This window comes from Corynebacterium bouchesdurhonense (assembly GCF_900078305.2).
GTDB lineage: Bacteria > Actinomycetota > Actinomycetes > Mycobacteriales > Mycobacteriaceae > Corynebacterium > Corynebacterium bouchesdurhonense.
This window is the reverse complement of record NZ_LT546027.1, coordinates 171315-228985: the sequence shown is the minus strand read 5'-3', so window position 1 is coordinate 228985 and position 57671 is coordinate 171315. Positions and strand designations below refer to the sequence as shown.

The 57671-nt window shown below is 67.9% G+C and carries 51 protein-coding genes, 1 other RNA gene, 1 pseudogene and 1 riboswitch (1 of these 54 only partly in view); of the genes and pseudogenes, 27 read left to right on the top strand and 26 right to left on the bottom strand.

Going from position 1 to position 57671, the window contains the following annotated elements; all coding sequences use genetic code 11:
• Positions 1-21 precede the first annotated feature (21 nt).
• From BN4252_RS04695 to BN4252_RS04675, 5 genes are all read right to left on the bottom strand, one after another.
• A complete protein-coding gene (locus BN4252_RS04695) occupies positions 22-693 on the bottom strand; it encodes an Ltp family lipoprotein (protein WP_066526599.1) in 672 nt (223 codons plus the stop codon).
• Positions 694-824: 131 nt separating this feature from the next.
• A complete protein-coding gene (locus BN4252_RS04690) occupies positions 825-1448 on the bottom strand; it encodes a hypothetical protein (RefSeq protein ID WP_066526596.1) in 624 nt (207 codons plus the stop codon).
• A gap of 48 nt (positions 1449-1496) precedes the next feature.
• On the bottom strand, positions 1497-2057 hold the full coding sequence (locus BN4252_RS04685; protein ID WP_066526587.1) for an SURF1 family protein: 561 nt from the start codon (positions 2055-2057) through the stop codon (positions 1497-1499).
• Positions 2054-2557 (bottom strand): low molecular weight protein-tyrosine-phosphatase, encoded by a 504-nt coding sequence (locus tag BN4252_RS04680; protein ID WP_066526579.1) that lies wholly within the window; start codon positions 2555-2557, stop codon positions 2054-2056. Before BN4252_RS04680 ends, BN4252_RS04685 begins: the two co-directional genes overlap by 4 nt.
• On the bottom strand, positions 2544-3200 hold the full coding sequence (locus tag BN4252_RS04675; protein ID WP_230208571.1) for an HAD-IA family hydrolase: 657 nt from the start codon (positions 3198-3200) through the stop codon (positions 2544-2546). The genes BN4252_RS04680 and BN4252_RS04675 overlap by 14 nt, the downstream gene beginning before the upstream one ends.
• 34 nt (positions 3201-3234) lie before the next feature.
• On the opposite strand from BN4252_RS04675, the gene BN4252_RS04670 reads away from it, so the two are divergent.
• The 5 genes from BN4252_RS04670 (at position 3235) to BN4252_RS04650 (ending at position 8369) form a co-directional block, all read left to right on the top strand.
• Positions 3235-4428, top strand: coding sequence for a Nif3-like dinuclear metal center hexameric protein (locus tag BN4252_RS04670; RefSeq protein ID WP_066526570.1), 1194 nt, complete (start codon positions 3235-3237; stop codon positions 4426-4428).
• 45 nt (positions 4429-4473) lie between these two features.
• The gene (locus BN4252_RS04665) at positions 4474-5157 is read left to right on the top strand and encodes a zinc ribbon domain-containing protein (protein ID WP_066526733.1); all 684 of its coding nucleotides are present in this window, start codon (positions 4474-4476) and stop codon (positions 5155-5157) included.
• A 10-nt stretch (positions 5158-5167) separates the two neighbouring features.
• On the top strand, positions 5168-6316 hold the full coding sequence (locus BN4252_RS04660) for a bifunctional RNase H/acid phosphatase (RefSeq protein WP_066526555.1): 1149 nt from the start codon (positions 5168-5170) through the stop codon (positions 6314-6316).
• Positions 6317-6544: 228 nt separating this feature from the next.
• An RNA gene (gene rnpB / locus BN4252_RS04655) (RNase P RNA component class A) lies at positions 6545-6954 on the top strand.
• A 26-nt stretch (positions 6955-6980) separates the two neighbouring features.
• Positions 6981-8369: an RNB domain-containing ribonuclease gene (locus BN4252_RS04650; RefSeq protein WP_066526550.1), complete on the top strand. Its 1389-nt coding sequence runs from the start codon at positions 6981-6983 to the stop codon at positions 8367-8369.
• Between the two features lie 9 nt (positions 8370-8378).
• Here the strand turns inward: BN4252_RS04650 and BN4252_RS04645 are convergent, their stop codons facing one another.
• Positions 8379-9584 (bottom strand): galactokinase family protein, encoded by a 1206-nt coding sequence (locus tag BN4252_RS04645; protein WP_066526547.1) that lies wholly within the window; start codon positions 9582-9584, stop codon positions 8379-8381.
• Between the two features lie 69 nt (positions 9585-9653).
• On the opposite strand from BN4252_RS04645, the gene BN4252_RS04640 reads away from it, so the two are divergent.
• Together BN4252_RS04640 and BN4252_RS04635 are read left to right on the top strand one after the other, a co-directional pair.
• Positions 9654-9881, top strand: coding sequence for a hypothetical protein (locus tag BN4252_RS04640; RefSeq protein WP_066526544.1), 228 nt, complete (start codon positions 9654-9656; stop codon positions 9879-9881).
• Between the two features lie 31 nt (positions 9882-9912).
• A complete protein-coding gene (locus BN4252_RS04635) occupies positions 9913-10845 on the top strand; it encodes an ABC transporter permease family protein (protein WP_066526542.1) in 933 nt (310 codons plus the stop codon).
• Positions 10846-10847: 2 nt separating this feature from the next.
• Here the strand turns inward: BN4252_RS04635 and BN4252_RS04630 are convergent, their stop codons facing one another.
• Positions 10848-12458, bottom strand: a complete 1611-nt coding sequence (locus BN4252_RS04630; protein ID WP_066526540.1) for a CYTH and CHAD domain-containing protein — start codon at positions 12456-12458, stop codon at positions 10848-10850.
• A 97-nt stretch (positions 12459-12555) separates the two neighbouring features.
• Here BN4252_RS04630 and BN4252_RS04625 point away from each other — a divergent pair, with 97 nt between their 5' ends.
• From BN4252_RS04625 to BN4252_RS04605, 5 genes are read left to right on the top strand one after another with little or no spacing between them, the layout of a single operon-like run.
• Entirely contained in the window at positions 12556-13890 is a 1335-nt protein-coding gene (locus tag BN4252_RS04625) for a glutamine synthetase family protein (RefSeq protein ID WP_066526728.1), read from the top strand.
• Complete coding sequence (locus BN4252_RS04620; RefSeq protein WP_066526537.1) at positions 13891-16905, top strand: bifunctional [glutamine synthetase] adenylyltransferase/[glutamine synthetase]-adenylyl-L-tyrosine phosphorylase; 3015 nt, start codon at positions 13891-13893, stop codon at positions 16903-16905. It abuts the gene before it with no gap.
• 34 nt (positions 16906-16939) lie between these two features.
• Positions 16940-17230, top strand: coding sequence for a hypothetical protein (locus BN4252_RS04615; protein WP_066526534.1), 291 nt, complete (start codon positions 16940-16942; stop codon positions 17228-17230).
• Between the two features lie 26 nt (positions 17231-17256).
• Positions 17257-18759, top strand: a complete 1503-nt coding sequence (thrC, locus tag BN4252_RS04610; protein WP_066526531.1) for a threonine synthase — start codon at positions 17257-17259, stop codon at positions 18757-18759.
• A 14-nt stretch (positions 18760-18773) separates the two neighbouring features.
• Complete coding sequence (locus tag BN4252_RS04605) at positions 18774-19790, top strand: trypsin-like serine protease (RefSeq protein ID WP_230208570.1); 1017 nt, start codon at positions 18774-18776, stop codon at positions 19788-19790.
• A gap of 30 nt (positions 19791-19820) precedes the next feature.
• Here the strand turns inward: BN4252_RS04605 and BN4252_RS04600 are convergent, their stop codons facing one another.
• Positions 19821-20654, bottom strand: a complete 834-nt coding sequence (locus BN4252_RS04600) for a hypothetical protein (protein WP_066526528.1) — start codon at positions 20652-20654, stop codon at positions 19821-19823.
• Positions 20655-20751: 97 nt separating this feature from the next.
• Between BN4252_RS04600 and BN4252_RS04595 the strand changes: the two genes are divergently transcribed.
• Positions 20752-21276 carry an NUDIX hydrolase gene (locus tag BN4252_RS04595; protein ID WP_066526525.1) on the top strand — a complete coding sequence of 175 codons (525 nt, stop codon included), beginning with the start codon at positions 20752-20754 and terminating at the stop codon, positions 21274-21276.
• Positions 21192-21665 (top strand): annotated as a pseudogene (locus tag BN4252_RS11425) (GH25 family lysozyme); the annotation flags it as partial. The gene BN4252_RS04595 and the pseudogene BN4252_RS11425, both read left to right, overlap by 85 nt.
• A 191-nt stretch (positions 21666-21856) precedes the next feature.
• On the opposite strand, the gene BN4252_RS11420 reads toward BN4252_RS11425, so the two are convergent.
• The 5 genes from BN4252_RS11420 to glnA all read right to left on the bottom strand — a co-directional run bounded on the left by BN4252_RS11420 (position 21857) and on the right by glnA (position 26708).
• On the bottom strand, positions 21857-22561 hold the full coding sequence (locus BN4252_RS11420) for a hypothetical protein (RefSeq protein WP_066526513.1): 705 nt from the start codon (positions 22559-22561) through the stop codon (positions 21857-21859).
• Between the two features lie 323 nt (positions 22562-22884).
• Complete coding sequence (locus BN4252_RS04580; protein WP_078056766.1) at positions 22885-23499, bottom strand: VIT1/CCC1 transporter family protein; 615 nt, start codon at positions 23497-23499, stop codon at positions 22885-22887.
• Between the two features lie 92 nt (positions 23500-23591).
• Complete coding sequence (locus tag BN4252_RS04575) at positions 23592-24212, bottom strand: DUF4230 domain-containing protein (RefSeq protein ID WP_066526507.1); 621 nt, start codon at positions 24210-24212, stop codon at positions 23592-23594.
• 30 nt (positions 24213-24242) lie between these two features.
• A complete protein-coding gene (locus BN4252_RS04570) occupies positions 24243-25184 on the bottom strand; it encodes a TDT family transporter (RefSeq protein WP_078056760.1) in 942 nt (313 codons plus the stop codon).
• A gap of 48 nt (positions 25185-25232) precedes the next feature.
• Positions 25233-26708: a type I glutamate--ammonia ligase gene (gene glnA / locus BN4252_RS04565; protein ID WP_066526722.1), complete on the bottom strand. Its 1476-nt coding sequence runs from the start codon at positions 26706-26708 to the stop codon at positions 25233-25235.
• Positions 26709-26766: 58 nt separating this feature from the next.
• Between glnA and BN4252_RS04560 the strand changes: the two genes are divergently transcribed.
• The gene (locus tag BN4252_RS04560; protein ID WP_066526502.1) at positions 26767-27267 is read left to right on the top strand and encodes an RDD family protein; all 501 of its coding nucleotides are present in this window, start codon (positions 26767-26769) and stop codon (positions 27265-27267) included.
• Between the two features lie 25 nt (positions 27268-27292).
• Here BN4252_RS04560 and BN4252_RS04555 read toward each other — a convergent pair whose 3' ends face one another.
• The 9 genes from BN4252_RS04555 to sucB all read right to left on the bottom strand — a co-directional run bounded on the left by BN4252_RS04555 (position 27293) and on the right by sucB (position 39884).
• The gene (locus tag BN4252_RS04555) at positions 27293-28600 is read right to left on the bottom strand and encodes a threonine/serine exporter family protein (RefSeq protein WP_066526499.1); all 1308 of its coding nucleotides are present in this window, start codon (positions 28598-28600) and stop codon (positions 27293-27295) included.
• 5 nt (positions 28601-28605) lie between these two features.
• Positions 28606-29406 (bottom strand): DUF4191 domain-containing protein, encoded by an 801-nt coding sequence (locus tag BN4252_RS04550; protein ID WP_066526494.1) that lies wholly within the window; start codon positions 29404-29406, stop codon positions 28606-28608.
• A 23-nt stretch (positions 29407-29429) separates the two neighbouring features.
• Positions 29430-30473 (bottom strand): lipoyl synthase, encoded by a 1044-nt coding sequence (gene lipA / locus BN4252_RS04545; protein WP_066526491.1) that lies wholly within the window; start codon positions 30471-30473, stop codon positions 29430-29432.
• 30 nt (positions 30474-30503) lie between these two features.
• Entirely contained in the window at positions 30504-31289 is a 786-nt protein-coding gene (gene lipB / locus BN4252_RS04540; protein WP_066526486.1) for a lipoyl(octanoyl) transferase LipB, read from the bottom strand.
• Between the two features lie 24 nt (positions 31290-31313).
• The gene (gene gcvH / locus BN4252_RS04535) at positions 31314-31706 is read right to left on the bottom strand and encodes a glycine cleavage system protein GcvH (protein ID WP_066526481.1); all 393 of its coding nucleotides are present in this window, start codon (positions 31704-31706) and stop codon (positions 31314-31316) included.
• A gap of 4 nt (positions 31707-31710) precedes the next feature.
• Positions 31711-32784, bottom strand: coding sequence for a glycine cleavage system aminomethyltransferase GcvT (gene gcvT / locus BN4252_RS04530; RefSeq protein ID WP_066526476.1), 1074 nt, complete (start codon positions 32782-32784; stop codon positions 31711-31713).
• 21 nt (positions 32785-32805) lie between these two features.
• Entirely contained in the window at positions 32806-35703 is a 2898-nt protein-coding gene (gcvP, locus tag BN4252_RS04525; protein WP_066526474.1) for an aminomethyl-transferring glycine dehydrogenase, read from the bottom strand.
• A 65-nt stretch (positions 35704-35768) separates the two neighbouring features.
• A complete protein-coding gene (locus BN4252_RS04520) occupies positions 35769-37532 on the bottom strand; it encodes a dihydroxyacetone kinase family protein (protein ID WP_066526467.1) in 1764 nt (587 codons plus the stop codon).
• A gap of 117 nt (positions 37533-37649) precedes the next feature.
• Positions 37650-39884: a 2-oxoglutarate dehydrogenase, E2 component, dihydrolipoamide succinyltransferase gene (sucB, locus tag BN4252_RS04515; protein WP_066526463.1), complete on the bottom strand. Its 2235-nt coding sequence runs from the start codon at positions 39882-39884 to the stop codon at positions 37650-37652.
• A 125-nt stretch (positions 39885-40009) separates the two neighbouring features.
• Between sucB and BN4252_RS04510 the strand changes: the two genes are divergently transcribed.
• Positions 40010-40405, top strand: a complete 396-nt coding sequence (locus tag BN4252_RS04510) for an oxidoreductase (protein WP_066526719.1) — start codon at positions 40010-40012, stop codon at positions 40403-40405.
• A 92-nt stretch (positions 40406-40497) separates the two neighbouring features.
• Here the strand turns inward: BN4252_RS04510 and BN4252_RS04505 are convergent, their stop codons facing one another.
• On the bottom strand, positions 40498-42057 hold the full coding sequence (locus BN4252_RS04505) for a leucyl aminopeptidase (protein WP_066526456.1): 1560 nt from the start codon (positions 42055-42057) through the stop codon (positions 40498-40500).
• Positions 42058-42154: 97 nt separating this feature from the next.
• Between BN4252_RS04505 and BN4252_RS04500 the strand changes: the two genes are divergently transcribed.
• Positions 42155-43279, top strand: coding sequence for a branched-chain amino acid aminotransferase (locus tag BN4252_RS04500; protein ID WP_066526453.1), 1125 nt, complete (start codon positions 42155-42157; stop codon positions 43277-43279).
• A gap of 29 nt (positions 43280-43308) precedes the next feature.
• Here the strand turns inward: BN4252_RS04500 and BN4252_RS04495 are convergent, their stop codons facing one another.
• Together BN4252_RS04495 and BN4252_RS04490 are read right to left on the bottom strand one after the other, a co-directional pair.
• Positions 43309-44286, bottom strand: coding sequence for a nicotinate-nucleotide--dimethylbenzimidazole phosphoribosyltransferase (locus BN4252_RS04495; RefSeq protein WP_066526447.1), 978 nt, complete (start codon positions 44284-44286; stop codon positions 43309-43311).
• Between the two features lie 9 nt (positions 44287-44295).
• On the bottom strand, positions 44296-45012 hold the full coding sequence (locus tag BN4252_RS04490) for a DUF3043 domain-containing protein (protein ID WP_066526442.1): 717 nt from the start codon (positions 45010-45012) through the stop codon (positions 44296-44298).
• A gap of 188 nt (positions 45013-45200) precedes the next feature.
• Here BN4252_RS04490 and BN4252_RS04485 point away from each other — a divergent pair, with 188 nt between their 5' ends.
• Complete coding sequence (locus BN4252_RS04485; RefSeq protein ID WP_066526439.1) at positions 45201-45545, top strand: HesB/IscA family protein; 345 nt, start codon at positions 45201-45203, stop codon at positions 45543-45545.
• Between the two features lie 114 nt (positions 45546-45659).
• Here the strand turns inward: BN4252_RS04485 and asnB are convergent, their stop codons facing one another.
• A complete protein-coding gene (gene asnB, locus BN4252_RS04480; protein WP_066526433.1) occupies positions 45660-47582 on the bottom strand; it encodes an asparagine synthase (glutamine-hydrolyzing) in 1923 nt (640 codons plus the stop codon).
• 410 nt (positions 47583-47992) lie between these two features.
• Between asnB and ctaC the strand changes: the two genes are divergently transcribed.
• From ctaC to BN4252_RS04435, 9 genes are all read left to right on the top strand, one after another.
• Positions 47993-49087 carry an aa3-type cytochrome oxidase subunit II gene (ctaC, locus tag BN4252_RS04475; protein ID WP_066526425.1) on the top strand — a complete coding sequence of 365 codons (1095 nt, stop codon included), beginning with the start codon at positions 47993-47995 and terminating at the stop codon, positions 49085-49087.
• 17 nt (positions 49088-49104) lie between these two features.
• Positions 49105-49536 (top strand): aa3-type cytochrome oxidase subunit IV, encoded by a 432-nt coding sequence (gene ctaF, locus BN4252_RS04470; protein ID WP_066526422.1) that lies wholly within the window; start codon positions 49105-49107, stop codon positions 49534-49536.
• Between the two features lie 398 nt (positions 49537-49934).
• Positions 49935-50555 (top strand): aa3-type cytochrome oxidase subunit III, encoded by a 621-nt coding sequence (gene ctaE / locus BN4252_RS04465; RefSeq protein WP_187370921.1) that lies wholly within the window; start codon positions 49935-49937, stop codon positions 50553-50555.
• Between the two features lie 69 nt (positions 50556-50624).
• Positions 50625-51473: a cytochrome bc1 complex diheme cytochrome c subunit gene (gene qcrC / locus BN4252_RS04460; protein ID WP_066526708.1), complete on the top strand. Its 849-nt coding sequence runs from the start codon at positions 50625-50627 to the stop codon at positions 51471-51473.
• Positions 51470-52690: a cytochrome bc1 complex Rieske iron-sulfur subunit gene (gene qcrA / locus BN4252_RS04455; RefSeq protein ID WP_066526419.1), complete on the top strand. Its 1221-nt coding sequence runs from the start codon at positions 51470-51472 to the stop codon at positions 52688-52690. The genes qcrC and qcrA overlap by 4 nt, the downstream gene beginning before the upstream one ends.
• Complete coding sequence (gene qcrB, locus BN4252_RS04450) at positions 52690-54315, top strand: cytochrome bc1 complex cytochrome b subunit (protein ID WP_066526413.1); 1626 nt, start codon at positions 52690-52692, stop codon at positions 54313-54315. The genes qcrA and qcrB overlap by 1 nt, the downstream gene beginning before the upstream one ends.
• A 571-nt stretch (positions 54316-54886) precedes the next feature.
• Positions 54887-55086: riboswitch (cyclic di-AMP (ydaO/yuaA leader) on the top strand.
• A 13-nt stretch (positions 55087-55099) separates the two neighbouring features.
• Positions 55100-55843, top strand: a complete 744-nt coding sequence (locus BN4252_RS04445; RefSeq protein ID WP_066526704.1) for a C40 family peptidase — start codon at positions 55100-55102, stop codon at positions 55841-55843.
• 228 nt (positions 55844-56071) lie between these two features.
• Positions 56072-57106 (top strand): C40 family peptidase, encoded by a 1035-nt coding sequence (locus tag BN4252_RS04440; RefSeq protein ID WP_066526410.1) that lies wholly within the window; start codon positions 56072-56074, stop codon positions 57104-57106.
• Positions 57107-57142: 36 nt separating this feature from the next.
• On the top strand, positions 57143-57671 hold the start of the coding sequence (locus tag BN4252_RS04435) for a glycosyltransferase family 4 protein (protein WP_066526407.1). The gene runs 611 nt beyond the window's last position; 529 of the gene's 1140 nt are visible here — the first part of the coding sequence; it begins with the start codon at positions 57143-57145; its stop codon lies beyond the right edge, outside the window.

Here is a 57671-nt window from a genome sequence, read left to right as displayed (position 1 = left end):
TTGCCACGACAAGGGGGCCTGTTACCCGTCCAAGTGGTCGATCGCGTACTGCGCCTGTTCCGCGGTGAACTGCTCCCCGTACTCGCTGGTCAGCTGCTCAAACAGCTCGCTGTCGGACATGGGCATGAGCTTTTGGTAGGACTGGGCCGATTTGAGCGCCTGCTCGTTCCAGTCAACCTTCACGTTGTCCAGGGCGTACTGAGCCGCTTCGGGCGGATAGCCCTCGCCGTATTCGCTGGTCAGCTGCTCGTAGAGCCCTTGGTAGGAGAACCCAGACATCCGCAGGTACGACTCTGCGGAGCGCAACGCGTTCTTGTACTCGCGCGGGACCGAGTTGTCTGCGTTCGAAGAGGCGGGCTTCGGTGCCTCCGATGCCGCCGGGGCAGCAGCCACAGGAGCGGCTGTTTCAACCGTGGCGGTCTGTTCCGACGGGGCATCGGCTTGGCCGGCAGTGGTGGAGGTGGCCGAAGGAATCGACGTCACTTGCGCGAGGTCGCTGCCACTTTCCGAGCTGCCGCACTGCGAGGCCAGACTGAGTAGGAGCAGTGCGCCGAGACCGAGGCCGCCCCACTTGAAGCACCCGCCCTTCTTCCGCTTCTGCGGCTGGGCGGGCTCTGCTGGCTGGTACTGGGCGTACTGGAACTGCTGGGTAGCGCCAGGGTCGTGCTCGTTTGTGGGGTAGGCGGTGCTCATGGGGGCAAACCTTTCCGGGTTGGCCTCGCTGGCAGGCGAGGGAAACAATGACGCGCCGCGACATTTCGCGACACAGCGGAAAGTAACCGGCCCCTCCCACACCGCTGCAGGGATCGTCGAACGCCTGTGCGCTAGGCCTCGAAACCGGCCCCGAAAGCGGCCCCGCACTCCGCCTCGATGGCGTCGAACAGCGCGTCCACAGCGGCCGGGTCCGCGCCGGCGGGGATGAAAAGCGTCACGTCCCGGCCGTCCGGGGTGGGGAAGGTGGCGGCCGCCGCGTCGAGCGGGAGCGCTGCCGCGAGCACGTCGAGTTCAAAGCCGTGGCCATCCGCGCCCGAGAAGTCGTAATCAATGTCCGCCACATCCCATTCGCCGAAGCGCACGCGCACCGAGCCGGTCTCACCCGCGGATTCCGGATCTGGCACCACCGCAACGTCGCGCGCCTGAGCGCCCGTCGCCCCCGCGTAGCGCCGCACGAGCGCCGCGATATCCGCTTCGCCGCGGATGGGGCTTGTGCTTGCTCGCGCCACCACTGCGCCTCCAACCAGCGGTGCCCCGTCCGGATCCACCAGGCCCGCGATGGTGGTCAGCGGGAAGGCGCGGAAGAGGGCCGCGTCGTCGGCCACGGCATCTTCCACAGCGTCCTCCACGTCGTGCGGCTCGATCTGGTCCGCGAGCGTGACCCCCGCCCGGGCGAGCAGGTCGAGGCTCTCGCGGATCAGGGTTACGTCGCGGTCGGTGAGCTGTGGCTGCATGGTGGGGCCTTCCTCCCGGCGGGGCGTTACTGGGTGCGTTCCTGCTCCTTATCGTAGGCGGACTGCCAGGGGTTGCGCCGCGAGCCGGCGTAGCGCGAGCGCGCCGCCCGCGAGCATCATGCCGGTCAGCGTGACCGTGCCGGTGGGAGCGGCGGCGATGTCCGGCACGGTGGTGGAGTTCTCCGCCGGCACCCAGCCGCGGTTGACCAGCACCACCTGGCCCGAGTCCAGCTGGAACGGGGTCAGCACCTGGAAGGCTGGGGTGCGGTCCACCGGGCGCAGGCGCAGCAGCACGTCGGGTTCCAGGTAGCGGCCGGTGGCCCGCACGCGCGACCATTCGCGGCCGGCCTCGAGCGCCCCGTCCGGGCCCAGCACGTCCGCGATCGGCTCCGGGTCATGGTCGAAGGCCTCCACGATGTGCTCGTTTCGTTCCTCCAGCTTCGCGTTCTTACCCAGCTGCCAGGGGGCGAGGAAGGTGAAGGCGAAATAGGAAAACGCGATGATTACTATCGCGGCGATGACCCAGCCGGGGGTGAGAAACGTGCGCCACCACGGCTTTCCCGCGGGGGCGGCCTGCGGCTGGGGCGGGTTGGCGTGCTGGGTGCTCACCCGCGCGAGTCTAGTTCCTCGCGCACCCAGGAGATAATGCCGTCCGCTGCGGCCTCGATCTGCTCCCGGGTGGCGGTGAAGCCTTCCGGGCCGCCGTAGTACGGGTCCGCCACCCCGGCACCTTCCGGCGAGTGCGGGTCGAAGGAGCGCAGAAGCCGCACCTTGGATTCATCGGCGCCCCGCGCCACCAGCTCAGAGACGTGGCCCGTGTCCAGCGCCACGATCAGGTCGGCCGCCTCCTGCTCCGGGCCGAACTGCTGGGCGCGGTGCGAGGAGCCGTCGTAGCCGTGGGCGGCAAGCTCGGCCAGGGCCCGCTTGTCGGCCGGGTGGCCCACGTGCCAGCTGCCGATACCGCTGGAGCTCACCTCCACCGCGCTACCCAGGCCTGCCTGGTCCAGCTTGTCGCGCACGATCACCTCCGCCATGGGGGAGCGGCAGATGTTGCCGGTGCACACGAAGTCGATCCGCAGCGTCTCCGCGTTCCGGTTAGGCGCCGACATGGTCGCGCACCACCTTCCGCAGCTCGTCGGCGTCGTGGGCGACGTGCGTCGCGTCCGACCACTCGGCGTGCGTGCCGTAGCCCCAGGTCACGGCCACCGATGGGATGCCGAACTCGGCGGCGCCGTGGAAGTCGTGCTTGCGGTCGCCCACCATCAACGGCCGCGGCGGGTCCACCTCGCGCAGCACGTGGTCGATCACGGCGACCTTGGTCAGTCGCCCCACGTCGAAGTTCGCGGCGCCGAGGAAGTCGACGTGCTCGAGGATGCCGGCGCGCTCGAGCGCGAGGCGGGCGAAGCGCTCGCTTTTCGACGTCGCCGTACACACGCCGATCCCCTCCGCGTGCCAGTCGCGCACCGCGTCGAGCATGCCGTTGTACACCGTGAAGCGCTGCCAGCCCTCGCCGGACATGTACTCCGAGTAGGCCGCCATCGCGCGCTCCAGGTCGTCGCCCTCAAGCCCGGCCGCGCCCATCGATTCGCGCATTGGCGGGCCGGGGATGCGGGAGATGAACTCCTCGTCGGGCACCTCCGCCCCCACGGCCCGCAGCCCGCGGATAAAGCCCTCGCGGATGCCGGGGTAGGAGTCGATCAGGGTGCCGTCCACGTCGAGCAGCAGGGTGTGGGTCGGTCTCGCGGCAGTCACGCCCCCAGCATGCCCAATTTGTAGGCTGGGTGCCATGACCGACCACGCCGCACCACGCACCGCCCCGCCCGCCGCCGCAGCGACTACGAGAACCACCGTCGCCGACGTGGTCCGCGCACTGGAGGAGGCCTACCCGCCCGAGCTCGCCGAGAGCTGGGATCAGGTGGGCCTCATTTGCGGGGATCCGGCCGACCCGGTGCGCAAGGTGGTGTTCGCGCTCGACTGCACGTTGGAGGTTGCTCGGGAGGCCGTCGATAAGCAAGCGCAAATGCTGGTGGTGCACCACCCGCTGCTGCTGCGCGGCGTGCACTCGGTGGCGGCGGACACTCCGAAGGGCAGGGTGATCCACACGCTGCTCAAAGGCGGCGTGGCGCTGTTCGCGGCGCACACGAACGCGGATTCGGCGCGCCCCGGCGTGTCCGACAAGCTGGCCGAGCTGGTGGGCATCACGCCCGGCCGCCCGATCAAACCGGTGCTCACCTCCGGCACGGACAAGTGGGGCGTGCAGGTGCCGGACGCGGACGCGGCGAGGGTGAAGGCCGCCCTGTTCGATGCCGGGGCGGGCGCGATCGGGGATTACCGCGAGTGCGCGTTCAGCGTGCGCGGCACCGGCGAGTTCACGCCGCTGGAGGGGGCGGACCCGGCCGAGGGCGCGGTTGGCCAGCACCACGAGGGGGCGGAGACGCGGGTCGAGTTCGTTGCCCCGACACGGCTGCGTCGGACGCTGGTGAGCGCGCTGCGTGAGGCGCACCCATACGAGGAGCCCGCCTTTGACGTGGTGCAGATAGCTGAAACCGCTGACCTGGCTCATGCGACAGGTTTGGGTCGGATCGGCGAGTTGCCGGAGGCGATGACGCTGGCGCAATTCACGCGGCGGGTGGCCAACGCGCTGCCGGAGACGGTGTGGGGCGTGCGCGCGGCCGGCGACCCGGAACGCATGGTCAAGCGTGTGGCTGTTTCCTCGGGCGCGGGCGACGGCTTCCTGGACGACGCCCGGAAGCTGGGCGTGGACGTCTTTGTCACCTCCGACCTGCGCCACCACCCGGTGGACGAGCACCTGCGCGCGGGCGGGCCCGCCGTGATCGACACCGCCCACTGGGCCAGCGAATTCCCGTGGACCGAGCAGGCCGCGGGTATTGTTGCCCCTTTAGGCGTGGACACCGAGATCCTGCGCATCCGCACCGACCCGTGGACCGTGTCCGCGCACCCCGAGCGCTCGAAGCGCTAGAAGCGCTAAAAGCGAACGTCAAACAGTAAGGAGATGGCAACCGCCGTGCACCTATCCAGAGAACTGCAGCCCGTGCTGCTCGAGCTCGCCGAGGCAGAGCGCGCCGCCGCCCAGCCGTCAGGCCCGCGCCCGGAGGAGCGCGAGCTGGCGGAGCTGACCGCCAAGCGCGAGCGCCTCGCCGCGGCGGCGAATTCCGCCCAGCTGGCCGTGGACGACATGGAACTGGAGATCCTGCGCATCCAGGAGGACGAACGCAAGCTGAAGCGCCGCGAGCTGGATGACAAGCGCCAGCTCACCGCCGAGACGGACCCCGAGCGCCGCAAGGATCTGGAGCACGACCGCTACGCCGCGAAGTCCCGCATCGCGGACCTTCTCTCCGAGCTGAAGGAGGCCCACAACGAGATCGCGGCGCTGCGCAACAACCGCGACAACCACGGCGCGCGCCTGGACGAGTTGGACCGCCAGATCGACGCCGCCCGCCGCGCGGTGGATGCCCTGCCGCCCCGCGAGGCCGTGGACACTGACCGCCTCCGCGCGAAGCTGCCCGACAAGGTGCTTTCGCTTTACGACGACATCTCCGCCGCCGCTTTCAACGGACGTACCTGCAAGGGCTGTTTTATCCAGCTCCCGCCCGCCGAGCGCGCAGAGGTGCTCGCCGCCGACGCGGACGAGCTGCCCACCTGCCCCAACTGCGGCACCCTCCTGGTGCGCGTCAGCCCGGCCGAGTAAAGGGGAAGCGATGCGCGTCACGCTGTTTTGCGACGGGGGATCCCGCGGCAACCCCGGCGTTGCCGGGTCTGGGGCCGTGCTTTACGACGCCTCCGGTAAGACCCTCGCCGAAATCGCCTACGTGGTGGGCAAGAAGGCCTCCAACAACGTGGCCGAGTACCACGGCCTGCTGCGCGGCCTAGAAGCGGCGGCCGAGCTGGGCGCCACCGCCGTGGACGTGTCCATGGACTCGAAGCTGGTGGTCGAGCAAATGAGCGGCCGGTGGAAAATCAAGCACCCGGACATGAAGGAGCTGGCCGTTAAGGCCCGCAAGCTCGCCGCCGGGTTCGACGAGGTGACCTACACCTGGGTGCCACGCGCCAAAAACAAGAAGGCCGACGAGCTGTCCAACGTGGCCATGGACGCCGCCGCCAAGGATGGCACGCCACGCATCCTCGGCGCGCCCGCCGCTCCCGCCGCTCCCGCCGCTCCCGCTGCGCCTGCCGCTCCCGCTGCGCCTGCCGTGTCGCACCAGACCGCGACGCCGGCGCACTGGGCCGGGACTGATCAGCCGCGCACCCGGTTCATCCTGCTACGCCACGGCCAGACCCAGCACTCGGCCGAACAGCGCTTTTCCGGCACCTCCGACCCGGCGCTCACTGACACCGGCCGCGAGCAGGCGCGCCGGGCGGCCGAGGCGCTGCGCGCGCTCGGGCGTATCGACGCCATCGTCGCCTCCCCGCAAACCCGCGCGCAGGAGACTGCCCGGGCCGCGGCGGACGCGCTCGAGCTTGAGGTGATCACCGAGGAGGGCCTGCGGGAGATCGCGTTCGGCGAGTTCGAGGGGCTGACCCGCGACGAGATCGTGGCAAAGGACAAGGACGCGTTCGACCAGTGGCAGGCGTCGCCGAACAACGCGCCCCCTGGCGGCGAGTCGCTCACGGCGCTGCACCGCCGCGTGAGCCGCACCAGGCTCAAACTGCAAGAGCGCCACTCGGGCCAAACCGTGCTGGTGGTGACGCACATGACGCCCATCAAGTCTGTGATCCGCCAGGCGTTGGGGGCGAACGCGGACATGTTCAAGCACCTGTTCCTGGATTTGGCCAGCATCTCCGTGGTCGATTTTTATGGGGACTACGGGGTGGTGCGCTGCGTAAACGACGTGGCCCACCACCGGTAGGGCGGGCCTGGCGGGCCTGTATCTCCACATCTGCTAGTGGCTTCCGCTGGCCACTAGCAGATCACCACTGTAACGGTAATCGTTTTCAACACCAGCTGGGAAAACGCTCGGCTCGGCGTCCTATCTGCTAGCAGCCGGCCGCTGGCCACTAGCAGACATTGGGGTGGGCCCTCCGATGCCCGGAGGTTGAACGCGGAGAAGCAGCAAGCGTACACTCGCACACGCGAATGAGCCGGCCGGGCGGCCGCGGCGTTTGCGAACCACCGTAAAACGGGAAGGCGCAGGTCGAGGAAAGTCCGGACTCCACAGGGCACGGTGGTTGCTAACGGCAACCCGGAGCGATCCGCGGGAAAGTGCAACAGAAAGTAGACCGCCCGCCGCCCCTCGGGGCGTGCGGGTGAGGGTGAAAGGGTGCGGTAAGAGCGCACCGGCGCGGGTGGTGACACACGCGGCCAGGTAAACCCCACCGGGAGCAAGGCAAGAATCCGCGCCGCGTGCGGCGGGGGTCGTCGGACGCAATGAGGCTGCCCGCCCATGTCCGAAGGTAGCTGCTTGAGGCGCCCAGCAATGGGTGGTCCAGATGGATGGTCGCCGCCCCGTCAGGGGAACAGAATCCGGCTCATAGGCCGACTCATTCGCCCCACATCTGGCACGATGGGCCACCATGAAGCTGTACGCCGCTCCACTGAGTTTCCGGGGGCTCGCGAGCGAGTTCGGCGTGCCCACCGACTTCCCGCCCAAGGTGCTCGCCGAGGCGGACACCTTGCGCGACCGCTTCGAGGGCAAGCGCCTCGACGCCCGCGGCATCGAGCTGGTCACCATCGACCCGCCCGGTTCTAAGGACCTGGATCAGGCAGTGTGCATCGAGGAGCGTGCTGCGGGATACCGGGTGCACTACGCCATCGCGGATGTGGCGGCGTTTGTGGAACCGGCCGGCGAGGTCAAGCGCGAGTCCTTGGTGCGCGGCCAGACTATCTACCTGCCCGACGAGCCTGCGCGCCTGCATCCGCCCGCGATTTCCGAGGACGCCGCGTCGCTGCTGCCCGGGGTGGACAGACCCGCGGTGCTGTGGACCTTTGACCTGGACGAATCGGGGGAGGTGGACGCCGCCCACGTGGAGCGCGCGCTGGTGCGCTCACGCGCCCGCTTAAATTATGACGGCGTGCAGGCGGATTTGGAGCGCGGCCGGGTCCACCCGTCTATCTCTGCCCTCGAGCGGGTGGGGCGGCTGCGGCAACAGTCCTCGTTGCGCCGCTCGGCTATCAACCTGCGCCTTCCCAGCGTGCGGGTGGTGGAGGACGCCGGCTCGTTCGAGCTGGTGATCGAGCCGCGCCACCCAGTGATGGACTACAACAGCGAGATCTCGCTGCTTACCGGCATGGTGGCCGGGAGCATGATGGTGGACGCCGGCGTGGGGTTCCTGCGCACCTTGGGGCCCGCGCCTGAGGACGCCACCGAGGAGTTCCGCCGCGAGACGCGCAACCTGGGCTACACCCCACCTGCCGCGGACTGCATCGGCGAGTTCCTGGCGGGCGTGGATCCGGATACACCGCGGGGTATGGCGGTGATGCGGGAGGCGAAGAAGCTGCTGCGCGCCTCCGGTTACGTGGACCTCAGCCGCGCCGAGCCCGAGGTGCACGCCGGTATCGGCGGGTACTACAGCCACGTCACTGCGCCGCTGCGCAGGCTCATTGACCGCTACGCCACCGAGGTGTGCCTGGCCATCTGCGGCGGCACGGAGGTGCCCGCCTGGGTAACCGACGGCGCCCCGGAGGTGCTACAGACCATGGCCCGCACCTCGCAGCTGGCCAACCTGGTGGACAAAGCCGCCCTGAACCTCACCGAGGCCACCGTGCTCGCGCCGTGGGTGGGCCACAACTTCGATGGGCTCGTGCTCAAACGCGCGCCGGAGCGCTCGCGCATCTTCGTCACCCACCCGCCGGTGCTCGCGCCCTCCATCGGTGCGCCGCAGGAGGGCACGGAAGGGGTGTTCTCCCTGGTGCGGGCTGACCCGAAGGCGCGAGAGGTGGAGTTCGCCTGGCCGGCGGATTAATCCCCAGCGCTAATCCTCCGCGCGGGCGGGCTCGCCCGGGGTGACCTCCACAACCTCGAAGTCCTGGGCGAACCGGGAGGCGAAGTCGTCTGCGGCCCGGACGGGCACGAAGGCGATTACCGCCTGGGACGTGCCGGAGGCCGCCGGGCGGGCCGCGGCAGCGCCGCGTTCGAGGGCGAGGTGCACCAGCGCATCCGGGGTGTCGATGTCGTGGGCCTCGGAGGGCGAGTTGAGCAGCGTGAACAGCTCGTTGCCGCGCCGGGAGCGCAGCGCCTTCGCGGCGGCGAGGCTGCGCAGCGTTTCGGTCTCGCAGAAGCGCACCCAGCGCCGGGCTACTGCGGGCTCCGGCGCGCCTGCGTCGCCGGCATCGCGGCGGGCCTCCACCCACTCCGTTACGCGGTCCACGCTGTCCGGCACTTCGCGCAGCGAGGTCACACCGAAGTTGCTCACCGCCTCGTCGATGAAGCCGCGCCGCACGGCAATGCGCTCCTTCTGCTCGCCGTGGGGTTGGCCCAGCGCGGCGGCGACGGAGAAAATGCGCACGCCGAGCTTGCCGGGGTAGGGCGCGGGGGTGAGCGAGCCGTCCGCGTAGTCCACCACGCTGATCTGTTCCGCCACCCCGCGCAGGGCGACGGTGTGGCGGGCGCGCAGTACGGCTAGGGAGGAGTAGTTGTTCACGGCCGCGGAGCAGATGTCTGCCAGCCGGGCGCGCATCGGCGGTTCGTCGCGGTCCTCGTGCTCGCCCGTGAGGGCCAGCGCGACGGCGGCGTCGGCCGCGTAGAGGGACCCGAGCCCCGCCCCGAGCGGGATGTCTGAGACCACGGTGATGTCCAGCCCCGCGGTGTCGCGCGGCAGCACCTGGCGGGCGATCATCGTCTGCACCAACCCGGCAAAGCGGCGTGTCAGGCCGGCAGAGGCACCGCCCTCACCTGCCACAAGCTGCGCCAACGTGGTCGAGCCGTCCACAGGTTCCGTGTATGGCCCCTCGGCGTGCACCGTGATCAGCTCGTCGTCGCGGGCGCTGACGCAGGCCGCGGCGCGCAGGTTGCTCAACCCCATCACCGTGACGCCGCCGAAGTGGTCGACGTTCTCGCCGATCAGCACCCAGGTCCCGGGGGCTGAGGCGGTGTGCGCGGGAGCCGCGCCGGTGCGGCGCTCGTGCGCTGCTTTGGCGCGCTCTACCGGGCTTTTCTCGGGGCGGTTCCACATCGGCATGCGCACCACCCTACCAACGCGGGCAGGTAGTGTTGGGGGCCTACATCACCCGCTGAGAAGGAGTCCGTCATGGCGCAGGAGCAGTTCTACTTCAACCCCACCACGGGGGAGGTCACGCAGGGCAAGACCGAGTCCTGGGACAACCGCATGGGCCCGTACGACACCCGCGAGGAGGCCGAGCGCGCCCTGACCACCGCCCAGGAGCGCACCAAGCGCGCGGACGCCGCGGATGAGGCGGACGACAACTGGGGAGTCACCCCGTCCTGGGACAAAAACGGGGACAAGGACGGGAAGTAGGGTCCTCCGCCGCCCCCGCCGGCAAGCGAGCATGCGCAACGCCACCCGAATCTCGCCGGCGACGTTGCTCGCCGTGCTCCTCGCCACCGCGCTGGTGAGTTTCACCCATCTCATCCAGCACGGTATGCAAAGCGACCTCGCACGAGCGGCCCGCGCATCCATCGGCGATGCGTCGGTTGTTGTCACCGCGCCCGGTGGCGAGTCGGGCTTGCCGCCCTCGCTCGCCGGGGGTATCCGCGCCCTCCCGGGTGTTCGCGGCGTTACCGAACAGGCCGCGGGCATCGCGGTCACCCGTACGGAGCCGCCCACCGTCCTCGGGGTGCAGGTGCTTATCGACGACACCTTGCTCACCATCACCCGCGGGCGCCTGCCTGCAGGCGAGAACGAGGCCTTGCTCGTGGAGGTTGCCGGTAAACCCACGCGCTACCCCGTCGGCGCGCACATCGCCGTGGAGGGTGAGGCCGGCGGGTCGGAGGGCGTCGTGATCGTCGGCACAGCAACCGCGGCGCTGGGTGCGACGGAAGAGCCGAGCTTGCCGACGCTCATGTGCGACCTGTCCACCGCGCAGCGCCTGCTCGGTACCCGAGGGGCCACGTCGCTGCTCGTCGCCACCGACGACGCCGCCGAGGAGGTTTCCCGCCGAGTCGGTGACCTCGCAGAAGCTGCGGACGCGGGGGCGACAGTCGCCACGAGCAAGGCGTACGTGGCGGCGAACGCGTTGAAGTACGCCGTGGGCACGCGGACGATAGCGCTGACCCTGCGCCTTTTGAGCGCGGTGTCTGTGCTCGCTGCCTTCGTGGTGATCGGCAACAACTACCAGCTGCAGCTCGCCCGCAGCACCAGGGACATCGCGTTGCTGCGCAGCATCGGCGCGGTGGGCGGTATCGCGCAGGGCCGCGGCTATCCCGCCGCTCGCGGCCCTGCGCCGCGTGTAAGACCGAGCCTCCCAGACCTGCTTACTTGACCTTATTTGACCTTCTTGAAGGCCTTCTTCAGCTCGCGCATGGCTTCGTCGTAGCCCGCGAACGCCTTGTTCCCGCGGTCGAGTTCTCGCTGGTAGAGCACGCCGTAGGCGAAGGTGTCCTCGCCGCGCTCGCGCGCCGTACCGGCAAGGCGCAGGATGCGGTCGCGGGAGGTTACGGCATCCTGGAAATCGCCCAGCACGGACTGCATCGCCTTGGCGGCCTTTGCCAGGCGTCCGGTTTTCACGCCGGCCTGCTGCGCGGCGGAGGTGGCGTAGCGCAGCTTCTTCACGGCCTTGCGCACGTCGTGGACGTACTCCTCGCGGTCGGTAAGGGGCAGGTCCGTGTCGTGGTAGTACTCGTCCACCAGCTTGTCGCGCTTGATCACCTTCTTGAACGCCTTCTCAAGGTGATCGAGCATGATCCCGCGGGATTCCTTCTTGAGCTCCTTTGGCCCCTCAGTGCCCTCGCGCTCACTGCCCTCGCCGCTGTCCTCGCCGAGCGCGACCGGCGGGTTGGCCAGTAGCTCGTCGATGGCGTCCAGCATGGTGAGGAAGCGCTCGGAGTTCAGCATCTCGACGATCTCCGCGTGGGCGGCCTCGTAGTCCGCGCGCATGTCGTTTTCGATGTGGTTGCGCGCGGAGTCGTCGATAAGCCCGCTCTCGTCGGTGTCCAAAAGCTCCAGGAAGCGCTCCTCGACAACCTCCGCATCTCGCGCGACGCCGAGTACGGCCGCGGTCTCCTTCAGCTCCGCCTCGAGGTGCTGCAGCTCGTCACCCTCGAGGATGCCCTCGAACGTCTCCAGCAGGGAACGCATCTCGCGGGTGGCAACGCGAAGCTGGTGGACGGAATCGAATTCGTCCGCGCGCACGCGCGGATCCCACTCCACGATTTGGTCGCGCTGCACGCGCAGCGCCTCGACCACCGCCGCGGCGGGGGAGTCCTCGTCGATGCCTTCGGACTGCAGGTGCGGCGGCTTCGGGGCGGTGTGGATGCTGTCGCCCAGCGCGGTGGAGAGCTTGGACGGGGAGGAGGACTTGCGCGCGCCCGAGGCGATCAGGAACGAGGTGGCCTGGCGGATGATGCTCGCGCCCTCCTCGGTGCCCGCCACGGCCTCGTCCAACTCCAGCTCCCACTCGCGCCAGGACGTGCGCTGGCCGCCGGGCAGCAGGGACCAGGCGGTGACGTGATCGTCGCAAAACTCCGCCACCGGCTCGCCGTTCTCGCCGGCCAGCTTGGATTCCACGCGGCGGTTGTCCACCTGCGCGATCGGCTCGAGCGGCTCGTTGCGCACGATGGCGCGGACCTGCTCCAAAAGCTCGCTCGGCACCTGCGCCGGATCCTCCAGCGGGAGGCGCAGCTCGCGGCGGCCGTCGCCTGCGGGGATCTTCATGTGCCAGCCGTCGTCCGAGCCGCCGGTGCGGCGGCGCAGCGTGATCTTCTGGCGGGTGAGGCGCAGATCCTTGGTGTCGTAATAAATGGCAGACAAATTGTGCTGCTCGGTACCCAGCATGGAGGCGACGCCGGGCAGCTGCGCCAGGTCGGGGACGCTGGTCTGCTCATCCACGGCAAGTTTGAGTTCAACCTCGAGGTGCTTCTCTGGGGCGTTGGCCATGGGAAGTCTCCTTACTTTCGTTTGTCCACCCCAACCATAGCCGTGGGTGTGAAAAGGGGACGTGGACAACGGCGGCAACGGCCTAGACTTGGCCACCATGAGCTCACAAACCGACAACGTGCTCCGGCTGGTGGAACAGCAGGAGATCGCGTTCATCCGTCTCTGGTTCACCGACATCTTTGGCTCGCTGAAAACGGTGATGATGTCGCCCGCGGAGCTGGAGAGCGCGTTCGAGGAGGGCGTGGGGTTCGACGGGTCCTCCATCGAGGGCTTCAGCCGCATCTCCGAGTCGGACACGCTGCTGCGCCCGGACCCGTCCACCTACCAGCCGCTGCCGTTCGACGAGGCGGCGGGCCTGCAAACGGCCCGGCTGTTCTGCGACATCACCATGCCGGACGGAGACCCGCTGTACGCGGACCCGCGCCAGGTGCTGCGCCGCCAAATGCACGCGGCCCGCGAAATGGGCTTCGAGTTCTTCGCCAGCCCCGAGATCGAGTTTTACGTGACGAAGCCGGGCGCTCCCGACGACGGCCCGCGGCCGGCGGACAAGGGCGGGTATTTCGACCAGGCGAAGCGGAATGAGGCTCCCAAGTTGCGTCGACAAGCGATCTCGGCCCTGGAATACATGGGGATCACCACCGAGTTCTCCCACCACGAGGCCTCGCCCGGGCAGCAGGAGATCGACCTGCGCCACACGGACGCGCTGACGATGGCGGACAACATCGTGACGTTCAAGTACATCGTCAAAACCGTCGCGGAATCCACCGGCGTGCACGCAACCTTCATGCCAAAGCCCTTTAAGGACCTCGACGGCTCCGCGATGCACACCCACTTCTCCCTGTTCGAGGGCGAGACGAACGCCTTCCACGACCCGGACGACGAGATCAGCCTGTCCGTGGTGGGCCGCCAGTTCATCGCTGGCATCCTCGAGCACGCCCGCGAGATCTCGGCGGTGACCAACCAGTGGGTGAATTCGTACAAGCGCCTGCAGTTCGGCTCGGAGGCGCCCACCGCCGCCACCTGGGGCATCTCCAACCGCTCGGCGATGGTGCGCGTGCCCACGTACCGCCTGCACAAGGCGGAGTCGCGCCGCATCGAAGTGCGCTCGCTGGACTCCGCTTGCAACCCGTACCTGGCGTTCGCGGCGGTGCTCGCAGCCGGCCTGAAGGGCATCGAGGGCGAGTACGAGCTGGACGAGCCGGCGCGCGATGACGTCTTCGCGCTCACCCGCCGCGAGCGCCGCGCGATGGGCTACCGCGACCTGCCGAACTCCCTCGACGAGGCGCTGCGCTACCTCGAGCGCTCCGAGTTCATGGCGGAAGTGCTGGGCGAGCAGGTTTTCGAGTTCTACCTGCGCGCGAAGTGGGACGAGTGGCACGAGTACACCTCCCAGGTCACGCCGTGGGAGATCGACACCGGGCTGGACCTCTAGATGGCCGCCGATTCGGCCGCGCTGCCCAGCCCCGCCAAGCTGGGCCTGACCAGCGAGCGCGCGGCGGAGGATTTGGCGGAGATGGGCCTCACCGACGAGGCGCTGCTGTGGACGCTCGCGGGCGCGGCCGACCCCGATCTGGCGCTGAACGCGCTGCACCGCTTCCACCGTGCGGTGGGTGATTGGCCCGCGGTTCGAGCATCGCTTGCCGACGATCCCCTCCTACGCACCCGCCTCCTCGCACTGTTCGGCGGCTCCACTGCCCTGTCCGACCACCTCATTGCCAAGCCAGAGCTGTGGACCGAGCTGCGCAAGGACCCGCCGTCGGCCGACGAGGCGTTGGAGGTGATGCTCGCGGCCGCGAACACCGGCGGCGGCTCGGCGGCGGAGCTGGAGTCGCTGCGCGGCGCCCACCGCACCCTGGTGATGCGCGTGGCGGCGGCCGACCTAGCCGGCACGTTCGCGGCGGTGCGCGGCCACGGCGGCGCCGAACCCCTGGGCTACCGCGCCACCACCGAGGCGCTGACCGCCATCGCCGACGCGGCGCTCATCGCCGCCCTTGAGCTGGCCACGCGGCGCGTCTTGGGCAGCGAGGAGCCCGACGCCCGGCTGGCCGTGATCGCCATGGGCAAGTGCGGCGCCCGCGAGCTGAACTACATCTCCGACGTGGACGTCATCTTCGTGGCCGAGCCGGTGACCCCGAAGATCACCCGGGTGGCCGCCGAGATGATGAAGATCGGCTCCGCCTGCTTCTTCGACGTGGACGCCAACCTGCGCCCCGAGGGCAAATCCGGGGCGCTGGTCCGCACCCTGGATTCCCACGTGGCGTACTACAACCGCTGGGCGCAGACGTGGGAGTTCCAGGCGCTGCTCAAGGCGCGCCCCATGGCGGGTGATATGGAGCTGGGCCAGGCGTACGTGGACGCGCTCGCGCCAATGGTGTGGGAGGCCTCCCAGCGCGACAGCTTCGTCGAGGACGTGCAGGCCATGCGTCGCCGCGTGCTGGACAATGTGCCCGAGGGCCTGCGCCACCGCGAGCTCAAGCTCGGCTACGGGGGCCTGCGGGACGTGGAGTTCGCCGTGCAGCTGCTCCAGCTCGTGCACGGGCGCATCGACCCGCAGCTGCGCACGCCGAACACCATGGAGGCGCTCGACGCCCTGATGGAGGGCGGCTATGTGGGCCGCGAGGACGCTACCCAGCTCGCCGGCGCCTACGAGTTTCTCCGCCTCCTCGAGCACCGCCTGCAGTTGCAGCGCTTCAGGCGCACGCACCAGCTGCCGGAGGATGACGACGAGCCGCGCCGCCGCTGGCTGGCACGCGCCGCCGGCTTCAAGGCCACCAAGCGCGCCACCGCCGTCGGGGAGATGGAATCGCGCCTGCGCCAGGTGCGCGACGCCGTTTCCACCCTGCACGAGCGCCTGTTCTACCGCCCGCTGCTCAGCGCGGTGGTTGACCTGTCCGTGGGCGAGGCGCAGCTTTCCTCCGACGCCGTCAAAGCCCGCCTCGCCGCCCTCGGCTACCGCCACCCGGCCCGCGCCTACGACCACCTCAGCGCACTGGTGCGAGGCACGTCGCGCAAGGCGAAGCTGCAGGCCATCTTGCTGCCCACGCTCATGACGTGGCTCGCCGGCACCGCGGATCCTGGTGCGGGGCTGTTGAACTACCGCAAGCTTTCCGAGGCCGCGGAGGACAAGAGCTGGTTTTTGCGCATGCTTCGCGACGAAGGCGTGGTGGGCCAGCGCCTCATGCGCATCCTGGGCAACTCCCCCTACACCGCCGAGCTACTCATCAGCGCGCCCGAGGCCGTGAAGCTGCTCGGGGACGGATCGAACGGGCCGCGGCTGGTCGAGCCCGCGCCGGACCAGGTGCGCAAGGCTATCGTCGCCGCCTCCAAGCGCTACGGCAGCGATGCGGACAAGGCGGTGTCCGTCGCCCGCTCGCTGCGCCGCGCTGAGCTCGCCCGCATCGCCTCGGCGGACCTGCTCGGCTTTATGGAGGTGCGCCAGGTCTGCGAAGAGCTGACCATCGTCTGGGACGCCGTGCTCGAAGCCGCGCTGCTGGCGGAGATCCGCACCGACCTGGCCGAGCGCGGCGCGGACGAGACGCCCGCCCGCATCGCCATCATCGGCATGGGCCGCCTCGGCGGCGGGGAGCTCGGATACGGATCGGACGCGGACGTGATGGTGGTGGCCGAGCCCGTCCCGGGTGCCGGCGGCGACGCCGGCGAAGAAGCCGAGGCGCTGGCCTGGGCGGCGCGGATCCTAGACCAAATGCGGGCCCGCCTGCACAAGCCCTCGTCGGACCCGCCGCTGGAGGTCGACCTGGGCCTGCGCCCGGAGGGCCGCTCCGGCGCCGTGGTGCGTACCATCGCCTCCTACGAGCGCTACTACAGCGAGTGGGGCGAGGTATGGGAGAAGCAGGCGCTGCTGCGCGCCACAACGGTGGCCGGCGACGAGGAGGTGGGCCTGAAGTTCCTGCACATGATTGACGGTTTCAGGTACCCGCCCACGGGAGCGTCGCAAAGCGATGTGCGCGAGATTCGGCGCATGAAAGCGCGCGTGGACAACGAGCGGCTCCCGCGCGGCGCGGACCGCTCCGTGCACACGAAGCTGGGCCGCGGGGCGCTCGCGGACGTGGAGTGGACCGTGCAGCTTCTGACCATGATGCACGCGCACAACCACCCGGCGCTGCACACCACCTCCACGCTCGAGGTGCTGGACTACCTGGTGGAGCTGGATGATCCGGGCGTGCTGCCCGGCAGCCAGGCGAGGGTGCTGCGCGAGGCCTGGCTCACGGCCACCCGGGCGCGCAACGCGCTCGTGCTGGTCTCCGGCAAGCGCACCGACCAGCTGCCCGCGCCGGGCCCGCACCTGGCGCAGGTTGCCGGAAGCGCGGGCTACGACCCGGACAGCCAGCAGGAGTTCCTGGAGGATTACCTGCGGGTCACTCGCCGCGCCCACCACGTGGTGGACGAGGTGTTCTGGGGCGAACCCGGCACGCTCGAGTACGAGTAGGCAACGTGAAGCGTGGCCCAACTACGCTGGTGGCATGGCTATCAATTTGAGCATCGACCTCGCTGACGCTACGTTCGCCGATCTCGTGGCCTTGGTGGACGCGGCGCACGCGGCCGGGGTAGAGCGCTCCGCGCCGCTGGAGCTGGACGGCGAGCAGCTCACCCTGGCGGTGGAGCCCGGGGCCGCCAAGCCGGCGGCGGCCCCGCAGACCCCGCGCGGGAGCGACGGCGAGGGCGGCCACCGCCCGCTGCCGCAGTTGGGCGACGCCGCGATCCGGTCCGTGGTGGACATTCTCACCGGGCGCCAGGAGCCGCCGCGGCGCTAGGGGGCCATCCCGTAGGATGATGCGTTGTGGATTACATCTCTACTCGCGACGCCACGTCCGTCCCGCGCAAGTTCACCGACATCCTGCTCACGGGTTTAAGCCCCGAGGGAGGGCTGTTCATGCCCGCGGTGTACCCGCAGGTGGACGGGGAGACGCTTGACGCGTGGCGCACCCTGCTCGCGGAGCGTGGTTACGCGGCGCTAGCCGCGGAGGTGGTCAAACTCTTTGCGGACGACATCCCGGCGGGTGTGATCGAGGACCTCACCGCGCGGGCCTACACCACCGAGGGTGGCAAGTTCGCCTCGGAGGAGATCGTGCCGGTGAGCCCGCTTGAAGACGGTCTTTTGGTGGCCCACCTCTCCGAGGGGCCGACCGCCGCGTTCAAGGACATGGCGATGCAGCTGCTCGGCGAGCTCTTCGAGTTCGAGCTGGGCCGGCGCGGCGAGGAGATCAACATCCTTGGCGCCACCTCGGGTGATACGGGCTCCTCCGCCGAGTACGCGATGCGCGGTCGCGACAACATCCGCGTCTTCATGCTCACCCCGGCGGGCCGCATGACCCCCTTCCAGCAGGCCCAAATGTTTGGCTTGGATGACCCGAACGTGTTCAACATCGCCCTCGACGGCGTGTTCGACGACTGCCAGGACGTGGTTAAGGCCGTGAGCGGGGATGCCGCCTTCAAGGCCAAGTACTCCATCGGCGCCGTCAACTCCATCAACTGGGCGCGCCTGATGGCGCAGGTGGTCTACTACTTCTCCACCTACCTCAAGGCCACCAGCTCGAACGAGGAGCGCCTCTCCTTCTGCGTACCCACCGGCAACTTCGGTGACATTTGTGCGGGCCACGTGGCCAAGCAGATGGGGCTGCCCATTGACAAGCTGATCGTGGCAACCAACGAGAACGACGTGCTCAACGAGTTCTTCACAGAAGGCGAGTACCGCCCCCGCACCGCCGCGGAGACGGTGGCCACGTCCTCGCCGTCCATGGACATCTCCAAGGCCTCCAACTTCGAGCGCTTCATCTTCGACGTCACCGGGCGCGACGCGAAGCTCACCGGGGACCTTTTCGGCCAGAAGGTGAAGGAGGGCGGATTCTCGGTGGAAGATTTCGGTGCCGCCTCGGGCGGGGAGGATGCCCTGGAGCGGATCCGCGGCGAGTACGGGTTCCTCTCCGGCAAATCCACCCACGCGGACCGGGTAGCCACCATCCGCGCGGTGCACGAGGAGCACGGTGTGCTCATTGATCCGCACACCGCGGACGGTGTCTTTGTGGCGCGCGGGCTGGCGGATCGGGTGGACACCCCGATGGTGGTGCTGGAGACCGCGCTGCCTGTGAAGTTCGGCGACACGATCGCGGAGGCCATCGGTGAGGCACCGGCCGTGCCCGAGCGCTTCGCCGCGATTATGGACGCGGGCCGCCACGTCACTGACCTGCCCAACGACGCGGAGGCGGTCAAGCAGTTCATCGCCGAGTCGATCGAGCGCACCGACGTCACCCCCGACGACACTCCCGGCGACACAGCGCAGTAGGGCGGACGCAGCGCGTGCCCCAGCATTTCCCGGGCGACCCGGTGCTGCCCGAACCGGCGCCGCAGCGCCCAAACGCCGCCCGCAGGTACCAACCGGTTGAAAGCGCCGGCGCGAAGCGGGCTCCCGCCGCGGGGTGGGTCTTCGCGGTGGTTGCGGTCGCGTTGCTCGTCGCGGCGGTCGTGTTTGTGGGCGTCAGCGCATCTCGCTTGCCGACGGCCACCATGGAAGACCGCCGCGCCCTCGAAGAAGTGCAGCGGCCCCCGGCCGCCCCCGACGTGGTGGATGACGCAGGTCCACCTGCGAACGTGATCAACGTGCCGCAGTTCGCGCTCTGGGCGCCCGGCACGAAGATCCAGACCACGGACCATTACCCGCAGCCGGGCGAGAGTTTCACCGCGCAGTCCTGCACCGTCGCGTTTTCATTCTCGGACGACGCTGGCCGCAACTACGCCGTGACCGCGGGGCACTGCGGCAAGGAGGGGGACTTGGTGTGGCCCACCAACGCCTCCCTTGCCTCGGACTACGTGCAGGAGGCCGGTCGCTTCATCTACTCGGGCCTTTACAGCGCGGGGGCGGAGGGCATCGACGTGGGGATCATCGAGATCACCGACCCGGACCGCCTGATGGAGGTGGTGGGCAACCCCATCCCCACGGGCGTGGGCGTGGAGGTCCCACCGATCGACCGGGTGTGCAAGACCGGCGGCACGACGGGCTACACCTGCGGCCACTTCGTGGACACCGAGCGGGTGCAGATTGTGAACACCGACGTGGAGGAGGCGCACCCCACCTTCGGCGACATCGCCTCCGTATGCGCCAACCAGGGCGACTCGGGCGGGCCCGTCTTCACCGAGGTTAACGGGCGCGCCGTGATCATCGGCGTAGTATCCGGCACCGAGGCCGGGCGCGCCGGCGACGAGTGCTGGGAGGGCATGGAGGACCCGAAGCTGATGAGCTACTCCAACGTGGAGCAGATGATGCGGGTGATCCAGGTAGCGGTGCCGCACCCCGCCTGGGTGGCGCAGACCTGGTAGCCGCCTAGGTACCCGCTTTGGTTGCTTCTCCTACCGCGGCAAGCCGTACTTCTCGGCAAAGGCCTCGCCCGTTTCGCTGGAGATGAACCAGGGCTCCTCGCCGTCCTCGTGGTAGAGCCAGTAGGCCTGCTCGGGGCCGTAGGCGTTGAACTGCAGGCGGCGGATGCCCTCGGGGAAGTCGATGTCGTCCCAGTCGTCGCGTAGTTCATCCAGCTTCTCCTGGGACGGGACCTGCACCCAGCGCAGGGTCATCTCGGTGCCCAGCGAGGGATGGTAGCTGTTCAGCGCCAGGGCGTCCGCGCCGAGCTCGTTGGCGGTGCTGATGGCGGAGGCGATGGTGGCTGCGGGGAGCGTCGAAAAGCAAAAGCCCTGGAACAGGATGCGCATGTTCTTTTGGGTGGTGAGCTCCAGCTTGTCCAGGCAGTTCTGCTCCAGCAGGCGCGAGAGGTGGCCGGAGAGCTCGGTGGGGCTTTGCTCCGCGAGCTCTGTCAACGCGCCGCGGGCCGAGGTGCCGGTGTGGGTGGCGCCCGTCTCGAGGTCCGCGATGAGGTAGCTGCGCACGCTTTCGCGCACCGACTGCTGGTCCGCGGGCGCCGGGTTGTGGGGGAGCTGCTTCTCCGGGGCGCGGGCGGTCTCCGTAGTCTCGGTGATCTCGGTCAGGGTGGAGGAGGCGCCCCGATCCGAGCTCGCGCCCGCGGAGTAGCTGGAGAGCATGGCCACAAACACCACGATGGCCACCACCAGCGCGCCGTAGCCAACCACGAACGCCGCCGCGGGCATGCGCTGAATCAGGGGGCGCTTCGCCGGCTCCGCGGGCGCGCCCGGGGCCGCGGGCGGCTCGGCGGGGGAGTAGACGGTGCTCATGATGCGGGAAAGTTTACACTCGGATCAGCCCGCGGCCGCCCCCGCAATGCGCGGCCACTCGCTGCATATCCGCACCCCTACAGAGAGGACGTCCGCCGTGCCCATCCCGGAGTTCATCGTGGAGACCCGCAAGAAGATCGGCACCGACCTGATGTGGCTGCCGTCCGTCGCGGCGGTGGTGCTGCGCGATTCCACCGACAATTCGGTCTGGGCGGTGCCCGAGGTGCTCCTTGTCAAGCGCGCCGACAACGGGGAGTGGACGCCCGTGACCGGCATCGCGGACCCGGGCGAGGAGGCGCACGATTGCGCGGTGCGCGAGGTGCTGGAGGAGACCGGGATCCGCGCCCGGCCGGCCGCCATTTTGGGTGTCGGTGCGGTCGGGCCCGTCACCCACGGCAACGGCGATATGGCCAGCTACATGTCGGTGCAGCTGCGCCTCGAGCCGGAAGACCCCGCGGCCGAGCCCGTGGTCGGCGACGACGAATCCGTGGACGTCGGCTGGTTTCCCATCTCCAACATGCCGGTCACGGACCCGAAGTGGCGGCTTGTCATCGGCGACGCCGCCGCCCAGCGCAAGCACCCCGCGGGCTTCGCGCCGCGCATGGGGTTTGCCAAGCGGTGAGGCTCGGCGCAGACGTCTCCGAGCACCAGCGCGGCATTGACCTGCGCGGCCTCGATTTCCTCAACTTCGTGGTCATCCGCACCACCGACGGCGACTACCGCGACACCGCGTTCCCCGAGCACGCCGCCGCGGCCACGCACGCCGGGCTGGAGATCGCCGCGTACCACTTTCTCCGCGCCCCGTCCGAGGGCACCCCGGTTGCGGCCCAGGTCGCGTCGTCGGTCGCGGTGCTCGGCACCACCCGGCCGCCGATGTGGCTGGACGTGGAGTCGCCGGCGGGGCTTTCGCTTGCCGACGTCCGCGAGGCCCACCGCTGCTTCACCGCCGCCGGCGTGCCCGTCGCGGGCGTCTACACCTCCGCCTCGTACTGGCGCCGGCACATGCTGCTCGCAGACCCTCGCGAGTTTGGCGAGCTGTGGCTCGCGGCGTGGGGCGACAATCCAGTGGTGGACCTCGGTGCCCCCAAACAAAAGGCCCCGGCGCCGGCCCCCTCGGCCTCCCCACCCCCGCGATGTGGCAGTTCACCTCCCGCGGCCTCACCGGCGGCGTGGAGGTGGATCTCAACCTCGCGCTGTAGGGCTTATTTTGCTTCTCGACGCTTCCCCGCCGACGCACGAGCCTCGTTGAACTTCGCCTCCACGGCGCCGCGGCCGTTCTTGAACAGCTGCAGCGAGATAAGGAGGGTGCCCAGGCCGAGCAGCAGCCACAGCCACCAGCCCGCACCGGTGTGCACGCCGTCGGTGCCGATAATGTCGATGAGCTTGACCAGCACCGCGAGCAGCTGCACCGCGGCGGCCGCGAGGCCCAACAGGCCCGCCTGCTTCTCGCTGCCCTTCCACGCGAAGTACGCCGCCGCACCGAGCAGGCCGAGGACGATAAGGCAGGTAATGACGTAGAGCGCGCCGCCGCTGAGCTCCTCCTCTGCCAGCATCGCCTCCGCGAAGCCGCCGAAACCGGACGAGGAGATGGACACCGATCCCCACCAGTTCATCACGAACTTGATAAAGCCGTACTCGTTGGCCTCCTTGACACGCCCCACGGCCAGGAAGCTGGTGAGCAGGGAGAGCAGGAACGCGCCGCCGTAGAACCACACCGGCCACTCGATCTGCTTGGCCGCCGCCGGCTTGGGTGCTTCCGCCTTCGGCGCGGCGGGCTGGCCCTGGTTGGGCTGTTGGTTGGGCTGCTGGTTGGCCTGCGCATTGCCAGGGTTGGACGTGGGCTTGGTGCTCCACTGGTTCGGGTTGTTGGGCTGCTCGCCTGGGTTGGGGTTCAACGGTGTGGACATGGTTCCTCCAGAAATGTGCGGGTGGTTCAGCTGTCAGTTTACTTACGTAGCGCTGTGTGCACGCGGTGCACGCGGGGAGTGCTCCCCGAACGCCAGGGATGATTGAGGGAGTCAAGGGGGGGGAATGTCCCTCAAACGCGAATCCGGCGCATATCTGCATTCCGGAAACAATGTTCCGGATTGCAACTATGTGCCGGGTTGGCCGATTCGCACGTCACCCCCCCTTCTCTCCTCACAGGAAACGTACAGCCAAGGGCAGCGGCGGCCGAGATCAGGATTAAACGCCAGAACGCACGTGGGGCGGCACCGCGCCCCGCCGCCTTCTAGAGCGCGGTCTGCCCGAACAGGGAGCCGACGATAAAGGTGGCGCCGAGTGCCAAGGATCCGCCGATCACTACGCGGGCGACGCTGCGTTTGACGGGGGCGTCGCCAAGCTTTGCGCTCACGGTGCCGGTCACTGCGAGGGAGACGAGAGTGAGGGCGAAAATCGCTGCAACGCGCCAGCTTTCGGGGGCGAGTACGGCGGCGGCGAAGGGCAGCAGCGCGCCGAGGAGGAAGGCGAAGAAGGAGGCGATCCCGGCGGACCACGGGTTCACCTGCTCCTCGTCCTGGACGCCGAGGGTGCGCTCGGAGTCGCGCTGCGAGGACACGGAGACGTACTCACCGAGCGCCATGGACACGGCGCCACCCACCACGGCGGCGAGACCAGCCGTGGCGATAGCCGAGGTGCTGCTCGTCGCGCCGGCCACGCCCACCACAACGGCCGCGGTGGAGACGATGCCGTCGTTGGCGCCGAGCACGCCGGCGCGCAGGCGGTTGAGCTTCTCGCCCACGGCCCGGGGTGCGGGCGCGGGGTCGGGGAGGAACTCGGGGTGGCGGCACGTCTTTCCCGTTTGGGAGCAGATTGGTGCGGGGGTGCACGGCTGCGTTGTAGTCATGCGCACCACAATGCCCGCCCCCGGCCAGCCCCGCAAGCGTGCTTAGGCTGCCTTATCCCAGCTCAGGCTATGTTTTGCTAGGTTAGCTTTGGCTACTTCCAGCGCACGGAAAGCTCGTAGCCATCCATGTTCGTGCCCGCGGTGAGCGCCTTCGCATGGGTGAGCATAAGCTGCTCAGCGTGGTCGCGGGCGCGGTCGAGCAGCCCGTCCTCGATGGCCTTCTCGCGCGCCGCGTCCTCCCGGTTGGCAATGAATCCGGTGACGTCGCTCACGCGCAGCTGGTTGATGGGGTTCATGGTCTGGTCGTAGACCTCCACGCTGTGCGGGTCGATGTGCGACTCCAGCACCTCCACCGGCGGCAGCGCGATGGTGAGCGTCTTCGCGGCGTCATCGACGCTCGCCTCGATCCCCTCCGCGCTTCGCAGACCGGCCGTCACCCGCCCGCTGTAGGTGACCAGGAAATTACGGTCCGTGAACGGCACCTTCAGGCCGGCGATCTGCAGCCCCTCCTGGTCGAACTTGCCCACGTCCGAAAACGCGTACTCCTCCGTGGCCAGCTCGGCGATGTCGCCGAAAGACGCGCCGATCGTGGTGGAGTCGATGCGCTCCTTGCCAAAGCCGAACAGCGAGGGGCGAAGCAACACCACGGCGAGCGCCGCGACGGCCAGCAGCGCCACCGCTACCGCGCCGCGGGCCGCGTTCTTGTTTGTCATGGTTTTCCAGCCTATTTGAGGGGTTCGGGGCTAGCTTGCCGACGCTCCCTTTCTCCCCTCAACCACCCAGCTCACGAACCGCCCGGAGCACAGCCCCCAGTGGATCACCAGCAGGACGGGGATGCTCAGCGCCACCACGTCCAGCCAATGCGACTCACTGACCAGGGCTACCTGGTGCCCGCCCATGCTCACAGTGCCGGGCGGGAAGGTGCACGACCACCAGGCGGGGGAGTAGTCCACCCAGCGGGCCACGTTGGGGTAGAAGGTGTACATCGCCCACAGGGCCAGCGGGATGGCCAGGATAAGGGCGACGCGCCCGTACAAAATCGAGACGGCGCCGGGGTAGAGGATCTGCAGCGCCGTGGTGGACTGGCCGACCACGCCCAGCGGCACCCACGCGGTCGCTGATTTCGGCCCCTCCAGGTCCACCTTCCCGTGCCAGGCAGCCCAGTACACACGGACGAAGATCGGCACCGAGGTGAGCAGCGACATGAAGAACAAAACGGTGCCCATGACGTGGTAGACGTGCCCGTAGTCGCGGGCGAGCCAGCCTGACACCGAGGCGGAGATCATCGGTCCGACCAGCGGCAGTCCCCACGTGAATTTGGGCTCGCCTTCAAAGCGCGTGAGCTGGATCGCCCACGTGATCACGGTGACTGGGCCGCCGACCCAGAAACCCACCAGGCGCGGGACCGTGCTGCCGGTCAGACCGGACAGGGCCGCGCCGAGCGCTAGGATGCCGATGAAGAACATGGACCACTCCGCCATGGTGGCCCGGCCGAAGCTCGGGTGCCGGTAGCGAAAGAAGCCCACGGTGAGGGCGACAAAGATGGCGCAGGCGATCGCGGCGAAGATGCCGGACGCGAGCATCATCTCCTCCTCAACGAGGAGGCGGGCGACAATCGACGTGCCCATGAGGCTGCCGCCCCACGCGGGCCCGGGCGGGGGGAGTTCGCGAAACTTATCAGTCACGGGAGGCTATGGTAATTTCTTTTGCCCCCGGGACGCGAGCCGGGGTGGCTAGCAGTCGAAGTAGAGCTCGAACTCCTGCGGGGTGGGGCGCAGGCGGGCCGGCGCGATTTCCTCGGTCACCTTCAGGCGCACGTAGGTCTCGATCAGGTCGTCGGTGAACACGTCGCCCTCGGTGAGGAAGTCGTGATCCGCCTCGAGCGCGGCGAGTGAGGCCTCCAGCGAGGTCGGGGCCTGCGGGATCTCCTTGGCCTCCTCGGGCGGGAGCTCGTAGAGGTCCTTGTCCACCGGAGCGTGCGGCTCGATGCGGTTCTTGATGCCGTCCAGGCCGGCCATCATCATCGCGGCGAAGCCGAAGTACGGGTTGCCCGACGGGTCCGGGGCGCGGAACTCGATGCGCTTCGCCTTGGGGTTGGTGCCAGTGATTGGGATGCGGATGGCCGCGGAGCGGTTGCGCTGCGAGTACACCAGGTTGATGGGGGCCTCGAAGCCCGGAACCAGGCGGTGGTAGGAGTTCAGCGTCGGGTTGGTAAATGCCAGGACCGCGCCGGCGTGCTCGAGGATGCCGCCGATGTACCAGCGGGCGATGTCGGAGAGCCCGCCGTAGCCGGACTCGTCGTAGAACAGCGGCTCGCCGTCCTTCCACAGGGACTGGTGGGCGTGCATGCCAGAACCGTTATCGCCGGCGAGCGGCTTGGGCATGAAGGTGGCCGTCTTGCCGAACTGGGTGGCCGTGTTCTTCACGATGTACTTGAAGTCCTGCAGATCATCCGCCGCGTGCAGGAGCGTGTTGAAGCGGTAGTTGATTTCCTGCTGGCCGCCGTTGCCCACCTCGCGGTGGAAGCGCTCGATGTTGAAGCCCGACTTGGCCAGGTTGTGCACCATCGCGTCGCGGACCTCGACCGTCTTGTCGTACGGCGGGACGGGGAAGTAGCCACCCTTCCAGCGGTTCTTGTAGCCCAGGTTGGCCGAGCCGTCCGCCTCCACCTCGTTACCGCGGTTCCACCAGCCCTCCTCGGCGTCGATCTCGTAGAAGGCGTGGTTTCCCTCCACTTCGTAGCGGATGGAGTCGAAGAGGTAGAACTCGGCCTCTGCGCCGAAGCTGCAGGTGTCCGCGATGCCGGTGGATGCCAGGTACTCCTCGGCCTTCTTCGCCACATTGCGCGGGTCGCGGGAGAACGGCTCGTGGGTGAACGGGTCGTTGACAAAGAACTTTACGTTCAGCGTCTTGGAGGAGCGGAACAGGTCGAGCTTGGCGGTGGCCAGGTCCGGCATAAGCGTCATGTCGGACTCCTCGATGGTGGTGAAGCCCTTGATGGAGGAGCCGTCAAACGCGAGGCCCTCCTCCATCACCTCCGCATCGAACATGGACGCGGGGATGGAGAAGTGGTGCTCGCGGCCCGGCACGTCGGTGAAGCGAACATCGACAAACTGCACATCCTCGTCCGCGATGAAATTCTGTACTTCTTCGATGTTGCCGAATGGCACGGTGGTTCTCCTTCGATGCGAGTAAGCAATTGCCCTCATCTTAGAGGAACGCTCCCCGTGCATAGGCAGGTGCGCCTGGGCACTAGTCTGGAGAACCATGGCAAAAGAGCAGGGGAACCGGCAGGCGGGTAACGGCGGGTCGAGCTGGCGCAACGGGCCCGAGATCCCCAACCAGTTCGGCGGTGATGACCCGGTGCCGTCCTACCCCGGGGAGTACCTTGGCCTGCCCAAGTCGGGACCGGGCGCCCAGGCCTCGGTGGCCAGGCGCATGGGCGGGGTGGTCATTGACTGGCTGTTGTGCCTCGCCGCCGCCACGCTAATCACCAGTACCACCGACGCGTGGGGCGACGCGGCGACGCTGACGCTTCTGCTGTGGGTGGCCATGGGCATCCTCACGGGCTGGCTGTTCGCCCGCACGCCCGGGATGGCCGTGCTGGGCATGGGCGTGGCGCGGGTGGACGCGGAGGTACCCGTAGGCTTCTGGCGCGCGGCGCTGCGCACCCTGCTCACGGCGTTCATCTTCCCCGCGGCGATGGTGGACGCGGACGGTCGCGGCATGCACGACAGGGCGACGAATACGACGGTGATTTTGGCGTGACAAGGGGGCGTCGACAAGCAACTGCTCACGAGTTGATCGGCAGAATCTCCCCGTCGAGGTGCTTGCCAAAGTCGATGTAGCGCGAGAACGCCCAGGTGCGGTCCGTGAGCATGCGGGCCACGGTCAGGCCGGCCGCGATAAACAGCACGGCGAGGGTGACGTCGGTGAACGCGTAGAGCGCGGCGGGGGTGTCGCCGTCCGCGAAGCTGTGCACGGCGGCGTAAATGGTGGTGCCGGGGATCATCACCACGCAGGCGGGGATGGTGACCGTGACGCGGGGAATAGTGGCGTACTTGCCCGCCTGGCTTCCGGCGAGCCCGATGAACAGGGCGGCGAGGAAGGCGGCGAGGAAGCCGCGGACACCGAGTGAGAGCAGGGCGAGGCGCCCGATGTTGGCCAGGGAGCCCAGGAACGCCGCGATGAGCGCCATCCGGCGCGACGAGTTGAACAGAATGGCGAAGCAGCCCACGGCGACGAAGCTGGCGGCCGCGCCGGAGAGGTAGTACTCCAGCGTCGGCTCGCGCACGGGTGCGACCGGGGCAGGGGTGCCAGAGAGCATCGCCACCACGGAGACCGTCAGCATGGTCACCGTGATGATTTCGGCGGCGAAGAACAGGCGGGGGATGCCGGCGGTGAAGTCGAAGCGAGCCAGATCCAGAAAGGACGTGAAGAGGGGGAAACCAGGGATGAGGAAGAGGACCGCGGCGATGAAGCCGGCCGAGACGTCACGGTCCGGTACCAGGAACGCGATGAGGAGGTACAGCGACGATGCCGCGGCCGCTGCGAAAGCCGTGATGCCGAGCACGTTGAGGTGCCGTTGGTGCAGGTGGCCGCGCAGGAACTGGCCCACGGCGGCGGAGCAGAACACGATCAGCGCGGCGAGGTAGCCGAACTGGTTCAGCACAGCGAAGCCCGCGCAGGCCAACCCCGCGGCAAGCGACGCGATCCACAGCGGCCAGCGCGGGGTGGGGATGCGCTCGATCTCGTCCAGCGCCGCGTTGATCTCCTCCGCCGTGTGGTAGCTCTGGAGCATGCTGTGCGCGGTGGTCTCCAGCGCCTCGATGCGCGACGCGTTCACCCCCGGCAGCGGAACATCCGCCACCACCGTGCGGAACTCCTCGCCGTGGTGGAAGGTGCAGCTTATGGTGTTGAAGCCCACCAGCACGTCTGCGTTGTCAAAGCCCAGGCTACGCGCGCACCGTTTCACCGCGCGGATCACGCGGTAGCCCGCGGCGCCGGAGGCGAGCAGGAGCATGCCGAAGCGCATCGCCGTATTCGCCTCCGCGGCAAAATCCAGCGGCTGCGCGTGGTGGTTGCCGGCGCCCCCCTGCACCGGTGTTACTTCCCGCCCTGACGCTGCTGCATGCGGCGCATCTTCCGGTTCATACCGGCCATGTTCTGGGCCTGCTTCGGCAGCGGGCCGCCCGGCAAGCCGGCCATCTGGCCCTGGCGGCCGCGCGCGTCCATGGCGTCCAGCTTGGCAGAGAGGTTGTAGACCTCGTCCTTCTGGTAGTTCTTGGGCAGCTTGAGCAGGTGCTTCTGCAGGTCGCGCACCTTGACCTGGTCTTCGCCGTCGCCGGCGTAGACCTCGTAGATCGGCACGCCGGCCAGCAGGCGGTCCACACGCTTGTGCTCCTTTGCCATGAGCTGCTTCAGGCGGCGCGGGTCGCCCTCGCCGACGAGGACGACGCCGGGGTTGCCCACCACGCGGTGGACGGTGTCCATGTGGGTGTTGGCCTGCACGCTCGGCTTGGTCAGCCACACGATGCCCATCGTGTTGCGCATGTTCTCCAGCGTCCAGGCGGCGGCGCCCGGCTGGTCACCCACCTCGTCATACATCGAGTGCTCGAGGCGGCGGGAAAACACGAACATTGCCAGCACGGCGCCGAGGATGAGGCCGAGTACGAGCATGAACCACTCGCCGCCCCAGAGTTTGCCGATGAGGAAGAACAGCAGACCCACGCCCAGCACGCACAAAAGCATCAGCGGAATGAGCTTCTTGTCCCGCTTGCGCTGGATGTTGAACGCCTCGCGCACCTGCCCGCGCGTCTGCTTGCGCTTCGCGCGCTTGGCGGTGCGCTGCTCTTTCTTCGCGGCCTTCTCGGCCGCCTTCATCGCCTTCGTGTCCTGCTTGGCCATGGGGCCTACTTTAGGGCACTGGGCTAGCGGGTGGTGACCGGGGTGTCCTGGCTCTCGCCGTACTTGGCCAGCAGGGTGGAGGCCTCCTGGGCCGTGTCGCCCTGCGAGGTCTGCGCCAGGTGCTTCAGGTTTTCCGGCAGCTCGAGGCCGCGGTGCTCCATCGCCTCCACGTAGAGCTTGCCGGCACGGTAGGAAGAACGCACCAGCGGGCCGGACATGACCGCGCCGAAGCCCATCTCGTACGCCGCGTCGCGGTACTCAATAAACTCCTCCGGCTTCACCCACCGCTCGATCGGGTGGTACATCGGGCCCGGTCGCAGGTATTGGGTGATGGTGATGATGTCGGTCCCCGCGTCGACCAGGTCGCGCAGCGCCTCCATCACCTCTTCTTGGGTCTCGCCCATGCCGAGGATCAGGTTGGATTTGGTGATGAGGCCGAAGTCTCGCGCCTGGCGGATCACGTCCAGGGAGCGCTCGTAGCGGAAGGCCGGGCGGATGCGCTTGAAGATGCGCGGCACGGTCTCCACGTTGTGGGCGAACACCTCGGGGCGGGCCTCGAAGACCTCCTGGAGCAGATTCGACTTGCCGGAGAAGTCCGGGGTCAGGTTTTCGACGCCGGTGTGGGGGTTGAGCTCGTGGATCTTGCGCACCACCTCGGCGTACAGCCACGCGCCCTCGTCCTCGAGGTCGTCGCGGGTCACGCCCGTGATGGTGGAGTAGTTGAGGTTCATCTCGCGCACGGACTCGGCCACGCGCAGGGGTTCGCCGCGGTCCAGCGGCTCGGGCTTCGCGGAGTTGATCTGGCAGAAGTCGCAGCGGCGGGAGCAGTTCGCGCCGCCGATGAGGAAGGTGGCCTCGCGGGATTCCCAGCACTCGTGGATGTTGGGGCAGCCGGCCTCCTGGCACACCGTGTGCAGGGAGGCGCCCTTGACCTTCTTCTTCATGTCCTCGTACTCGGGACCGGTTTTCACCGCGTTGCGGATCCACCGCGGCTTGGTCTCGATCGGGGTCTGAGCGTTGCGCTTCTCGATGCGGAGCATCTTGCGGCCTTCGGGAGCTACAGTCACCCCCATACCGTAACAACGCTGTCAAGGCGCTCACGAGCGGCGCTTTTTCAGGCCTTTCGACGGATCGGGGGCCGACGCGAAGGAGTGGTTGGCCACCACCAGTTCTCCTGCGAGCGCTCTGCGGAGGGCGTCGACAAGCAACGGCCCCATCTCGGCGGGGGGGGCGCGGCGGCCGAGCTCGAGGGACATGGTGGTCACGTCGGCGTCGTCGATGCCGCACGCGACGATATGGGCGTAGTGGTCCAGGGTGTTGTCGCAGTTCAGGCTCAGCCCGTGCATGGTTACGCCGCGGGTGATGCGGATGCCCAGGGCCGCTACCTTGCGGTCGCGCGTGGGGGCGGCCGGGTCGGCGGCCGGGGTGGTGGACGGCACCCACACCCCCGAGCGGCCGTCGATGCGGCCCGCGGTGCGCACCCCGGCGAGTCGCACCGCCTCGATGATCGCCTCCTCCAGGCGGCGCACGTAATCCACCACGTCCACGGGCTCGGCGAGTTTGATGATGGGGTAGATCACCAGCTGGCCCTCCCCGTGCCAGGTGATGCGCCCGCCGCGGTCCACGCCCACCACCGGCACCGGGTAGGACGGATCCGGCATGTCCTCCGGCTGCGTGCGCTTGCCGGCGGTGAAGGTGGAGGGGTGCTCCAGCACCAAAACCGTGTCGCCGATCTCGTCCCTGGCGCGCTTGGCGGCCAGATCAGCCTGCAGATCCCACGCCTGTTGATAGTCCACGAGCCCCAACTCGCGCACGTCGATCGGCGCGGTTGAGGCCCGGATGGACTGGTCGGCGGGGAAGAAAGGGTCGCGCGGGGCTGTCATGGCCCCCAAGCGTAGTCCCCGGCCCTAGCCCTCTACGCCGTTGGCGGCGGCGTACTCGTCGGCGCTCATGAGCGGGCCGACCTCCTCAACCTCCACCTCGAAGAGCCAGCCCTCGCCGAACGGGTCGTTGTTGATGGCCTCGTAGGCGCCGTCGATGTCCTCGTTCACCGCGGTCACGGTGCCGGTGACGGGGGAGTAGAGGTCCGAGACGCTCTTCGTGGACTCGATCTCGCCGCAGGTCTCGCCGGCGGTCACCGCGTCGCCCACCTGCGGCAGCTCGGCGAAGACAACCTCGCCCAGCCGGTCCGCGGCGACGTTGGTGATGCCCACGCGCACCGTGGTACCGGCCGCGGTGTCCGGGGTGGCGTTAATCCACTCGTGATCCTCGGAGTAGTAGTAGTCCTGCTGCAGCGCCATGGTTCTACGCTTCCTTTCGCTTGTAAAACGGGGTCTGTGTCATGGTAAACGGGTAGCGGCGCCCGCGGACGTCAATCTCCACCTCCGTGCCCACTTCCGCGTGGGCCGGGTCGATGTGGGCGAGCGCGATCGGGTGCCCCAAGCTTGGCGACGGCTGGCCGGAGGTGACCACCCCAACCCGCTCGTCCGAGCCGGCGAGGTAGATCTCCGCGCCCTCGCGCGCCGCGCGCCGCTGCTCAGACGCCAGGCCCGCGATGACCACGCTCGGCTCGCGGCCCGCGAGCGCCTCCTTGCCCACGAAGTCCGCCTCCTTCTTGGCGAAGGCGCGCGCCATGCCCGCCTCCACCGGGGTGATGTCCGCGGTCAGCTCGTGGCCGTAGAGCGGCATCGAGGCCTCGAGGCGCAGCGAATCGCGAGCCGCCAGGCCGCAGGGCACACCGTGGGCGACGACCGCGTCCCAGACCTGCTCCGCGTCCTCGCCTCGGCAGAACAGCTCGAAGCCGTCCTCGCCGGTGTAGCCGGTGCGCGCGACGAATACCTCGATGCCGCCCAGGGTGTTCCAGGCGCCGGAGTAGTAGGGGTACTCCGTGGGGGCGTCGGCAAGCAACTGCTCCAACACCGCGAGCGAACCCGGGCCCTGGACCGCAACGAGCGCGACCTCCTCAGAATCGTTGCGCAGTTGCACGTCGAAGCCGGCCGCGCGCTGCGTGAGCGCCTCCCACACCGCCGGAGTGTTGCCCGCGTTGGGCACCACCATAAAGTGGTCGTCGGCGAACTTGTAGGTGATCAGGTCATCGATGATGCCGCCGTCGGCGGCCACGATCATGGAGTACTTCGCCTTGCCCACGGCCAGGGTGGAGAGGGTGGAGATCAGCGCGTAATCCAAAAACGCGCCGGCCTCGGGCCCGCGGACGTCGATCTCGCCCATGTGCGAGAGGTCGAAGACGCCCACGCCCTCGCGCACCGAACGGTGTTCCTCCAACTCGCTGCCGTACTTCAGCGGCATGCGCCAACCGCCGAAGTCGGTGAATTGCGCACCCAGCTCCTCGTGCTTGGCGTACAGGGGGGTTTGCGGCATGGGGTCCTCCTACTCCTTGTTCTACTTCTTGTTCTCTTCGGTCACCGTCACGTCCACTTCCTCGACCACCTCGGGCTCGATGTCGAACGCCTCGGGCGGCGGGCAGGCGCACACCAGGTTGCGGTCGCCGTACGCTTCGTCGATGCGGCGCACCGGCGGGAAGTACTTCGCATGCACCAGCCCCTCCACCGGGTAGGCGGCCTGCTCGCGGCTGAACTCGTACGGCCATTCACTGCGCGCCACCGAGTGGGCGGTGTATGGCGCGTTGTGCACCACGGACTTCTCGTACTCCACGCGGCCGTCGATGATCTCCTGGATCTCGGCGCGGATGGAGCGCATCGCCTCGATAAAGCGGTCCAGCTCCGCCAGGTCCTCGGACTCCGTGGGCTCGACCATGAGCGTGCCCGCCACGGGGAAGGCGAGGGTGGGGGCGTGGAACCCGTAGTCCACCAGGCGCTTGGCCACGTCCGCTGCGGTCACGCCGGACGCCTCCGTAGCCGGGCGCAGGTCCAGGATGCACTCGTGGCCCACCAGGCCGTTCTCGCCCGTGTAGAGCACCGGGAACGAATCGTTGAGCTCGTGCGCCACGTAGTTTGCGCCGGGGACCGCGTGCGCGGTGGCGGACTTCAGGCCCTTCGCGCCGCTCATGGCGATGTACGCCCACGGGATTTGCAGCACGCCGGCAGAGCCGTAGAGGGTAGAGGAGACGGGCACCCCGTCCTGCGCGTCTGGGCCGGCTGGGCCGGCAGGGCCGTTCGAAACCACCGGGGTATTCGGGTTGGACGGCAGGTAGGGCTCGAGGTGCTTGCCCACGCCGATGGGGCCGACCCCCGGGCCACCGCCGCCGTGCGGGATGGTGAAGGTCTTGTGCAGGTTCAGGTGGCTCACGTCGCCGCCGAAGTCACCGGGGCGCGCGATGCCGGTCAGCGCGTTCATATTCGCGCCGTCGATGTAGACCTGGCCGCCGGCCGCGTGCACCTTGTCCGCCACCTCGCGCACCGTGTCCTCGTAGACGCCGTGCGTGGAGGGGTAGGTGATCATGATTGCGGCGATGTGCTCTCGGTGCTTTGCAATCTTTTCGTCCAGGTCAGCCAGGTCGATGGAGCCGTCCTCGGCGGTTGCGACCACAACCACCCGCAGGTTGGCCAGCGCCGCGGAGGCGGCGTTCGTGCCGTGGGCCGAGGCCGGAATGAGGCAGATGTCGCGCTCGGCGTCGCCGTTGGCCAGGTGGTACTGGCGGATGGCCAGAAGCCCCGCCAGCTCGCCGGTGGCGCCGGAGTTCGGCTGCACGCTCACCGCGTCGTAGCCCGTGATCTCCACCAGCCAGCCGGCCAGCTCCGCGATCAGCTCGCGCCAGCCCTCGGTGTACTCGTCGGGGGTGAACGGGTGCACGTTGGCAAAACCCGGCCACGTGATCGTCTCCAGACCCGCCGTGGGGTTGAGCTTCATGGTGCAGGAGCCGAGCGGGATCATGGTGCGGTCCAGCGCCAGGTCCTTGTCCCCGAGCTTGCGAATGTAGCGCATCATCTGCGTCTCGGAGTGCATCGTGTTGAAGATCTCGTGCGTGAGGTACGGCGTGGCGCGCTCGAGCTCCGCCGGAATCGCGCGGTCGGCCTGACTGGCCACCACCTCGACCCCGAACCCGCCCAGCAGCGCCGCCAGGTCCTCCTCGGAGCAATCCTCGCCGAAAGCGACACCCACGGTCTGCTCGTCGATCGCCCGCACCAGGTAGCCTTCGCGCGCTAGCTTGTCGACGACCCCTTGCGCGCCCTCAACCCCAACCGCAACCGTGTCGAAGTAGTGCGCGTGCTTGACCTCGAGCCCCGCCGCCTCGGCGGAGGCGGCGAAGCGGGTCGCGTTGCGGTGGATCTCCTCCGCGATCTCCTTCAGCCCCTGCGGGCCGTGGTACACCGCGTACATGGAGGCCGTGACCGCAAGCAACGCCTGCGCGGTGCAGATGTTGGAGGTTGCCTTCTCGCGACGAATGTGCTGCTCGCGCGTCTGCAGCGCGAGGCGGTAGGCGGGGTAGCCCTCCGCGTCCTTGGACACGCCCACCAGGCGGCCCGGCAGCTGGCGGCGCAGCTTGTCGGTCACGGCCATGTAGGCGGCGTGCGGCCCGCCGTAGAACAGCGGCACGCCCAGGCGCTGGGTGGTGCCGATGGCGATGTCCGCCCCCAGCTCGCCCGGGGACTTAAGCAGCGTCAGCGCCAGGATGTCCGCGTTGACCGCTACCAGGCCGCCGCGGGAGTGGATCGCCTCAATCACGGCGCGCGGATCGGCGATGTCGCCCTCGGTGCCGGGGTAGGCGATCACGGCGCCCACGAGGTCCTCGCCGACCACGCCCTCGGTTAGATCGGTGACCTCCACCTCGAGGTCGAACACCCGGGCGCGCTCCGCGGCGACGTTGATCACCTGCGGGTGGAGGCGGGCGTCGAGAAGCACCCTGCGCCCCTTCTTCACCGTGCGGGACATCAGCCCGACGGCCTCCGCGGTGGCCGACGCCTCATCCAGCAGCGACGCGTTGGCGATGTCCAGTCCGGTGAGGTCCTGCACCATCGTCTGGAAGTTCAGCAGCGCCTCCAGGCGGCCCTGCGAGATCTCCGGCTGGTACGGCGTGTAAGCCGTGTACCAGCCTGCGTCCTCCACCACGCCGCGGCGAATCACCGGCGGCGTGATGGTGGAGGAAAACCCCTGGCCGTAGAACGCCTTGAGCACCACGTTCTTGTCCGCCATCTCCCGCAGGCGCAGTTGCGCCTCGTGCTCGGTGAGCGCGTCCGGCAGCTGCAGGGGCCCGGAGGCGAGGATGCCGGCCGGCACCGCCGCGCTGATCAGCTCCTCGAGCGATTCGTACCCCAGCGTGCGCAGCATCTGCTGGGCTTCCGGGCGATCGGGGCCGATGTGGCGGGAAATATATTCCACGAAAACTCCTTATCCGGGGGCGGTAGAACCAGCCCTCAGCATAGTCGGCGCCCCTGCCGGCCGAACTAGAAATCGGCCACAGCGGCGCGGCCGAACAGCCACGTAACCGAAATCGCGCCGGGGTCCGGTACCTCCTTCGCCGACTCGCCAAGGTAGGACGCCCGACCCTTGGTTGCTTGCATGCCCCGGGTTGCTTTCGCCCCGGCGACGGCGGCATCGAACACGTGCCGCAGCACCTCCTCGGTGGAGGAGGCGGCGCCGGTGCTCGCCACCTCCTGCGCGGCCCTCGCCGCCGGCGCCAGCGCGTCAACGAGCGTGTTATCACCTTCCTTCGCACCACCCAGCTCGGTGATGGCGTCGAGGCCGAGCCGCAGCCCCTCGGCCAGCGCACTGGCGAACGTCTCGGGCTTGGCTGTGCGGGAGTCAACCCCCGCGGCGTCGAACGCGTCGGCCATCTCGCGGAACAGGGAACCCAGCACCGCACCCGAGGTGCCGCCCGCCCGCACCAGCATCCGGTGCGCGAAGAACTGCAACACTTCGGCGTCGCCGCCGCGGATCGGGGTGCGCACATCCCCGAACGCGGCCTCCATGTTCTGGCCGAAGTCGCCGTCGCCCGCCTCCCTGTCGAGGGCCGTCAGGTCATCAAAACCCTCGCCGAGGCGCTGGACATACAGGGTGAGCCACTCGTTCTCGTCCCCGCTGTCGGGCTGCGCGTAGTCATCCACCATGCGCGCCGGCCGGTACTGCGGGTCCTCCACGAGGCCGGGCCAGGCGGGTGCGTCCGTGGGGGCGTCGAGAAGCGAAAGAAGCTCCTCATCCAGCACCGTCACGGTCAGCGAGATGCCGGCCATATTCATCGCTGTGACCAGGCTGCCGCGCATGGCGCGGCGCACCCGCAGGCCGCGCTCGGTGAGCTGCTGCACCGCCTCGCCGAACACGAGGTCAAGTTCCAATTCGCTGGTGGCGCCGAGGCCGTTGACAAACAGGAGCACCTCCGCGCCGTCGGTGGAATCGCCGGTGGCGCCGGTGGCGCCTGTGGCGTCGAGGGAGCCGAGGATGCCGTCGAGCAGCTCGGCAACCAGCGCGCGTGCGCTCGGCTGGCCTGCACTGTCGAGGTCCCGGCGCTCCATGCCTGGCTCACCGTGGATGCCCACACCGATCTCAATTTGGCCGTCCTGCAAATCGAACGTCGCGCGGTCATGGGTGGGGGAGTGCCCGGGCTGCAGCGCCACCGCCATGCTCCGGGAGCGGTCGGCCGCCCGCTGCGCAACCTCCGCAACGCAGCCCAGCTCGTCACCGCGAGCGGCGGCGGCGCCGGCAACCTTCTCCACGATGACGGTTGCCCCGGTGCCGCGGCGACCGGGCGAGTGATCGTTACCGAGATCCGTGGCCACGTCATCCGCGACCAGCACCTGGCGCACTTGGGCGTCCGTGCTCTGCGCCGCCACGGTGAAGTTCATGACATCGCCGGTGTAGTTCTTCACCACGTGCACCACGCCCAGTCCGCGGTCAGCCCAATTCGTGGCGGCCGTAATCTGGACGGCGTTGGGGGACGTGAACAGGAGGCCAGGGCAGGCGGCGTCGAGCATGCCACGGCCGATGAACCCCGCGTGCATCGGCTCGTGGCCCGAGCCACCGCCCGAAATGACGGCGACCTGCGCCTCCGCATCGGTATCGCGCTTCAGGCCGATGAACCCGTCATTGTGCCAGTCCGCGTACGGGTGGGCGGTGACCAGCCCGCCGACGGCCTCCTCAACGAATTTTGAGGGAGCGTTGCGGAAAGACTTGAAGGAATCGGGCGAGTGGGTGGGCTGCGTTTCGTTGGCCATGCCTACAAAGTGTAGAAGCTCTGCCCCAGAGGTCGGGGAGCGAAAAAATCCGGCCCCGGCGGGTGCCGGAACCGGATTTTTAGAGGCCGTATTTCAGGCCGTGTTTCAAGGCCCCGCTTAAAGGCCCAAGTCGTCCTCGAAGTCGCCGGCCTCGATGCGGTCCTTGATGGTGGACACGAAGCGGCCCGCGTCGGCACCGTCAACCAGCTGGTGGTCGTAGGTGAATGGCAGGTAGCACATCTGGCGGATGGCGATGGAGTCGATGCCGTCCTCGGTCACGATCACCGGGCGCTTCTCAATGGCCGCGGTGCCCAGGATGCCGGCCTGCGGCGGGGGGAGCACCGGGGGATCCAGCAGCGCGCCCCCGGAGCCGATGTTGGTCACCGTGAAGGTGGCACCGGAGAGATCGTCCGGACGCAGCTTCTTGTTGCGCGCGCGGTCTGCCAAATCAGCGATGGCCTTGGCGATGTCCGCCAGGTCCATGTCCTGCACCTGCTTGATCACCGGCACGAGGAGGCCCTGCGGGGTGTCCACGGCGATGCCGATGTTCACGTCCGAGTGGTAGGTGATCTCCTTCTTGTCGGCGTCGTAGGAGGCGTTGACATTCGGGTGGGAGACCAGGGCCTCGGCCGCGGCCTTGATGAAGAAGGCCAGGTAGGTGATGTTCGCGCCGTGCTTCTCCACGAACGCCGGCTTGACCCCCTTGCGCAGCTCGGCGACGCGGGTGACGTCCACCTCCTGCACGTGGGTCAGCTGCGCGGAAGTCTGCAGGGACTCGACCATCTTCGCGGCCGTGATCTCGCGGATGCGGTTCACGCGCTGGGTGGTGCCGATGAGCTCCTGCTTGGCCGGGTCCACGGACTTGGTGGACCAGTTAGCGCGGGCACTCTTCGGCGCCGCCTCCTGCTTGGTCTCCTGCTCGGTCTCGGCCGGTGCCTCGGAAGCGCCCTCAGCCTTGCCGCCCTCGGCGGCGGCCAGCACGTCCTGCTTGCGGATACGGCCGCCGACACCGGTTCCCTCGATGGAGTTGAGGTCCACACCGTGCTTGTCCGCCAGCTTGCGCACGAGCGGGGTGACGTACGGCACCTTGTCGCCGCGGTCCTCGAGCTTGGCGGAAGAGTTGGAGTCGTCCTGCTTGGGCTCGGCCTTCTTTGGCTCGGCCTTCTTGGAGTTGTCCTTCTTCGGCTCAGCCTTCTCCTCGGCCTTGGCCTGCTTCGGCTCGTCCTGCTTCGGCTCAGCCTTCTCCTCGGCTGCTGCCTCGTCGTCGGAGTCGTCATCGTCGGCAGCGGCCTCGGCATCACCGATCACCACGATGGCCTGGCCAACCTCAACCGTGTCGTCCTCCTCGGCGAGGATTTCCAAGATGGTGCCCTCAACCGGGGAGGGGATCTCGGTGTCGACCTTGTCGGTGGAGACCTCGAGCAGCGGCTCGTCAACCTCAACCAGGTCGCCCACGGACTTCAGCCACGTGGTGATGGTGCCCTCGGTGACGGACTCGCCCAGCTCCGGCATCTCCACGGTGGTGGACTCGCCGGAGCCCTTCTTGTTCTCGGCGGAATCTTTCTTCTCAGACTTCTTCGGAGCGTCCTCCGGGTTGTCGCCCTCGCCCTCGGCGGAGTTGTCCTCGGTGACGTCCTCGTCCTCGTCGGCAACGTTTTCCTCGCCGCGGTTCTCGTCGTCCGAGTCGTCGGAGTCGTCGGAATCGTCCGAACCGGCCGCAGCGTCCTCGTCGCCGATGCGGGCGATCACGTCGCCCACCTCAACGGTGTCATCTTCCTCGGCGAGGATCTCGATCAGGGTGCCGGCCACGGGGGACGGGATCTCGGTGTCGACCTTGTCGGTGGAGACCTCGAGCAGCGGCTCGTCCACCTCGACGGTGTCGCCGACCTCCTTCAGCCACGTGGTGATGGTGCCCTCGGTGACGGACTCGCCGAGCTCCGGCATCTCCACGTCGGTGGCGGAGCCGGAGGAGGAACCCTTCGCAGACTTCTCCACGTCCTTCTTCGTGTCCTCGTCGGCGTCTTCCACCTTGGCCTCCGGCTTCTCGGCCGGCTCAGACTCGTCAGCCTGCTCGTCGTCAGCGGAGTCATCCTCGGAGGAGCCGGTATCCTCGCCCTCCTCGCCGATGATCACGATCACGTCGCCCACCTCAACGGTGTCGTCTTCCTCGGCCTTGATCTCAAGGATCACGCCGGCCACGGGAGAGGGAATCTCGGTGTCGACCTTGTCGGTGGAGACCTCGAGCAGCGGCTCGTCGACCTCAACGGTGTCGCCGACTTCCTTCAGCCACGTGGTAATCGTGCCTTCGGTCACCGACTCGCCCAGCTCGGGCATCTCTACTGAGTGCGCCATGATTTCCAACTCTCCTCATGAAAATTGTGGAAAAGATACAACCACAAAGCGTACCCGGATTCCCCGCGCTCCGCGGCGTGAAACCCCCGTAATCAGGCGCGCCCCGCTGCCGTACTATGAGCACCGTGTTCAACCTGTTCGGCAAAGGCAAACGCAGCACCAGTTTCGCCCCGCCCCGCGCGCCGGGTGAGACCCTGCGGGCCGAGGACGCCGACTACCTCAAGGCTTGGGTGGTCGGTCGCGCCTTCGTGGAGGGATTCGTCGAGCCCGAAACCATGGTCAACGAGATGTCGGTGGTGCTGGTTGACGAGCACGGCAATTACACTCGCCGCCGCATCGGGGGGCCCAAGGGGATCGACGCGGTCACGACGTTGTTGGGCATTTCGCTTTACGACGTCGAGGAGACCGGCTACCCCGACCGCATGCGCCGCAAAATCGAGCAGGACCGCATCCTGCGCAAACGGGCCGAGCAGCAGGAGCGCCGCGCTAAGTTCGAGCGCGGCGAGAACCCCTACACCTGACCCGCCGGCCACAGATTTTGGAAAATCCGCGGACCTGGGCACCAAAGTCCCAGGACGGTGAAAAATTTGGCAAAATCGTCGGACTAGCCCGGCTACGCCCCGCTGGTCTCGCCGGCGAGCCGGGTCAGGGTCTCGACGATGGTGCGCACCGGGGCGCCGGTCGCGCGGGCGGGCGTGTATCCGTGCGCGGAGCCGCCGTTCCAGGCCGGGCCGGCCACGTCGATGTGCACCCACTGCGTCCCCTCCGGCACAAACCGGGAGAGGTAGAGGCCGGCGAACAGCATGCCGCCGGTGCGGGCGTTGTGGGTGTTGCGGATGTCGGCGACGGGGGATGCGAGTTCCTCTACGTGTTCGTCGAGAAGCGGCATGGCCCACGCGCGCTCACCCACCTCGCGCCCGGCCTCGGCCACGGCGTCGCGGAAATCGTCCGATCCCATCACGCCGGCGGTGCGGGTGCCCAGCGCCACGAGCTGGGCGCCGGTGAGGGTGGCGGTTTCGATGAGGTGGCTGGGCTGCGCCCCGCCAGTGCCCTCGCAGGCGCGGGCGATGGCGTCGGCGAGCACGAGGCGCCCCTCGGCGTCGGTGTTGATGATCTCGCTGGTCAACCCGCCGTAGTGGGTGATCACGTCGCCCGGGCGGGTGGCAGTGCCGGAGGGCATGTTCTCCGCCAGCGGCAGCCACGCATCCACCCGCACCGGCAGTGCCAGGCGCGCCGCGGCGACGATGGCGGCGAGCTGGGCGGCGGACCCGCCCATGTCGGAGATCATCTCCTCCATTTTCGCGGCCGGCTTCAGCGAGATACCGCCCGTGTCGAAGGTGATGCCCTTGCCCACCAGCGCCACTGAGGTGCCCGACTCGGCGGCACCGTCCCAGGACAGGTGCACCAGGCGGGGCGGGCGCGCCGAGCCGCGGCCCACGGCGAGGATGCCGCCGAAGCCCTCGGCCTCCAGCTGCGCCTCGTCGAGCACCTCCACATCCAGGCTCGCCTGCTGCGCCACCTCCCGCATTACCCGGGCGTAGGACTCCGGGTAGAGGTGGTTGGCTGGGGTGTTGACCAAGTCGCGGGCGAGGTTTGTGCTCTCAGCGATGACCACGGCGCGCTCAAAGGCGGCGCGCTGGTCCTCGGAACCCACCACCGTGACGGTCACGCCGCGGGCGGCTCCGTCGGACCCGCCAGCCTCGTCGCGGCCCGCCCGGGACTTCTGCCCCGCGTACGCGTAGCCGCCCAGGATCAGGCCCTCCACCACTGGGCCGACGCCGAACTCGCAGGACACGGCCGCCTCCACTGAGCCGGTCTGGCCGGTCTGGCCGGTCTGGCCGGTCTCGCCCTTCAGGCCGGCCAGGGTGCGGGCAGCGGAGCCGTATGCGCGGCGCACCGCGTCATCGTCCACCGCATCTGCGGCGCCGAGGCCGGTGGCGATGTACAGGGTGTCGTCGACAAGCAAACGCACCGTCTCGGACGCGCTACCGGTCGCACCGAGCGCAACCAGCGCATCGAACAGGCCGGGGGCCGCGAACGCGGTCACCGGCAGCTCGAGGCCGTCCTCACCCTTCGCCACCGGCACGATGCGCGCGGCGCCGGACGGGGCGGTGGGGGAGAAGCGGACCTCGGGGACGGTTCCGCGGGCGGGGAGCGAAATGTCGAATGCCATGAACGCACCTTTCTTCTCGGGTCTTCTCGGGTCTTCTCGGGTCGTGTTACGAATCGGTATCGCTAGAGCGTACCGGTGCCGGAGTAGGGTAGCGCCCATGGAGCAACGCCTAGAATTCGCAGTGACCAAGAACGAGCACCCCGCCACCGACGCCCAGCGCGCGGAGATCCTCGCCGAGCCCGGCTTCGGCAAGGCCTTCACCGACCACATGGTCTCCATCGACTGGACCGCCGACAAGGGCTGGCACAACGCCCAGGTGCGCCCCTTCGGCCCCGTGGAGCTGAGCCCAGCCACCAACGTCTTTCACTACGGCCAGGCCATTTTCGAAGGCCTGAAGGCGTACCGCCACGAGGACGGCAGCATTGTCACCTTCCGTCCAGACCAGAACGCGGCGCGCATGCAGCACTCCGCGGACCGCCTGGCCATGCCGCAGCTGCCCGAGGAGCTGTTCATCGAGTCCCTGCGCCAGCTCGTCGCCGCCGACGAGGCGTGGGTGCCGGAGGCTGGCGGCGAGGACGCGCTCTACCTACGCCCCTTCATGATCGGCACCGAGGAGACCCTGGGCGTGAAGCCCTCCTCTAGCTACACCTACTACGTCATCGCCTCCCCGGCCGGCGCCTACTTCAAGGGTGGCGTGAAGCCGGTTAGCGTCTGGATCTCCGAGGACTTCGTGCGTGCCGCGCCGGGCGGCACGGGCGACGCCAAGTTCGCCGGCAACTACGCGGGCTCGCTCGCGGCCCAGGCCAACGCCGAGAATGAGGGCTGCGACCAGGTGGTGTGGCTCGACGCGATCGAGCGCAAGTACATCGAGGAGATGGGCGGGATGAACCTCATGTTTGTCGAGTACACCGGCGCCGAGGGCAGCACCGAGCCCGACGACTACACCGTGGTTACCCCCGCGCTCAGCGGCTCGCTCCTGCCAGGCATTACCCGCAAGTCCATCCTCGAGCTCGCTGAGGACATGGGGTACAAGACCGAGGAGCGCCGCGTCACCGTCGGCGAGTGGCGCGACGGCTCCGAGTCCGGCCGCTTCGCCGAGACCTTCGCCTGCGGCACCGCGGCCGTAATCACCCCCGTCGGCCGCGCCAAGTCCCCGCACGGCGAGTTCACCGTGAACAACAACGAGGCGGGCGAGATCACCATGAAGCTGCGCGAGCAGCTGCGCGGCATCCAGAACGGCACCATCGCAGACACCCACGGTTGGAACTACCGCCTGGTGTAGGGGGCTTTCGCTTATCGACGCTCCCTTCCCTACGCGCCTCCCAACACCTCCGCCGCCAACTCGGCGGCGAGGTTGATGGTGGGGAGGGCGGCGAGCGAGCCCGCCGCCTGGCCCGCGGTCATGTCCAGGGCGAGGACGGGCGTGAGCCCCAGCGCCTGCACGCACCCCAGGTGGGACGGCTCGGGCGTGAGCTGGCCGGCAATGAGCCAGCGCTTCGTCCCCGGGGCGAGGCGCTCCGCCACATAGGCGGCCACGGCCACGTACGCCCCGTCGACGACCACTGGGGTGCGCCGCACCGCCGACTGCGCGATGAGGCCCACCAGACACGCGAAGTCCGGGCCCGCGATCTCCGCCAGCACCCGCTCCTCGTCGTCCCGGCACCCGCGGACGCGGAACATGGCGTCGCGCACCGCGGCCGCCTTCACCTTCCACACCTCGTCGTTGATCCCGGACCCGCGCCCCACGGCCAAGACCGGCTCCGTGCGGGTGAACGTGCCGTACAGCGCCGCGGCGACGGTGGTGTTCCCCACCGCGAGGTCCCCGGGCAGAACGATGTCGGTGCCGGCGTCGACCTCCTCGTCCGCGAGGTCCACACCCAGCTGCAGCGCGTCCGCGCATGCCTGGGTGCTCATCGCCGCCTCGACGTCGATTGCGCCGGTGGGCTGGTCCAAGAAGTCCTCCACCAGGCGCACCCCGGCGCCCGCCATGCGCGCGGCCGCGTTTACCGGGCCCCCGCCGGCGGCGATGTCCGCGGCTTGGGCCCGCGCCGCGTCCGGCTGCCACGCGGAGATGCCGCGCTCGGCAATGCCGTGGTTGCCCGCCACCACCACGGCGCGGGCGCGGGTAAAGGGGTGGGGGAGGTCGGCGCCCTGCGCGCCAGCCACCCACGCGCCTATCGCGCCGAGGCGCCCCAGCGCGCGGCCCGGCACGGAGGCGTCGAGCCTGCGGGCAAGGTCGCGCTGCCGTGCCTCGTCCGGCGCATCAACCTGCGGAAACTGGATGGCCACGCGTGCGCCCTACACCTTCTGGCCGAGCGCGACCTGCGGCTTCGGGGAGCGCCAGCTGCGCGGCTGGGAGGCGCGGGAGAACGCGTAGGTGCCCAGGCCGAAGCCGGTTTCCGTGGTGTCCGGGAATTTGGCCCGCACCGCGGCGTTGGCGCGCCGACCAATGATCACGGCCTCCACCAGGATCGCCAGCATGAACACGAGGGTGATCATGGAGAGCACGGACGCCACCTGCGGTAGCCAGGTGCCGATGATCAGGATGACCAGGAGCACCAGCGCCATCGGCATGACGTAGTTGTTGAGGAAGCGGCGCGAGTCCACCCAGTCGCGCACGTACCGGCGCACCGGCCCGCGGTCCCGGTCCAGGAGGTAGCGCTCGTCGCCCGCGTCGATGCGCGCCTGCATCTCGCGGTTGGCGGCGCGGTTTTGCTCGCGCTGCTCCTTCTTGTACGCCTTCCACTCCTCTTTCGTCATGGACTTCTTCAGCTCTTTGTTGCGCTGCTGCTGCTGCGCCGGTGTGAGCGCGTCCGGATCTCGGACTACGCCGCGCTTGACCTCCTGGTCGTGGCGCTTGGGCGTGGGGCGCCCCTTCGGCGGCGTGTAGCCCTTGGGCAGCTTCGCCTCCTCGGGGGCCGCGGCGGCGCCGTCGGCATGCTGCTCGCTCTCGGGCAACTCCAGCTTGGTTGAGCCGCCGGTTGCTTGCTCGGATTTTTGCCAGGGAAGTTTCACGCCCCCAAGGCTACAATGCGGCCCCCACACGGTGGCCACCACCGCGGGGAACCGGTGCCGGGAACTGGTTTGGGAATACACCGGACCGCGCTCGTGTTGCACGGTCTAGTTCGAGTACGCTGGGGCCGAACTTCCGGGCCGATCCCCGGAGATACCCTTGGCTCCGGAACTGAGTAAGGAGAAGCAACATGTCCGCACCCACGTCCGCTACCGGTGTGATCCTCACCGACGCCGCCGCCGCGAAGGCGAAGGCGCTGCTCGACCAGGAGGGCCGCAACGACCTGTCGCTGCGCATCGCGGTCCAGCCCGGCGGCTGCGCCGGCCTGCGCTACCAGCTCTACTTCGATGACCGCGACTTGGACGGCGACAAGGCCGACGAGGTCGGCGGTGTGCGCCTCGTGGTGGACAAGATGAGCGTGCCGTACCTCGCCGGCGCCACCATCGACTTCGCCGACACGATCGAGCAGCAGGGCTTCACCATCGACAACCCCAACGCCGGCAGCTCCTGCGCCTGCGGCGACTCCTTCAACTAAGCCGATTTCGCTTTTCGACGGCTACTTGAAGCCGTACTCAGCCCGCAGCCACCCTTTGGCCGCGGGTTTTGCGTTTCGCGGCCAAGCCGGCGCGGGGGTCGGGGTCTGAGGGTCCTACAGCTTGACCGGGTAATCCTTGCGCTCGATCTGCGGGTCGATGCGGTGCTCCACGAAGATGCCGTGCCACACCATGAACGCCAGCACCGTCCACAGGCGGCGGGAGTGGTCGCTCACGCCGTCGCGGTGCTCCTTGAGCATCTCCAGCACCTGGTCCTTGGCAATGATGTCCTCGGTCTGAGACTCGCGGATGGTGTCCTGCGCCCAGCCGTAGAGCTCCTCGCCGGCCAGCCAGTGGCGCATGGGTACGGGAAACCCGAGCTTCTTGCGGTGCAGCACGTGCGGCGGGACGATCTGCTCCATCGCTTTGCGCAGCGCGTACTTGGTGGTGCCGTGCGAGATCTTCTGGTCGTACGGGATGGTTTGCGCCACCTCGAAGACCTCCTTGTCCAAAAACGGCACGCGCAGCTCGAGGGAGTTGGCCATGTTCATCTTGTCGGCCTTCACCAGGATGTCGCCGCGCATCCAGGTGAACAGGTCAAGGTTCTGCATCCGCGCCACCGGGTCCATCGCGGTGGAGGCGGCGTAGATGGGGGCCGTGACCTCGCGGTGGTCCCACTCCGGCTTGGCCCACGGCAGCACGCGCTGCAGCTGCGCGAAATTGAACGAGCGGGCGTTGCCGTAGTAGCGGTCCTCGATCGGGGTCGTGCCGCGCTCGAGCAGGCTTTTGCCCTTCACGCCGTCGGGCAGCACCTTGCTCAGGCGGTTCAGACCGCGGGAGAGCGGCGTGGGCAGCTTCTCAAACGGGGCGAGCGAGAGCGGCTCCTTGTAAATGGTGTAGCCGCCGAACAGCTCGTCCGCGCCCTCGCCGGAGAGCACCACCTTGACGTGCTTGCGTGCCTCCTGGGCCACGAAGTACAGCGGCACGAGGGAGGGATCCGCCACCGGATCGTCCAGGTACCACATGATTTTCGGGATCGCCCCCGCGTACTCCTCGGGGGAGACGATCTTCACAATGTGCTCCACCCCGATCGCAGCCGCGGACTCGGCCGCCACGTCCACCTCCGAGTAGCCCTCCCGCTCGAAACCAGTGGTGAAGGTGAGCAGATTCGGGTTGTGCCGCTTCGCCAACGCGGCGATCGCGGTGGAATCGATGCCGCCGGAGAGGAATGATCCGACGGTCACGTCAGCGCGCATATGCTTTTCGACGGAATCCTCCAACGCCCGGGCAATCCGGTCGTAGAGATCCTGCTCCTTACCCTTCACTACTGGGGTGGGCGTAAACGAGGGTTGGAAGTAGCGCTTGGATACCACCTTGCCGCCTGGCTCCAGGGTGACGGTGCAGCCCGACTCCACGCGGCGAATCTCGGCGTGCAGGCTCTCCGGCTCCGGGACGTACTGCAGGTCCACGTAGTGCTCGATGGCGCGGCGGTCAAGCTCAAGGCCGAGACCGATTGCGTCCGCCATCTCCAAGATGGACTTCTTCTCGGAGGCGAAGACTGTGCCGGCGGCGGTGGTGGCGTAGTACAGCGGCTTGATGCCGAACTGATCGCGCGCCGCGAACATGGTGCGGGTCTCGGTGTCCCAAATGACAAAGGCGAACATGCCGCGCAGGTGCTCCACCACCTGCTCGCCCCAGTGGTGGAAGCCCACCACGATGGGTTCGCCGTCGCCCGAGGTGTTGAAAGCGTAGCCCGCGGCGGCCAGCTCCTCGCGCAGCTCGACATAGTTGTAGATCTCGCCGTTGAAGGTCAGTGCGTATCGCTCCGGGTTGTCGGCCGGGCCCCAGCGAAGCGGCTGGTGAGAGTGCTCGATGTCGATGATGGCGAGCCGGTTGAAGCCGAAGACGGCGTCATCGTCGTTCCAAGTCCCCGCCGCGTCTGGGCCGCGGTGGTACATGCAGGGGAGCGCGCGCTCCGCCGCGTCGACGTACGTGTCGGCATCGCCGCGGGAAGCGAGCATTGCGAGAAGGCCACACATGGCAGTTGTCTCCTTATTAATAAGGTGCGGCCCGGCACTGGCGGGTCCGCGGTGATGCATTAAAGAATAGAGAGGTACCGGGGCGCAGCGGGAAACGGCGTGGCTGTGGCGCGTCGCGGGCGGTACACCTTTTGCCGTGCCCCGAACGGGGGCCAACTTTCGGTGTAGCCTCGCGCCCCCGGGGCGGCGCTCGCAGATGCAGCCACGGCGCGGACCGGCAGCGCGGCCCCGTTCTCGCCGGTAAGCGCCCAGTGGCCGGGGGCGCGAGGCTAGCGGGGGAGAGGGGTGGGTCACACCGCCGGAAGAATGCGGACGGGGTTTGGCCTTTGAACTATTCTGTCCCGGTAGGAATGTTCTGGCATTTCCATGAGCATTCATGGTTGTAAGTGTGGACAGGAAGGCAGACACACGTGGATAAGCGAAAGAGCCGCGGCTGGTCCAGGAAAGCGGGAGCCGCTGGTGCCCTGCTTCTTGGCGGCATGGCACTGACCGGCTGTGAGGTGGCGCCCCCGGAGGGCCTGGCAAAGGTCCTCGACATGGGCTGGCCGGACCCGATCACCCCGGAGGGCACCCAGTTGTACAACTTCTGGGTATGGACTTGGGTTGCCGCTTGGATCATCGGCATCATCATGTGGGGCCTGTTCCTCACCGTTATCTTCAAGTGGAACGACAAGAAGCGTGCCAAGGAAGGTGCCGGCGAGTTTCCGAAGCAGCTGCAGTACAACGTCCCGCTCGAGCTGGGTCTGACCATCCTGCCGATCATCATCGTGATGACCCTGTTCTTCTTCACCGTTCAGGCGCAGACGCAGACCACCGCGCTGGACAAGGACCCGAAGGTGACGGTCGACGTGACCGGCTACCAGTGGAACTGGAAGTTCGGCTACGCCAAGGTTGACGGCGACCTGACCGGTACCGGCGCGGACTACGACGGTGCCGATGCCGAGCGCCAGGCGCTCGCCGACAAGACGAAGTACGACCCCGAGGACGCGCACAACGCGAACCCGATCCACGGTTACTCCGAGGGTGACCTGTCTTACCTGAACTTCAACGAGATCGAGACCATGGGCTCGACCGAGGAGATCCCGGTGCTGGTGCTGCCGACGGACACGCCGATCGAGTTCCGTCTCGCCTCCGCCGACGTGAACCACGCGTTCTGGGTTCCGGAGTTCCTCTTCAAGCGCGACGTGTACGCCCACCCGGAGAACAACCAGCAGCAGCGCAGGTTCCAGATCGAGAAGATCGAGAAAACCGGCGCCTTCGTCGGCCGCTGCGCCGAGATGTGCGGCACCTACCACTCCATGATGAACTTCGAGGTCCGCGCAGTGACCCCGGATCAGTTCCGTGACTACATCCAGTTCCGCACCGAGAACCCGCAGGCCCCGAACTCCGAGGCGCTGAAGGCAATCGGCGAGGAGCCGTACGCAACCTCCACCCACCCGTTCGTAACCGACCGCGTCGGTACGCGCGACGGTGAGAACGTCAACGAGCCGAACGCCACCGTTTAGAAAGAGAGTGCAGAACAATGGGAACTGGCGCAAGAGTCTTCTACGCAATCGGTACCTTCCTCGCCCTGATGGCCGTGTTCTACATCATCGCCACTTCCTGGGTTGGTGAGGACGCGTGGCTGTTCGGCCTCGAGTGGATCGGCGCTGTGGCGCTGGTGCTTGCCACCGCGATGGCGTTCATGCTCGGTGTTTACCTCGATTTCACCGAGCGCCGCATGGATATCGTCCCGGAGGACTGGGAAGAGGCGGAGATCGAGGACGGCGCAGGCGTGCTCGGCTTCTTCTCCCCGAGCTCCATCTGGCCGTTCGCAATGGCCGGCGCGGTCTTCTTCCTCGGCTTGGGTATCGCCTTCTACCAGCTCTGGCTGGTCGCCTTCGGCGCGGTCTTCCTGATCTGGACCACCACGCAGCTGAACCTGCAGTACGGCATCCCCCGCGAGAAGCACTAGCCGCTCGCTCGCCCGCCGCCTTCGCGGGCAGTGCCTGCCCCGCATCCTTCTGGGTGCGGGGCTTTTGCTTATCGACGCCACAGCCACACCCTATCCCGGGGGTCATACGAAAGTTGGCGAGCCGCGGTTCCACCCTGTCGGCCGATGTGAGATCGGACACAACGGGGAACTGGGTTGCGGCGGGGAAGTGCGCTGTACCGGAGGTGCGCCGCCGCCGGCCCGGCAGTTAACCTGCGCCGATGGCGGTCGGATGGTGGGGCGGAAAAGTTCCCGCGTTCGTGAAAAAGTTTTCGTCGACAAGCAAAAGCTCAAAAATGGCTGGTTGCGGGCGCACCCTCAGAAAAATTTTGGGGGTAATCGAGGTGACTTTACGGTGCGGAGGGGGAATAATCGCATGCGTGACGACCGCAATTTCTAACCAAAGTATGGCGACACCACAGGATCGCGTCGCCGCGCTGAACCGACCCAACATCGTCAGCGTCGGCACCATCGCCTTCCTCGCCCAAGAGTTGATGTTCTTCGCCGGTTTGTTCGCGATGTACTTCACGTCGCGCGCGAACGGCCTCGCTGCTGGCAACTGGGACACCCAGACCTCGAACCTGAGCCTCGTTTCCGGCCTGGTGATCACGGTGCTGCTGCTGTCCTCCTCCGTGACCTCCCAGATGGGTGTGTTCGCGGCGGAGCGCGGCGACGTGTTCGGCCTGCGTAAGTGGTTCACCATCACCATCGTGATGGGCGTGATCTTCCTCGGTCTCGTCGCGTTCGAGTGGTCCGAGCTGATCTCCGAGGGCGTGACCGTGCAGTCCAGCGTCTACGGCTCGGTGTTCTACATCATCACCGGCTTCCACATGGCGCACGTGACCGCGGGCATCCTCGCCTTCATCGTGGTGCTGCTGCGCGTGTCCAAGTCCAAGTTCACGCCGGCGCAGGCGACCGCGGCGATGGCCACCTCGTACTACTGGCACTTCGTCGACGTTGTGTGGGTCGGCGTGTTCATCACGCTGTACGTGGTGCAGTAGAGCGCTGTAAAAGACACCGCAAAGACACCGTAAAGACGTAGTACTGAAAAGTTGTCAAAAGGGAACATGATGGAAAACAAACCCAAGAAGACGCGGAGCCGCCGCAAGACGCAGCGCACCGTCGCTGGGGCAGCGGCCCTTGGTCTCGGTCTGACCGGCGCCGGTTTCCTGGCTACGGCGCTGACGCCGAACGCCCAGGTGGCTACCGCCCAGCGCGACGAGCAGGCCCTCGTGCAGGAGGGCAAAGATATTTATGACGTTGCCTGCATCACCTGCCACGGCGCCAACCTGCAGGGCGTGGAGGACCGCGGCCCGTCGCTGATCGGTACCGGCGAAGGTGCCGTCTACTTCCAGGTCAACTCCGGCCGCATGCCGATGATGTCCAACGACGCGCAGGCCGAGCGCAAGCGCCCGCGCTACACCGAGTCCCAGGCCCTGGCCCTCGCCGCCTACGTCGCGGCGAACGGTGGCGGCCCGGAGCTCGTGTACAACCCCGACGGCTCGCTTGCAATGGAGTCGCTGCGCGGCAAGAACTTCGACGGCCAGATCCAGGCCGAGGACGTCGCTCGCGGCGGCGAGCTCTTCCGCCTGAACTGCGCTTCCTGCCACAGCTTCACCGGCCGCGGTGGCGCGCTGTCCTCCGGTAAGTACGCCCCGGTGCTCGATCCCGCCAACGAGCAGGAGATCTACCAGGCGATGCTGACCGGCCCGCAGAACATGCCGAAGTTCTCCGACCGTCAGCTCACGGCCGACGAGAAGAAGGACATCATCGCCTTTATCAAGTCGACCAAGGAGACTCCGAGCCCGGGCGGCTGGGGCCTCGGCGGCCTCGGCCCGGTGTCTGAAGGCATGGCTATGTGGATGATCGGTGTGACCCTCGTGGCCGCCGCTGCTATTTGGATTGGATCCCGCTCATGAGTGATGTGAAGAAGAATTACACAACCGAGGAGCTCGACCGCATGAGCAATGCGGAGCTCGCGGCGCTGGGCACCGAGCTCGACGACGTGACGGTGGCGTACCGCAAGGAGCGCTTCCCGGTCGAGGGCGACCCGCGTGAGAAGAGTGCCGCCGCCGGGATCACCACGTGGTTGGTCATCTCCGTGCTCGCCGCGATCGCCTTCCTGGGCGTCTACCTGTTCTGGCCGTGGGAGCCGAAGTTCCACGGCGACGAAGACCTGTGGGTGTACACCCTGTACACCCCGCTGCTGGGCCTCACCGCGGCGCTGAGCTTCGCCTCGCTCGGCATCGCCGTGATCCAGTACGTGAAGAAGTTCATCCCGGAGGAGATTTCCGTGCAGCGTCGTCACGACGGCCGCTCCTCCGAGCTGGACCGCCGCACGACCACCGCGCTGCTGAACGACGCGTGGGAGACCTCCACCCTTGGCCGCCGCAAGGCCATGAAGGGCCTGCTGGGCACCGCCGGCGTGCTTGCCGGCTTGGTTGTCATTGCGCCGCTCGGCGGCCTGATCAAGAACCCGTGGAAGCCGCGCCACGAGCTGGACTACCACGGTGACGGCACCCTGTGGACCCAGGGCTGGACCATCCAGGACAAGGGTGTGAAGGTCTACCTGGGCCGCGACACCGGCGCGATTGCCGAACGTCACGCTGGCGTCACCGGCGAGCACTACACCACCGCAGGTGTGTCCCGCCTGGTGCGTATGCGCCCCGAGGATCTTGCCGCTGCCGCGATGGAGACGGTCTTCCCGCTGTACGAGGAGGACGTCAACGACGGCGACAAGTACGACAAGGAGCGCGACGTCTACGAGCACCACATGCACTCCATCCACGGCCCGCGCAACGCCGTGATGCTGATCCGCCTGCGCTCGCAGGACGCTAAGCGGGTAGTGGAGCGCGAGGGGCAAGAGGACTTCCACTACGGCGACTACTACGCCTACTCGAAGATCTGCACCCACATCGGTTGCCCGACCTCGCTTTACGAGGCTCAGACCAACCGCATCCTGTGCCCTTGCCACCAGTCGCAGTTCGACGCGCTGCAGAGCGGTAAGCCGATCTTCGGCCCGGCCGCCCGCGCGCTGCCGCAGCTGCCGGTGACAATTGACGAAGAAGGTTACCTCATCGCCAACGGCAACTTCATTGAGCCCGTCGGCCCGGCATTCTGGGAGCGTCAGTCCTAATGAGCACTAAACTCGCAAAAGCCGCGGACAACGCTGATTCGCGCTTCTCTGGCGCCGGGTTCCTCCGGCCCCAGCTAAACAAGGTCTTCCCGAGCCACTGGTCCTTCATGCTCGGTGAGATGGCCCTGTACAGCTTCATCATCCTGCTGCTTACGGGCACGTACCTTGCCCTGTTCTTCGACCCGTCCATCACCAAGGTGATCTACGACGGTGCGTACCTGCCACTCAACGGCGTCGAAATGTCCCGCGCGTACGCGACGGCGCTCGACATTTCCTACGACGTGCGCGGCGGCCTCTTCGTCCGCCAGATGCACCACTGGGCCGCGCTGATGTTCATGATGGCGATGTTCGCCCACATGCTGCGCATCTTCTTCACCGGTGCGTTCCGCCGCCCGCGTGAGGCCAACTGGGTCATCGGTGTCACCCTGATCCTGCTCGGCATGATCGAGGGCTTCATGGGCTACTCGCTGCCGGACGACCTGCTCTCCGGCGTGGGCCTGCGCATCATGTCCGCCATCATCCTGTCCGTGCCGATCATCGGTACCTGGATCCACTGGGCGCTGTTCGGCGGTGACTTCCCGTCTGACCTGATGCTTGACCGCTTCTACATCCTGCACGTGCTGGTTCTGCCGGGCATCATCCTCGCCCTGGTTGCCGCTCACCTGATCCTCGTTTGGTTCCAGAAGCACACCCAGTTCCCGGGCCCGGGCCGTACTGAGAACAACGTCATCGGCATCCGCATCCTCCCGGTCTTCGCCGTCAAGGCCATCGGCTTCATGATGATCGTCTTCGGCGTGCTGGCCCTCATGGCCGGTTTGACCACGATCAACGCGATCTGGAACCTCGGCCCCTACAACCCGTCCCAGGTTTCCGCTGGTTCCCAGCCGGATATCTACATGCTGTGGACTGACGGTGCCGCCCGTGTCATGCCGGCATGGGAGCTCTACCTCGGCCGGTACACCATCCCGGGTGCCTTCTGGGTGGCCCTGATGGCTCTGGTCATGGTGATCCTGCTGATCACCTACCCCTTCATCGAGAAGGCTGTCACCGGCGACGACGCCCACCACAACCTGCTGCAGCGTCCGCGCGACGTCCCGGCCCGTACCGGCCTGGGTGTTATGGGTGTCGTGTTCTTCCTGCTGCTGACCATCTCGGGTGGTAACGACCACGTAGCCCACTTCTTCCAGATCTCGCTGAACGCGATGACCTGGTTCGGGCGCATCGGTCTGATCATCCTTCCGCCGCTGGCGTACTTCATCACCTACCGCATCTGCGTTGGCCTTCAGCGCTCCGACCGCGAGGTGCTGGAGCACGGCATCGAGACCGGTGTGATTAAGAAGCTGCCGAACGGCGCCTTCGTGGAGATCCACCAGCCGCTCGGCCCCGTCGACGAGCACGGCCACGCTGTCCCGCTGGAGTACGGTGGCGCGCCGGTGCCGAAGCAGCTCAACCAGCTCGGCTTCGCTGACTCTGAGACCGTCGGTACCTTCGGCCCGGCAGACCTCGCCGTGACCGAGCGCGTCCGCGACGCCGCCGACGAGCACCACCACGAAGAGGTGGAGACCCTGCGCCGCCTCGAGGAGACGAAGCAGCACAGCGACCGCGACGCCACGCCGCGCGACTAAACCGCTTCGCCCGAAGAGCCCTTCCCGTCCGGGAGGGGCTCTTTTCGTATCTATACGCGGAGTTGGTTTCCGCCCGGCGGAACGCTATGCGCGGCGTAGGGACGGTGCGGCGCCTCCAAACAGGCATATTGGTCTGCCAGAAAATCTGACCTGCGGTTATGCCTATTTGGCGGCCTCGGGCCCTTCCGCGAATATGCCTGTTTGTGAACAAGGGGTGAGTTAGCCCTTCACGCGCGTCAAGAGCGTGGGAAAGGTGGGGCGGAGGGGGCTCACGGTGCTCGGCGCGCGTGTGCGTGTCACAGATCACACGGTTCGCACGGAACGGAGTGTGACGCATCATCAAGCAGCCACAACAACTTGATAGCGAAGCTTATCGGGCCAGCCCAGCGCGGTCATTGGGCCCGGGGAACCGGGAGCGCGACCCGGGCCCCAAACGGCCCCAGCGGCCCCCGAACGCGGCTGCGGAAAAAATAACGGTTCAATAACAGCGTGGCTGTTGGACATGACCGTTGCCGTTTCGTAATCTGTTCGAGACATTGCGGCGACGGGGTCGCTGCAAAGTACGAAAACCGAACATATAACGCCGAGTTCCAAATCTCTCCGCGGCTGCGGGGGGAGGCGGAAGCCGGGGGCCCACCACGAGGAAGCGCGAGGCTTCCAGCCCCTGGGGTGAATGGCAGCAAGGGTACCGCCTCTGCGCGGTACGGAGCCGGCCAGGGCCGATTCTCAGGCCCAACCCGTCAGCTAACCCGGTAGGCACAGAGAAGATATGGAGAACCCTTTCGTGGCTAAGCACCGTCGCCAAGAGACCCACACCGCCGTCCGCACCGTCGCGGCGGCTACCGCAGCTGTGGCTGGCGCAACCATGATGATACCCGCCGCCGAGGCGGCCCAGGTCCGCGTTCCGAACACGCCGATCGCTGCCGAGGTTCCGGGGATCGAGAACGTGCCGGGTATCGCATCGGTTCCGGGCATCGAGCAGTGGATCCCGTCCCTCGCTGGCCAGGCCGCTGGTGGCGACGTCCAGTCCGCAATCGCCGCGGCCCGCACCCTGCCGGGTGTGGCGAACGTCCCGAGCTTCAACGCCTTCCTTGACCGCGCTCAGGCGCAGGCAGCCCCGGCGGCCGCCCCTGCCGCCCCCGCGCAGCAGTACGCTGCTCCCGCCCCGGCGCCGCAGGTGTCCAAGGGCCAGCAGATCGTGGACATCGCGCGCAGCAAGATCGGCTCTCCGTACGTGTACGGTGCCGCGGGCCCCAACGCCTTCGACTGCTCCGGCTTCACCTCCTGGGTCTACTCGCAGGCTGGCATTTCCATCCCGCGCACCTCGCAGGCCCAGGCCGCCGCTGGCCGCCCGGTCTCCCTCGACGACCTGCAGCCCGGCGATATCGTGGCGTACTACTCCGGCGCGTCCCACGTGGCCATCTACGCGGGTAACGGCATGATCATCGATGCTCTGAACTCCGGTATCCCGGTCGGTGAGCGTCCGCTGCACATGATGCCGGTCTACTCCGCGTTCCGCTTCTACTAAAGAGCCCGCATGCTGCCCCGCCCGCAAGGGTCGGGGCTTTTTCCGTATCTGGGCAGTCTCCAGCACTCCAGCACTCCAGCACTCCAGTCCCTGGTGTCACAGGTGTCTCTGCAGTTCAAGGGGTTGGGGGGAGCGTCGAAAAGCATCATGCTCCGCTCTTGGACGCGGGGTCCGGCGCGGTTATAGTGGTAACGGTTTTGTAAAGGTTTCCGCGAGAGGGGACGGCAAATGGGCAAGCATTCCGTGCGTCGGGGCGGGCGGTCGAAGGCGGCCGTAGCGGCAATCGCGGCTGTGATGGCGGGGGCGCCCGCGGTGGTGCCCACAGCGGCGCACGCCGACGAGGTGGATGACCTGATTGCCGAGCTGGACGCCGTTTCGCAGCAAGCCAGCGCGAAGGTGGAGGAGATTAAGACCCTCGAGGACGAGATCTCGGCCGCCGAGGCGCGGATCGGGGACCTCAGCCGCCAGGCGGATACCGCGCGCGGGGACGCGGAACGCGCGAAGGGTGCGCGCTCCGGCTACCAGGAGAACGTGGACGGCATTGCCCAGACACGCTACCGCAACTCCTACTCCGACCTGCTCCTGCACACGCTGGACTCCGGTAGCCCACAGGCGGCCATTGACCGCGCCGCGTACCTGGGTTCGCTGAGCCGCAAGGCGGAGCGCACCATTTCGGATCTGGACGCCGCCAGCAAGGACGCGGAGCACCGCACCTCCGAGGTCACCCGCGCGGTGGGCGAGGCACAGCAGCAGCGCGCAGACCTGGACGCCAAGCGCGGCAAGCTGGAGCGCGAGCGCGAGAACTTGGACGCGCGGGTGCGCAGCCTCGAGGCCCGCGTGGACAACCTCAGCGACGCCGAGTACGCGCGGTGGGTGAACAAGGATCACCCGGTGGACCTCGCCTCGGTCAATCTCGCGGGTGCCCCCACCGGCGTGACCTCGGCCGCGCTGGCGCAGCTGGGCAAGCCCTACGGATGGGGCGCCACGGGCCCGGACGCCTTCGACTGCTCCGGTCTCATGGTCTACGCCTACGCGCAGAACGGCATCGCCATCCCGCGCACCTCACAAGCCCAGCTCGCGGGCGGGACTCCCGTGCCGCTGAGCCAGCTGCAGCCGGGTGACATCATCGGCTACTACCCGGGCACCACCCACGTGGGTATGTACATCGGCGACGGCATGGTGGTCCACTCCTCTGACTACGGCATTCCGATCCAGGTTGTCCCGTACAACTCCATGCCGATCACGGGCGCGGTGCGCTACTAGGGGCTTGTTGCTTTTCGACGCCCCGGGGGAGCAGCCGTGACGGTGCTCCTCGTGACAAACGACTTCCCGCCAACCGTCGGCGGTATCCAGTCCTACCTGCGCGATTACGTAAACGAGTACGTCAAGCGCGAGGGTGCGGACGCGATCATCGTCTTCGCCTCCACCCAGAACGCTGCCGAGGCCGCCCGCTTCGACGCCGCGCAGCCGTACCGCGTGATCCGCTGGCCCCGCCGGGTGATGCTGCCCACTCCTTCCACGGCCCGCCGGATTGCGCAGCTGGTGAGGGCGCATGGGGTGGACACGGTCTGGTTCGGTGCGGCGGCGCCGCTGGCCGTGATGGGGCGCGGCGCGAAGCGGGCAGGTGCGAGGCGCGTGGTGGCCACCACCCACGGCCACGAGGTGGGCTGGTCCATGCTGCCCGGAGCGCGGCGCACGCTGCGGGTGATCGGCAACGCCGCGGACACTGTCTCCTACATCTCCGAGTACACCCTGGGCCGGTTCCGCCGCGCGTTCGGCCACCACCCCGAGTACGTCGCGCTGCCCTCCGGTGTGGACACCGACTTCT

Bases quoted from the DNA above. Each gene is read 5' to 3' on its own strand.
- BN4252_RS04485 (WP_066526439.1), top strand. From the start codon at position 45,201: ATGTCCGCACCCACGTCCGCTACCGGTGTGATCCTCACCGACGCCGCC.
- ctaF (WP_066526422.1), top strand. From the start codon at position 49,105: ATGGGAACTGGCGCAAGAGTCTTCTACGCAATCGGTACCTTCCTCGCC.
- asnB (WP_066526433.1), bottom strand. From the start codon at position 47,582: ATGTGTGGCCTTCTCGCAATGCTCGCTTCCCGCGGCGATGCCGACACG.
- BN4252_RS04670 (WP_066526570.1), top strand. From the start codon at position 3,235: ATGACCGACCACGCCGCACCACGCACCGCCCCGCCCGCCGCCGCAGCG.
- BN4252_RS04630 (WP_066526540.1), bottom strand. From the start codon at position 12,458: ATGGCCAACGCCCCAGAGAAGCACCTCGAGGTTGAACTCAAACTTGCC.
- lipB (WP_066526486.1), bottom strand. From the start codon at position 31,289: ATGACAGCCCCGCGCGACCCTTTCTTCCCCGCCGACCAGTCCATCCGG.
- BN4252_RS11420 (WP_066526513.1), bottom strand. From the start codon at position 22,561: ATGTCCACACCGTTGAACCCCAACCCAGGCGAGCAGCCCAACAACCCG.
- BN4252_RS04625 (WP_066526728.1), top strand. From the start codon at position 12,556: ATGAGCTCACAAACCGACAACGTGCTCCGGCTGGTGGAACAGCAGGAG.
- BN4252_RS04635 (WP_066526542.1), top strand. From the start codon at position 9,913: ATGCGCAACGCCACCCGAATCTCGCCGGCGACGTTGCTCGCCGTGCTC.
- BN4252_RS04680 (WP_066526579.1), bottom strand. From the start codon at position 2,557: ATGTCGGCGCCTAACCGGAACGCGGAGACGCTGCGGATCGACTTCGTG.
- BN4252_RS04520 (WP_066526467.1), bottom strand. From the start codon at position 37,532: ATGGCCAACGAAACGCAGCCCACCCACTCGCCCGATTCCTTCAAGTCT.
- BN4252_RS04650 (WP_066526550.1), top strand. From the start codon at position 6,981: ATGAAGCTGTACGCCGCTCCACTGAGTTTCCGGGGGCTCGCGAGCGAG.
- BN4252_RS04645 (WP_066526547.1), bottom strand. From the start codon at position 9,584: ATGCCGATGTGGAACCGCCCCGAGAAAAGCCCGGTAGAGCGCGCCAAA.
- qcrA (WP_066526419.1), top strand. From the start codon at position 51,470: ATGAGTGATGTGAAGAAGAATTACACAACCGAGGAGCTCGACCGCATG.
- sucB (WP_066526463.1), bottom strand. From the start codon at position 39,884: ATGGCGCACTCAGTAGAGATGCCCGAGCTGGGCGAGTCGGTGACCGAA.
- BN4252_RS04615 (WP_066526534.1), top strand. From the start codon at position 16,940: ATGGCTATCAATTTGAGCATCGACCTCGCTGACGCTACGTTCGCCGAT.
- BN4252_RS04550 (WP_066526494.1), bottom strand. From the start codon at position 29,406: ATGGCCAAGCAGGACACGAAGGCGATGAAGGCGGCCGAGAAGGCCGCG.
- BN4252_RS04575 (WP_066526507.1), bottom strand. From the start codon at position 24,212: ATGACAAACAAGAACGCGGCCCGCGGCGCGGTAGCGGTGGCGCTGCTG.
- BN4252_RS04440 (WP_066526410.1), top strand. From the start codon at position 56,072: ATGGGCAAGCATTCCGTGCGTCGGGGCGGGCGGTCGAAGGCGGCCGTA.
- BN4252_RS04560 (WP_066526502.1), top strand. From the start codon at position 26,767: ATGGCAAAAGAGCAGGGGAACCGGCAGGCGGGTAACGGCGGGTCGAGC.
- BN4252_RS04600 (WP_066526528.1), bottom strand. From the start codon at position 20,654: ATGAGCACCGTCTACTCCCCCGCCGAGCCGCCCGCGGCCCCGGGCGCG.
- glnA (WP_066526722.1), bottom strand. From the start codon at position 26,708: ATGAGGGCAATTGCTTACTCGCATCGAAGGAGAACCACCGTGCCATTC.
- BN4252_RS04640 (WP_066526544.1), top strand. From the start codon at position 9,654: ATGGCGCAGGAGCAGTTCTACTTCAACCCCACCACGGGGGAGGTCACG.
- BN4252_RS04620 (WP_066526537.1), top strand. From the start codon at position 13,891: ATGGCCGCCGATTCGGCCGCGCTGCCCAGCCCCGCCAAGCTGGGCCTG.
- BN4252_RS04690 (WP_066526596.1), bottom strand. From the start codon at position 1,448: ATGCAGCCACAGCTCACCGACCGCGACGTAACCCTGATCCGCGAGAGC.
- BN4252_RS04505 (WP_066526456.1), bottom strand. From the start codon at position 42,057: ATGGCATTCGACATTTCGCTCCCCGCCCGCGGAACCGTCCCCGAGGTC.
- BN4252_RS04660 (WP_066526555.1), top strand. From the start codon at position 5,168: ATGCGCGTCACGCTGTTTTGCGACGGGGGATCCCGCGGCAACCCCGGC.
- gcvT (WP_066526476.1), bottom strand. From the start codon at position 32,784: ATGCCGCAAACCCCCCTGTACGCCAAGCACGAGGAGCTGGGTGCGCAA.
- BN4252_RS04695 (WP_066526599.1), bottom strand. From the start codon at position 693: ATGAGCACCGCCTACCCCACAAACGAGCACGACCCTGGCGCTACCCAG.
- gcvH (WP_066526481.1), bottom strand. From the start codon at position 31,706: ATGGCGCTGCAGCAGGACTACTACTACTCCGAGGATCACGAGTGGATT.
- BN4252_RS04500 (WP_066526453.1), top strand. From the start codon at position 42,155: ATGGAGCAACGCCTAGAATTCGCAGTGACCAAGAACGAGCACCCCGCC.
- qcrC (WP_066526708.1), top strand. From the start codon at position 50,625: ATGGAAAACAAACCCAAGAAGACGCGGAGCCGCCGCAAGACGCAGCGC.
- qcrB (WP_066526413.1), top strand. From the start codon at position 52,690: ATGAGCACTAAACTCGCAAAAGCCGCGGACAACGCTGATTCGCGCTTC.
- BN4252_RS04580 (WP_078056766.1), bottom strand. From the start codon at position 23,499: ATGACTACAACGCAGCCGTGCACCCCCGCACCAATCTGCTCCCAAACG.